The following is a 57267-nucleotide window of genomic DNA, read 5'->3' as shown; positions in this document are numbered from 1 at the left end:
AACGGAGCGTAACAGCTCACCCTGACCAGCCACCCATTGGCCATTAATAAACAGGCCTGATTGTGCATTTGTAACTGACATTTAACTCTCCTTACAGAGGTGCTATTCGCAACGAATCGCCGTCTTCCACCTGCAGCGCCTCGGCCACACGACGGTCAATAATGACATCATCGCCCTGGCAGCTGACATCGGCATGACAGGCCCGGAAGTCTTCTACCTGCAAGGTACACAACAGGTAACTTTCAGCCACTTCCGGCTGCCCTACCACAACGTTCATTAAGCGACTGTTACGAACTGTTTTCAATTGTTTGAGATCACCTTCCACGGTCGGGCCGGCGTCGAAAATATCAATGTAATCGCGGAACTGAAGACCTTCAGACTGCAGCAGCTTAAGCGCTGGCAAGGTATTCTGGTGCACCTTACCAATCACCTCCTGAGCCGATTTATCTAACATATTGACGTAGATAGGAAAGCGCGGCATCAGTTCAGCGACAAAGGTCTTGTCACCAATACCGGTCAGGTAATCGGCGCGGGGGAAGTCCATGGTAAAAAAGTGCTTTTCCAGCCACGCCCAAAATGGCGAACGACCGTTCTCATCCGAAACGCCACGCATTTCAGCGAAAACCCGGGATGAAAAACGTTTGCTGAACTGGGCCAGAAACAGCAGACGGAATTTAGAAAGCGCCCGCCCGTTACGACCAAACCGGTAGGGTTCGCGTAAAAACAAGGTGCATAGCTCAGTTGCACCAGTGTAATCATTACATAGCGTCAATGTTTGCAGGGCGTTATAGACATTATGCTTAGGCGAGTGATGAACCACTTTGCCTAAGTGATAATGATAAAAGGCTTCGCTCAGCCCGACGGCGGCTTCAATCCCGGCGACACCGGCAATGCTGCCGTCATTGCTGTCTTCCATCACAAACAGGTAGCCGTCTTCACCTGGGGTACTCAGATCCTGTTTACTAAACGCCTGCTGCGCCCGCGCAATACGGTTGCGCAGCAGGGTTTCGTCCACTGGTAACGAGGTAAACCCGTGACCGGACTCCACCGCGCAGTCATACAGCGCAGCATAGTCCGACTCACGAATCGGGCGAATAATCAGCTGACCCGGTTTAGCGTGACGACGCTCGCCTGCCTGCTTCTTAGCCATGGCTAGAAACCACCTGGGCAACGGCCTTTTCGAAACGCTGCATACCTTCGGCGATATCCGTTTCCGGGATAACCAGTGATGGTGTAAAGCGGACCACGTCAGCACCAGCAATCAGAACCATCAGCCCATGTTCAGCAGCGGCCAGTAAAAATTCGCGTGCCTTACCTTTGAATTTGTCATTCAGCGCCGCGCCTAACAGCAAGCCCTGACCACGCACTTCGGTAAACACATCGTATTTTTCATTAATCGCCTGTACCGCCTCACGGAACATTTGCTCACGGCGTTTAACACCATCCAGTACTTCCGGTGTGTTGACCACATCCATGACCGCTTCTGATACCGCGCAGGCAAGCGGATTACCGCCGTAGGTACTGCCGTGAGTGCCTGGTTTCAGATGAGCAGCAATCTCCGCTGTGGTTAGCATGGCACCAATTGGGAAACCACCGCCAAGGGCTTTCGCTGAGGTCAGAATATCAGGGGTAACACCGCACTGTTCATAGGCATACAAGCTGCCAGTACGGCCAAAGCCGGTTTGTACTTCATCAAAAATTAACAGCGCGTTGTGTTTAGTACACAGCTCACGCACGCCTTTTAAAAAGCTTTCATCGCCAGGGATCACACCACCTTCACCCTGCATCGGCTCCATCATCACAGCGCAGGTTTTATCGCTCATGATGGCTTCCAGGCTCGCCAGGTCGTTGTACTCGACATGTTCAACCGCACCCGGTTTAGGGCCAAAGCCATCTGAGTAAGCAGCCTGGCCGCCCACGGTTACCGTAAAGAAAGTACGACCATGGAAGCCTTTCTGGAATGCAATAATTTGCTGCTTCTCTTCACCATGCACTTCCAGCGCCCAGCGACGTGCGAGCTTGAGGGCCGCTTCGTTGGCCTCAGCGCCAGAGTTGGCAAAATACACGCGTTCAGCAAAGGTCGCGTCTGTCAGTTTCTTCGCCAGGCGGATCGCCGGCTCGTTGGTCAGCACATTACTCAGATGCCATAGCTTCTGGCCTTGCTCGGTTAGCGCGTTCACCATCGCCGGATGGCAATGGCCCAGGCAGTTGACGGCGATACCGCCAGCAAAGTCAACGTACTCACGACCTTCCTGATCCCACACTCGGGAACCTTCCCCTTTTACCGGGATAAAGTTTGCAGGGTTGTAATTGGGCACCATCACATCATCAAATAAGGCGCGGGTAACAGAGATTGCTTCAGACATACCTAGGACTCCTGATCTTCAATCAACAAGACATATTAAGCTGACTATTATGCCACTTCAGAGCGCATTTGTCTGTCTATACAAGGGCTTGTTTAGGGAGGGTAAGTAGTCTTTCAGGAGAGTTGCATAAGTATCCGATTTCACCGGGCAAAACTGGATACTTAGGCAAAAATAATCGGCTGTCGGAATAGCGAAGTGGGCAGCAGCTGAGAGCTGCCTTTATTCGCTCTCCCGGTTCCGGGTCAAAATGAGTTTTTTCAGGTTGAGCTTACGCAACTCAACGATGGTTTTACCACTTAAACGGGTGGCCGCAAACATCCGTTTGCCATCATCCAGTGACGCCAGGTTAGCAGCGTGGAGCATGCGAAACTCACTGAACGTATTAGCCTGCCACAACAGACGTGAATAGCCGGAGGTATCCTCGAAGGTTTTCGCTTTCGCGTAGTCAGCGTAGATCTGTGCCAACGGCAAATGGCGCATTTCAAACCCTTCAAACAAGAGTTTGGTGACCACACGTTCCTGTTTTAGCATCATATCGCGCAAAAACTGCTGATCAGGTTCCACATGCATCAGTGCATTGTATCTGGTTGAGGTTTTCTCACTGCGCAGTTCTTCAAACATTTTTTGCCGCACATCTTCAAACACGCGCAGATACAGACGAGCCAGGGTCACTTTGCCCATTTCATGGAACATGCCGGTGTTAAAGGCAATCGCAGGGTCAAGCTTGCCATTTAGCTCAGCTAAACGCTGGCAGACAACCGCGGTGGCCATAACATGTTGCCACAGTTTCCGGCGCAATAAGGTAAACGGAGGCTCAGCCGGTGGTAGCCAGTTCTGCATGGTTAGCGCCGGCGCTATGACTTTAATATCTTCGGCACCGATAAAGTTCAGGGCACCGCGATAGTTATTTATTTTGGTTCGCTTGGGGTCATTCGGGTCCAGGAATGGTGGCATATTGACGATTTTGACCACCCCAACATGCAGCCAGTCGAGACCCTGAGACAGTTCTTCAACCCGTTTTGAGGAGGCCGAAGGGGCAAACATTAAATCGAGCAAGGCAGGGGTATTTTCCGCCAACATCAGCACTCGTTCACGAATAAACTGCTGGTCCTCAAGACGCTTGGCGGTTTCTCTGTACAATCGCTTCTGCATGCGCAGCTCGACGTCCCGGCGCACTTTATCCTGAACTGCACTTAACTTGGCTTTTTCCGCACGGCGCTTCTGTTCAACAGCCAGAAGCTCGCGGCTAATTGCTTCATCGTCGTCAACCAATCCTTCTTCTGAGTTAAACTGGCCACGCGCGAAATTTAAACTAATCAAATAGTTAATAAATCGTCGCGCTAAAACATTAACTCGATCAGGTGACTCAGTTTTAGATGAGGCAGGAAACTGCGCAGATTGAGACACTAAATACCAACTCCTATACTTAACTCACCGTCGAGTATATCACCAGACGTGCGCGCCTTAACCACTTATCATTACTCTAAATTGCAGCCTGTTATGACAGGCCTGCAGCCAAAGTGTCTATATCAACGTCTACTGGCAGTCCAGCTAAACGACAAAAATTAGCCAACAGGGTATGACCATGTTCGGTCACCACCGACTCCGGGTGAAACTGCACACCATATACTGGCATATCGCGATGACGGACGGCCATGATTTCGCCACCATCAACGGCTCCATCATCAATCCAGGCGTCCACCACCAGCGCCGCCGGCAGCGACTCCGCCGCAACTGCCAGCGAATGATAGCGAGTCACCTGATACGGCGATGCAATCCCGGAAAATATTCCCTTGCCCGAATGACGGACCGGGGAACGCTTACCATGCATGACCTGTTTAGCGGAGACCACGTCAGCGCCAAATACCTGAGCAATCGCCTGGTGACCAAGACAGACCCCAAGAATGGGTATGCGCCCGGCAAATTGCTCAATCGCGGCCAGGCTTATGCCGGCATCATCCGGTGTCCCTGGTCCCGGCGATATTAACAAGGCCGCAGGTGCCATATCCCTTAACTGCTGAAGGCTAACCTGATCATTACGGAGCACTTCTACCTCTTGCCCCAGCTCACGAAAATAGCGCACCAGATTGTGGGTAAACGAATCGTAATTGTCGATCATGGCCAGCATTCGGGCACCGCTGCAAGGGACATTTAAGGCTAGCGATCATAGCACAATTCAAAATCCTGCTGCACTATCGGATCCGCCGTGTTATCACTGCCTTCAGGCTCAACCACAGGCAACACCTGATGGGTTACACAAATCACCGTTTTGCCTTTCAACAAGGGCTGAATTGAGCGCCAAATCCGCTCACTTTGGGCCACGCCAACACCGCTAAAAGGCTCGTCCAGCAGCATCAGTGGCGCTGGATGCAACAAACAGCGTGCCAGTGCGAGACGTCTTGACTGGCCACCGGAGAGCTGCACCCCGCCATCACCTAACCAGGTGTCGAGCTGTTCCGGCAATCCTTCTATGTCATCGGCGAGCTCGACAATTTCTAAAGCCTGCCAAAGCATTTCATCGGTTACCCCGCTTCGCGCCATCCGCAGATTGGAGGCAACGGTGGCGCTGTAAATATGAGTGTATTGGGTAAGCAGAGTAAATGAAGGTCGTGCAATAGGTTGACCCTGGTGGTGAAATTCAATCTCGCCCTGCTGCAGTGGTAGCAACCCCGCAATGGCCTGCAGCAGGCTGGTTTTGCCGCAGCCGGAATGGCCTTTGAGCAAAATCAGCTGCTGCTGTGCAACCGTCATACTAAGGCTTTTTGCGGTTAATGGTCTGTTTTCAATGATGGCCTGAGATACCTTGATAGAAGGTGCCTGCTGCGGTTTGCTCTCATCCGTTGACGGCTGAACCGACGGCAGTTCCAGCGCTCGCCTCAGGTACCCCTGTAAACGCTCACTCGCGCCCTGCACCCGGCCCCATAACAACATCGCCTGGGCCAGCGGTTGCCACACATCGATGCTCGCTAGCACCGCAAAGGCAGCAAATAAGGCTAATGGTGTGCTGAAGGCCCCCTCAAATGACAACCACATGGCCAGCCCAAGCATGACTATCAGCAGACCATGACCAAAGCCCTCCAGCGCCAGCTGCAACCAGCTTAACCGGCGACGCAGCTGATGTTGGGTTTGCCCCAGCTGTAAACGTGCCTGTGCCACTTCCCTGACCGCCGGGGCCAGTACGCCCCAGGCGTGTAACTCCGCTTTACACTGAACAAAATCAACCGCCTGTTGACGTAAATACTCACTATCACCTAACTCTTTCGCAGCCAGGCGCCGCAGGCGTTGAGCAAACACAGTGGTCAGCAGCAGGAGCAAAACCAGGCTGCATATCCAGATCACCGCAGCCAGCGCGGGATGCAGCAACCAGAATGCCGCACCGAGTACAACCGCACTGATGCTGGCGACAAGCAAGGGGCCAAGGATACGCAGATATAAATCATCCAGCGCACTCAAGTCCTGAGTTAATCGCTGCAACAAACGAGCGGCGCGAAAACGTTCAGTACTGGTCACTGACAGCGTCATCAGTCCCTTGAACAATCGCACCCGCCACCGATTTTGCCAGTTCAGAACCAGGTCGTGGTTGCGCACCCGTTCGAAATACCGTGCTACCGTGCGTATAAGTGCCAGCGCGCGAATACCGGCCCCTGGCAGAAATATATCAAAGGCCACCACAAACAGCCCGGCGGCACTGATAAACCAGGCTGACAAACCGAGCAGCGCAATGCCCGCCCATGCTGTCACCAGCATTAGCATAATTCCGATAAATAGCCGGCCGCGCTGCTGGTGCCATACCCCAAGCCATGGTTTCAGCCGCTGCCAGTCAGTGCGCTGCCACATGGTCACCTCCGCTCAGGTCTGCAAAGATATGCTCAGCCACGGCCTCAAACTCCGGCTCATGGCTGGCCACTACCACAATGTGACCGCGCTTTTTTAAACCGACAATGGCCTCGATGATTGATCGTGCTGTCGACCCATCCAGAGCAGCGGTTGGTTCATCAAAAAGCATCAGCGGTGACGGCTGAAGATGCATCCGGGCTAATGCCAGCCGGCGTTGTTCGCCGCCGGACAGACCCTGCCCCCGTTCATACACAGAGGTGTCTAATGGCAGCGTCAACTCAGCAAATGCCAGCGCCTGATCGAGTTGCTTATCGCTGGCGTCCGCCTTAACCAATCGCAGATTGTCAGCCAGCGAACCAAACACAAAGTAGGGTTGCTGGGCCATGTAAGCGATATGATCCATAGAGGGTAGTTCGACCCGCTGATGCGCTTCAGTAGCGGGCAAGGCAAGCTGCCCGGTTAACAGTTTCAGCACGGTGCTTTTACCGCTTCCCGAAGGTCCGTTCAGTAACACCAGTTGTCCCGGTAGCGCGTGAAGCGAAAAATCGTCAATCGCGGGCAATCGACTACCCGGGTAGGTAAAGCTCAGGTGTTCAATACGCAGGTCCGAGCCATACTGAGGGACGCTATAGTCGGCAAACTTCTTAGCCCGACGCTGTTCGCGGTCGAGAAGGTCGGCCGCCGCCAGCGCCGCGGCACGGTCATGGTAATGTGCCGACAGGGTGCGCAACGGCTGAAAGAATTCAGGTGCCAATACCAGCACACTCAACCCGGCAAAAAAGGTCAGCGAAGCGGCGGGGCCTATTGAATAATAACCGAGCAAGGCAAAGCCAACATAAATAGCCACCGCGGCGATCGCCACCGCGGAAAAGAACTCAAGCACCGCCGAGGACAAAAACGCAATGCGCAAGGTCTCCATATTGGCCTGACGCATGTCATCGCCCGCACGGGCAATATCATTGACCGCCTTACCGGTGGCTGAAAAAAGCTGCAGGTTGGTCAAGCCCCGTACCCGGTCCACAAACAGACCGGCCAAACGCTGGGTAGTGGCAAGATGCTGCTGATTAAGGCGTTCAGCCCCCATTCCAACCAGGGCCATAAAAACAGGAATCAACGGCGCTGAAAAGAGCAAGAACAGCGCGGCAATCCAGTCCAGCCAGACAACTACCAGCAGAATCGCCAGCGGCGTCGTGCACGCCACCCAAAGTTGTGGCTGGAAACGGGCAAAGTAAGCATATAAACGCTCGACAGGTTCAACCATCAGGTTGGCGCGCTCTGTCTGTGCCGCCGTGGAACCGTCCTCTGCTTGTTGCCAGCTCCACTGCAGAGTGTCCCGTGCCAGTTGTTCGGCCTGCTCTCCGAGCTTCTGGCAAGCGTATTGCGCAGCCGCTCCGCTCACAGCGCGCAGAGCGAAGAAAGCCAACGCCAGCGCCATCGACGCCAGATGCACCGTCGATTCCTCAACGCTGCGATGAATCCACCAGGTCAGCGCCAGCATACTGGCAATCACAACCAACCCATGCAATGCACTATACAAACGGGCTCGCCAAAGCGAGCCCGTCAGTTGGTGTTGCATAGTACTCAGATACGACGAGGAAGACACTTAATGGTACCCCTCCCCAGCTTTGACCTTGCCGCGGAAAACCCAGTAGGTCCAGGCGGTATAGGCGAGAACGAACGGGATCACGAAGAGCAGCCCAATTAATAGAAAGAGTTGTGACTCATGCGCTGATGACGCATCCCAAAGGGTGTAGCTGGGCGGTACCACGTAGGGGAATTTACTCGCCAGTAACCCGAGGTAGGTAAAGATAAACATCCCCATGGTGGCTAAGAACGGCGTACCATTGCGCTTTTGCCGAACGCTACTGAAGATCCGATAGGCACAGAGCAAGGCCAGTATTGGTAAAATCCAGATCAAACTTACCCCACCGAACCAGCGGTCTGCCACGAATGGGTCGATGATCGGCGTCCATACACTGATTAAGGCAAAGACCACGAGCACCGCCAGCAGCAGCCATGGAGTGATTTTATAAGCCCAGGCCTGAATATACCCCTCCGACTTCATGATTAACCAAGTCGCACCCAGCAACGCATAACCCGCTACCAGCCCCAACCCGGTTAACACAGTAAAAGGAGTCAGCCAGTCAAATGCACCGCCCACATACTGCATGTTCTGTGTTTCGAACCCTTCAATATAGGCCCCGACCACAGCGCCCTGAGCGAATGCCGCCACCGTTGAACCAATGGTAAATGACCAGTTCCACAGGTAACGCGAGCTTTTCGCCTTGAAACGAAACTCAAAGGCGACCCCACGGAAAATAAGCCCGGCCAGAAGCAGGAAAACACCAATATACAGGGCCGGTAAAAAGACCGCATAGACCAGCGGAAATGCGGCTAATAACCCCGTCCCGCCGAGAATCAGCCAGGTTTCATTGCCATCCCATACCGGCGCAATTGAGTTCATCATTACGTCACGCGCATCTTCATCCGGGGCAAATGGAAATAACATGCCAAGACCTAAGTCAAAGCCGTCCATCAATACATACATGATGACACCGAAGGCGATAATTCCAGCCCAGATATAGACTAAATCAAATACTGGCTCAACCATTAGCGTGCTCCTTGTTCGTCAGCAAGATCCTGCGCGGTAGTATTCCACTTACTGCGCGTTTCATCGTCTTCTTCCCAGTCAGCATCCGCCACCGACAATGGCCGTTTAGGGCGCTTGCCGGATTTGTCATAGCCATAATCGTGCTGCTCTGCACCCGTACGCAAAACACGCATCAGGTAATACAAACCTGCACTGAAGATCATTGCATAGACAAGGATATACCCAATCAAGGTAAAGAGCGCCATTCCGCCAGTGAGTGACGGCGTTAACCCATCGGCATGGCTGAACTGCTCATAAATCAGCCATGGCGCACGACCAAGCTCGGTCACAAACCAGCCTGCGAGTACGGCGATAAAGGGGGTCACCGCCATCAAACGCAAGGTATTGAGGAACCAGGGGGCAGTCAGATAACGCTGCCCGCGACGCATGAACAACCCCGTCACCGCGACAGCAACCATGGCTATGCCGATGGCAATCATAATCCGGAATGCCCAGAATACGATGGCCACCGGCGGCTGCTCATCGACTGGCACCTCGTTGAGGCCGGGAACTTCTCCGTCCCAGTCATGCGTCAGAATAAAGCTCGCCAGTTTAGGCACCGCAATTTCAAAATGATTGGTCTGGTTTTCCTGATCCGGTATCGCAAACAGCAACAACGGAACCCCACTCGAGGTTTCCCAATTCCCTTCCATCGCCGCTACTTTAGTTGGCTGGTTTTCAAATGTATTAAGACCATGGAGGTCGCCCACCACAACCTGTGCCGGGGCTATGAACAGAAGCAACCACAGTGTCATCGACAATGCTTTGCCATGCAGTTCAACGTCTCGTTTGCGTAACAGGTACCAGGCACTTACCCCGGCCACCACAAAGCCACCGGTTAAAAAGGACGCCAATGCCATATGGAAAAACCGCGGCCACAACGACGCGTTAAAGATCGCTTCTGACCAGCTCGCCACGTAGTACAGACCGTCCCGTACTTCGACGCCCGCCGGGGTATGCATCCAGCTATTTGCCGAGAGGATCCAGAACGAGGAAATAAAGGTTCCTAATGCGACCATGCAGGCAGCAAAGAAATGAATGCCTTGCGGCACTTTATCGCGGCCAAACAGTAACACGCCCAGAAACGCGGCTTCGAGGAAGAATGCCGTAACCACTTCGTAGCTCAGTACCGGGCCGAGGAAGTTAGCTGCCGTATAGGCGAAATTACTCCAGTTGGTGCCGAACTGAAACGCCATCACGATGCCAGAGACGACGCCCATGCCGAACACAACCGCAAAGACCTGAATCCAGAACTTAGACAGACGCTCCCAGTCTTTATTACCTGTTTTGTAGTAGAGACCTTCGAGGCAGGCGATATAGGATGCCAGCCCGATCGTAAAGACCGGGAATATGGCATGAAATGAAACAACAAACGCGAACTGTATTCGCGATAGTAAGAGTGGATCTAATTCCATCAGCATCTCCTTAAGAGCTGGCTACGGTGTTGTCCAACACTATACGCCTACTGTGAGCGGATTTCGTTGGATAAAATGTCGCACTCGCCTTACAAAAAGTATGTCGTTCTAGGTATAGCAAGGGCAACGGTGATTACCACCTTGAAGTTAAACTTTCGGTACCGGGGCGGATACAGGTCTCGCACTCACCGCCGCGCTAACTGCGTCGGATAATTTTTTGCACAAACCATGATTTACCTCAACATTAATTAATTCGAATATAGCAATCGGTTATACTTTAGCCTGCATACTTGATAAATAACCAAATCGAATATATATATAACCAAACTAAGGTTACCTGACCAGATTAGGCGATTCATGAGGAGGCAGTCATGAGCCAGAACAAACTTTCCGCACCTATGGTGAAAGCATTTCTTGATAATGATAGTGAAACCTTTAGCTACGTGGTTTATGACAAACCACAAGGTAAAGGCGTCGTGGTCGACTCGGTGCTCGACTTTGACTACAAGTCAGGACGGACGAAAACAGACAGTGCACAGAACATCGTTAATTTCGTGCATGAAGAAGGCCTCGAAATCGAATGGATACTGGAAACGCATGCTCACGCAGACCATTTGTCTGCGGCTCCGTTTTTGCGTGAGCAATTGGGCGCCAAAGTTGGGATAGGCGAGCACATTAAGGGCGTGCAGAAAATATTCAAAGAGGTCTTTAATCTGGAAAAAGAGTTCTTGCCGAATGGTGCTGACTTCGACCACCTTTTTGCAGACGAGGAGACATTCAGGGTTGGTGAACTGCAGTTCCGGGTTATCCATACCCCGGGTCATACTCCGGCCGATCTCGCCTACCTGGTGAACGAGCAGGCACTGTTTGTCGGCGACACTCTATTCCTGCCTGACGTCGGCACCGCCCGTTGCGACTTCCCGGGAGGCAGCTCGAAGACCCTGTTCCGTTCGATCAAGAAGCTGTTGGCGCTGGCACCCGAAACTCAGATGTATATTTGCCACGATTACCCCACTGAGGGCCGTTCACACGAGTACCTGACCACGGTTGCTGAACAGCGCAGCCGTAATATTCACGTCCACGACGGCGTCAGTGAACAGGAGTTTGTCGAGATGCGGGATACCCGCGACGCCACGCTCGACATGCCGCGACTGATCCTGCCATCAATTCAGGTCAATATTCGCGCAGGTCACATGCCCCCGGCAGATGACAGCGGCAAGATCTATCTGAAACTCCCCCTTAATCAGCTGTAATCACCAGCTGCAATAAAAAAGACCTGCTGAGTATCAGCAGGTCTTTTTCAATTCAACGTTTGCAGCAAAGCCGAAGACTCAGCGAGCGACGGGTTCCACCGTATAGCCAGCATCCTGCAACAAATTGATGACCCCCATGTCGCCTGGCAAATGACCAGCGCCCACAGCAATAAAAGTGCTCCGCTCATGGATCATCTCACGGATCGGTGCGACCCAATTCTGATTGCGTTCATCGAGCAATACCTCAGCGTACTCGGCAAATTGCGGATCCTCTTCCATTAACGCTAATAAGGTATCCAGGTCTTCGCTTAAATAGGCATCAATCAGAGACTCCATTTGTTCAGCCGTTGCCTGGTCGTCTTTAACCATTTCCAGCAGCCAGCTAACCTGTTCGCCCTGAGGAATGTTGTCGAACAGACCCATCTGAAACTCGACACTTTCTAATTCAAGAATTGGTAGCTCAAGTTCTGACGCGCGCTGCGCAAAAAAGGCTTCATACGATTCGGTATCAGCACATGGCATTGCACCCATCAGTAACATCGAGTTTAGCGCCATGGGTTTCAGCGCTCCTACCTCCGCCAGGCCGACACCGAAATTATCGAGGAAGTACTGATCCAGAGTGGCCAGTTCGTCTTCATTAAGGTGTTCTTCAAGGTAGGGTCCATCAGGGTTTACCATCAATTGCTGCAGGCGCATCATGGTCCCTGGTGCCGATATATCAATTTCTTTTGCCAGTTGCTCACTGCTGGCAAGGGCTTCTTCAATGCGGTCGTCCATGTAAAAACGATCCTGACAAATCACATGAATCGTACCAAACAGGTATGAAGGCTGGTCCAGGTCATTGCCGGTTACTTTCCACAGCAACGATGCCTGCGCTGTGCTAATTGTGAACACTGATACAAGCAACGCCAGTGTAAAAGTTCGAAACATCATTTTCATTTCATATTTCCTTGCTATCGTAGACTGCTATTTTAGCCAACTCACCACCATCAGCAGAGAGCTCAGCCATGTCCGTTACCTTTGGCCCATTTGCATTTGCCACCCAACATCTGATTTTCTTTATCAGCTGCGCAACCGCCTTTTTAGTGGGCTGGTTGCTCAGCCGACGTCAGGCCTACGGCATGGGCGACATACTTTTTCGTATTATAGCCGTGGGTTTGATCAGTGCCCGTCTGGTATTTGTAATTAAATATTACGATGTCTATCTTAGCGCGCCCTGGCAACTGATCAATATCCGCGATGGTGGCTTTTCACTTAGCACTGGGATCGTTGCCGGTATACTCTGGGCTGGCTGGGAACTCTACCGCCTTCCGCAAGCGAAATTACGCTTAGCAACGGCTGCCCTGTCAGGACTGGTTGTCGCCGTCATATTGACTAACGTCAGTCAATATTATCAGCAACAAACCGGGTTACCAGCGTTGGCGTTAACCACCCTCGAAGGACACGCCATAGAATTGCCGACAGACTTTGCGGAGCAACCGTTGGTGATCAATTTATGGGCCAGCTGGTGCCCGCCCTGCGTACGTGAAATGCCGCTACTGGAACAAGCCAGCGCCGACTGGCCTGAGATTGCTTTTATTGCCGTTAATCAAGGCGAGGGTTCAGGCACTGTCGAGCAGTTCCTGCAGCAACAGCAGTTGACGCTGCCCCATGTTTTACTGGATGCGAACGCTGCGCTCGGACAGGCAGTCGGGTCGCATGCTCTGCCCACCACCTTGTTTCTGCATAGTGACGGTCGTGTGAGCTATACCCATATCGGGGAGTTCAATACCGCAACGCTGAGAAACGCGTTACGGCGACTTGAATAGCTGATTCTTAATTAGCTGATTCTTAACTAGCTAATTACGGAGTGACAAAACCGACCGTATCGTAAACGTTGCGCACTGTCTCAGCAGCGGAGGCCCGCGCTTTTTCTGCGCCGTCCTGCATAATGCTATTCAGTGCTGCGCGGTCGTCACGCAGCGCATGATAACGCTGTTGCAGAGGTTCCAGCATCGCTACCACGGCATCCGCCACGTCCCCTTTCAGGTGGCCGTACATCTTGCCCTCATAATCAGGGACCAGGGACTCAATTGACTTGCCCGTTGCCCCGGACAGCAATGTTAACAGGTTAGAAACACCCGGTTTCTCCTCTGGGTCAAAGTAAACCCGGGCCTGTTCGTCAGAGTCCGTGACCGCGCGCTTAATTTTCTTCGCGATTTTCTTCGGGTCTTCCAGTAGGCCAATGAAGTTATTTGGGTTTTCATCTGACTTGGACATTTTTTTCAACGGGTCCTGCAGGCTCATGATGCGCGCGCCATGTTCAGGAATGAACGGGTCCGGCACCACAAAGGTATCACCATAGATATTATTGAAGCGGGTCGCGACGTCGCGGGCCAGTTCAAGATGCTGCTTCTGGTCATTACCAACCGGCACCTGATTGGCATTGTAAAGCAGAATATCAGCCGCCATCAGTACCGGATACGTAAACAGCCCTGCGTTCATATTGGCTTCGTTCTTCGCTGTCTTATCTTTGTACTGGGTCATCCGGTTCAGCTCGCCCATCTGGGTATAGCAATTCAGGATCCAGGCCAGCTGCGTATGCTCAGGTACATGAGACTGCAAAAAGATAGTACTACGCGCCGGGTCCAGGCCACAGGCGATATACAGCGCCAGCCCATTCAAGGTTGCCTGATGCAGCTCTTTCGGGTCCTGACGCACGGTAATAGCATGCAAATCAACCAGCATAAACTTACAGTCGTGGCTATCCTGCATGCCAACCCATTGACGCAATGCCCCCATGTAATTGCCAATGGTTAACTGTCCGGATGGCTGACATCCGCTAAGTACAACTGGTTTGCTCATTGTTCTGTTACCTTCTTTAGTATGCTATTGATGTACTGAATAGTATGTACTGATTAGAATCTTCGCTGACTACTTCAATTGCTCACGCATGGCGTCAATCACCTGCTTATAATCGGGCTGATTAAAAATAGCTGAACCCGCTACAAACATATCGGCACCCGCTTTTGCGATCTCGCCAATGTTATCAACCTTGACCCCACCGTCTACTTCCAGCCGGACAGGCCGTCCTGCGACGTCAATACGCTTGCGAACCTCACGGATTTTATCCAGCGTTGAGGGAATAAACGACTGTCCACCGAAGCCAGGATTCACTGACATCAGCAAGATAACATCCAGTTTGTCCATCACGTAGTCAAGGTAATGCAGAGGCGTCGCCGGGTTAAAGACAAGTCCTGCCTGGCAGCCATGGTCCTTAATTAATTGCAGGGTGCGGTCAAGATGAACCGATGCTTCCGGGTGGAAGGTAATAATAGACGCGCCCGCTTCTGCAAAATCCGGGATCAAACGATCAACCGGCTCGACCATTAAATGGACGTCAATTGGTGCCGTGACCCCATGCTTGCGCAAGGCTTTACATACCATAGGGCCAATCGTGAGGTTGGGTACAAAATGGTTGTCCATGACATCGAAGTGGATAACATCGGCACCTGCTGCGAGCACTGCATCCACTTCTTCGCCCAGGCGGGCAAAATCGGCTGATAAAATAGATGGTGCTATCCAGTAGTCCAGGTTCTGCATCGGTTCTCTCTTCGTTTATTGGGTTGGTAAATGGGGAAAACCCGCCTAGTTTAGCAGTCACAGGGAACGGAATCATCTGTTGTTACTCAGATGTAGACCACTACTTAAATTGGTGATAGATTAACCAGTTGTCGACACCTGTGTTGCCAAGGGAATTGTAATGCTAAAGTTTTTACTCAAAAATGCGATGTTAGTTGCGCTTCTGGCTGTTTCCGCCAGCCTGCTGTGGTCATGGACGGACTCAGGAGCTAGTTCTGGAGCTAACACGACCGGCGCCAGCGAGATCAGCCTGCTCCGTTGCCCGCCGCGGCAAGTTGTGCAGTCCGAACGTACCAGCCAGTCAGATACAAAACCACTGTGTGGTGCAGCAGAACAGGTACCCGAGCCGGGTGCAATCTCGCAAAGCCAGCTGCGTTTTGAGCTCCGCGCCCCTCGCAGTTCGTTCTCATTTCACTATTTAGATATTCTTGAATGGTTATTTACCGTTGGCAGCGACCCTCAAAGTAAAGCCTCGCAGTTCCATTAAGTGCAGTGCGACAGGCCTCATCCGACATTTAACTCAGCAGTAAAATGAAGACCCCTATGACCAACAAAGAATCGACCAACAAAGAATCAACAGACAAAAAATCGGCTCCCACGCAGAAAGTTACTTTCTGGCAAGTTTGTAAAAGCGTTGCCGCCGCACTTTTGGGGGTTCAGAGCGAACAAGCCAGAGCCCGCGATTTCGCCCAGTCAAATCCATTGCCTTATATCGCTGTCGGTGCCATCGCCATTGTCGGCTGTGTCATCCTGATGGTGCTGTTAGTGCGCACTATTATCAGCGTCGCCAGTTGATGCAGCATGCGCATCCGGCGCATGCTGCAGTCACCAACGCCGCGATTATCCTCTCACATCCGCGGTAATTCCGCTGTGGCGAAGTAACGCGCTGATATCAGGTTCACGACCGCGAAACGCTTTGAATAAAGTCATCGCATCGTCGCTACCGCCGCGCTCAAGGATCTGAGTGAGGAAGTCCTGCCCCACCTGTGGGTTGAAAATCCCTTCTTCTTCGAACCGGGCGAACGCATCTGCCGACAATACTTCCGCCCATTTGTAGCTGTAATACCCCGCGGCATAGCCGCCCGCAAAAATATGGCCAAAACTATGCTGAAAACGGTTGTACGCTGGCGGTGTGAACACCGACACTTTACTCCGCACATCGTCGAGAATAGCCTGAATTGCAACCCCTTGTTCGGGATCGATTTCGTGGTGCAGGCGCATATCAAACAATGAAAATTCAAGCTGACGCACCATTTGCATGGCCGACTGGAAATTACGTGCTGCCAGCATCCGTTGCAATAAATCATCCGGCAGGGCTTCACCGGTTTTATAGTGACTGGAAATGAAGGCCAGCGCCTCTTTCTCCCAACACCAGTTCTCAAGGAACTGGCTCGGCAGCTCGACTGCATCCCAGGCCACGCCATTGATACCTGAAACACCTGCGACATCAATCCGGGTCAGCATATGGTGCAACCCATGGCCAAACTCATGGAACAGAGTGATCACTTCATCATGAGTAAACAGCGCCGGAGTGTCTCCGACCGGCTTATTAAAATTACAGGTCAGATAGGCCACGGGTATTTGCAGCGACCCATCCGGCAGTCGCCGGCGCACTGCGCATTCAGCCATCCAGGCACCGCCACGCTTTTTCCCGCGGGCATAGAGGTCAAGGTAGAAACTGGCCCGGTGTTCGTCGTTTTTATCGTAAATATTAAAAACCCGTACCTGCGGATGCCAGGTATCAACCCCTTGCTGCTCTTCAATGCGAATTGAGAAGAGGCGTTTTGCCACTTCGAACAAGCCATTAACTACCTGCGTTTCGGGGAAATAAGGACGCAAAGTCTCGTCTGAAATATCATAGGTTTGTTGTTTCAGCTTCTCACTGTAATAGGCCATGTCCCAGGCCTGCAGCTGTTCAAGCGAATCGTTTGTCTGAGCGTACGCCTTAACCTCTTCCACATCGTCGCGGGCAGCTGGTAACGAACGCTCGGCTAAGTCAGTTAAAAAGTCCATCACCTGAGCCGGACTGTCGGCCATTTTGGTCGCCAGTGACAGTTCCGCATAGGATGCAAAGCCGAGTAAGCGCGCCAGTTCATGGCGTAAGCGAATGGTCTCTTCCATTACTGCACTGTTATCAAACTCACCTGCATTCGGCCCCTGATCTGAAGCTCGCGTACTAAACGCCTGGTACATCTCTTCACGCAACGCGCGATTATCTGCGTACATCATGACCGGCAAATAACTTGGAATGTCGAGGGTAAATACCCACCCGTCCAGATCCCGTTCTTTGGCCTGTTCGGCCGCTGCTGCCAGCGCACTTTCCGGCAGGCCGGCTAGTTCGTTTTCATCGCTGACATGCTTATACCAGGCGTGAGTTGCATCCAGTAGCTGGTTACTAAAGGTCGAGCTAAGCTCCGACAAACGAGACTGAATTTCTCCATAGCGAGACTTGTCTTTCGGTGCCAGGGCGACACCACTGAGTTCGAAATCACGCAGGGTTTCGGTAATCACCCGCTGCTGAGCCTGATCCAGTGAATTAAACTCATCGCTGCCGCGCAGGGTCTGATAAGCCTGGTAAAGGCCCTCATGCTGGCCAACCCAGGTTGAGTAATCGGACAGCAGCGCAAGACAGTTGTCGTGGGCCTCACGCAAGGCGTCATTGCTGACCACAGCATTCATGTGGGATACCGGCGACCAGATCCGGCTGATCTTGTCGTCCGCATGCTCCAGGGGCGCCACCAGGGTTTCCCAGCTCGGGTAGGCCTGTGCCGCCACACGTTCAATTAAATCGCGGCTCTCGGTTAACGCCTGCTCAAGTGCCGGCTGAATATGCTCGGCCTGAATGGCGGAAAATGGCGGATAAAGGAAATCGCCGGCCAGAGGGTTTTCGCTACGGTCCTGTTGCTTCATGGAGCTACCTACCTAAATTCTGAAAATGCATTTACTACTGAAGTAAGGCCTCGGAAGGCGAAATTCAAGTGAACACTCAAGTGAGCACTGAAGTGCAAACAATGAGTATAGGCACAACAGTGTTTTCAATGGCTAAACTTGGTTACACTGGGGGCTCGTCCATTATCATGACACTACTATTATGACTCTTTCTACTTTCCTGCGTCACCAGCGTGTTACCGCATTAGCCCTCGTAACTGGCTTAACCCTTGTTGCCTGCAGTAGTACCGAATCGCGCTACCAGGGCACGCAGCGTAACCTGCATACCACCTTCGAACTTTCCGATATATATCAGGAAGACACCTTCGATGTTGAGAGCTTCCCGACCAGCCGCTGGTTAGCCGATGGCAGGGGTTACACGACCCTGGAAGCAGGCAGTAATGACGGCCAGGATATCGTCCTTTATGCAGCCACCGGTGAGCAACTTGAGGTCATGGTCAGTGCCAGTGAACTGACGCCGGATGGCGCTGAAACCGCATTAACTATTGCTGATTACCAATGGTCAGATGATGCCAGCAAGGTACTGATATTTACCAATACACGACGCTCCTGGCGGACCCACACCCTCGGCGATTACTGGGTGCTGGACCGTAACAGCGGTGAACTGCTGCAACTGGGGGCCGATATGCCCGAGGCCACGCTGCAGTTTGCAAAATTCAACCCAAGCGCAGACCGGGTCGCTTTTGTGATGGAGAATAACCTCTATGTACAGGTTCTTGCGGATCGCTCGGTGACTCAGCTGACCGACGATGGCAGCACGCATATCATCAATGGCACCTTCGACTGGGTCAACGAAGAAGAATTTTCTCTACGTGATGGGTTTCGCTGGAGCCCTGACGGCGAACACATTGCGTACTGGCAACTCGACACCAGTGACGTGCCGATGTTCACAATGATAGATAACGTCTCTGAACTCTATCCCACCCTGACCGAATTCCCTTATCCGAAAGTTGGCGAGACCAACTCGGCAATGCGTATTGGCGTCATACCAAGCCGCGGCGGTGAAACCACCTGGATGCAAGTGCCCGGCGAACCACGTGACCATTATCTGGTGCGTATGGAGTGGGCAGGCAATAGCGACGAATTGCTGATTCAGCAAATGAATCGTGCCCAGAACACCATGCACTTATGGGTTGCTGAGCGTGAGCAAGGAGACGTTCAACGTTTGCTCACGGAACAAAGCGATGCCTGGGTAGAGCAGGTCGATGATATTCAGTTTTTTAACAACGGTCAGTCGTTTACCTGGCTCAGTGAACGAAATGGGTTCCGTCAGTTATACCGGGTCGATCGCAACGAGCAGGGTGCTGAACTTAGCCCACTGACGAACGGTGAACATCAGGATTACGACATTATAGATGTGAAACAGATTGTAATTAACGCCGACAATCAAGGCTGGGTCTATTATGTAGCGGCCCCTGATACTCCCCTGCAACGAGTACTGATGCGAGCTGCCATTCAGCCGCAGGCCGATTCAGCGACAACCGCCGAGCGGCTGACACCAGCAGACTGGACTGGCACCCATGATTACCAGATTGACGCCAAAGGCGAATTTGCTATCCACAGCTACGCCAGCATTGGCCAGGCGCCGCAAACGCGAATGCTAAGTTTGCCTGATCACAAGGTGGTGAGTGACCTGGAACTGAATGAAACACTGGCTGATACTCTGGCAGAGCGAATTACCAGTGAAACTGAATTCTTTCGCGTTGAAGCACGTGACGGGCTGGAACTCGACGCCTACATTATGCGCCCGGCTGACCTCGACCCCAGCAAGTCCTACCCCTTGTTAATGTATGTATACGGTGAACCATGGGGCCAGACTGTCGCCGACAATTGGTTAGGGCATAGCTGGCTGTGGCATGAATACCTGACCCAACAGGGTTTCATCGTGGTATCGGTCGACAACCGCGGCACGCGTTCGCCACGCGGACAAGCCTGGCGTCACTCGATCTACCAGCAGCTTGGGGTTATTACTGTTCGTGACCAGGCCGACGCGCTAGATGCGATTGTGGACAGATGGGATTACGTCGACAGTGAGCGGGTTGCTATCTGGGGCCACAGCGGCGGAGGCTCACAAACGCTGAATGCGCTGTTCCGCTACCCGGAGAAATTCCACGCCGGTATTGCGCTGGCGCCGGTACCTGACCTGCGTCTGTACGACACCATATACCAGGAACGTTATTCAGGGTTATTGCCTGAGGCGGCTGAAAGCTACCAATACACCAGCGCAGTAACCCACGCAGAGAACCTTCAGGGTGACTTGTTACTGGTTCATGGGACCGCTGATGACAATGTTCATTATCAGGGTTCAGAGCGGCTTATTGACGAACTGGTGCGGGCGCAAAAACAGTTTCGTTTTATGGCCTACCCGAACCGTACCCACAGCATCAGCGAAGGTGAAGGCACATCGCTGCATTTACGTACCATGATGACCGAGTTTTTACAGCAAAGCTTGAGACTAGCAAAACCATGCAACTGAAAAACTATATTAACTGGATTATAAAGGGCCTGGCGATGGGCGCGGCTGACGTGGTCCCGGGCGTCTCCGGCGGAACCCTGGCCTTCATTCTTGGTATTTATGAACGCTTCTTAGGCGCTTTGGCCTCTTTCAACGGAGAGGCGCTTCGGTTCGTCGCAAAAGGCCAGTGGCGAGCGTTCTGGCGGCATGTCGACGGCACCTTTTTGCTCTGTTTATTTGGCGGTATTCTTAGTAGCATTTTCTCACTGGCAACGCTGATCCATTATTTGCTAATCAATAACCCGCTTCCCCTCTGGGCCTTTTTTAACGGATTGATTATTGCGGCGTTACCCTGGCTTTTAAAAGCGGTTCGCTTTAATGCAGCCCGAATTGCATTGCTGGTAGCAGGCGCACTCTTTGCGTTCAGTATTAGCTTGCTCACACCGGTTCACAGTGACCCTATGCCGTTGATGTTCTTCGGGGCTGGCTTTATCGCTATCTGTGCGATGATCCTGCCAGGCATTTCGGGTAGCTTCCTGCTCTTGCTAATGGGAATGTATGCGCCGGTGGTGAGTGCAGTTAGTGACGCACGATTCAATTTATTAGCACTGTTTGCGCTAGGTTGTGTGGTTGGACTGCTGGCGTTTTCACGCCTGCTGAATATGCTGTTAAAACGGCACCACGACACCATGCTGGCATTTCTCTGTGGGGTTGTGATCGGGGCTCTCTACCGTATCTGGCCGTGGCAAATCGAAGGGGATATTATGCTGCCGGTCACCTACGCAGAGGCAACCGGCAGCACCCAGTGGCTAGTAGCAGCGGTCTGCTTGCTCGCAGGAGCGGCTACTATTTTACTGTTACTGCGACTGGAGCACATTCTCGGTAAGCGTGATTAACACGCTTACCCGGTATGCTTACCAGTTTTGGTAGTTGTCACCACGACGCTGGCGATCAAGTTCGCCTTCAGCGGCTTCGCGGTTCGCTTCCATCTCTTCCGGTGTACGACATACACGACGGCCAATGTGAGATCCAGTTGGCTTCTCAATGCGGCAAATTTCCACCACTTCGCCTTCCTCGTTTACTACCTGCTGTTCAGACGCACGATCAGCACCACCTGCACACCCTGCAAGTACCAATGCACTGGCAGCAAATAAAAGCGTAATTTTAGTATCTACCATGACGTAGTTTCCCTATTTTCTGAGATTAGATAAGTTTCATATGAATGAATTTTAACCATATCTGCGATGCTAAGCGTACGCAATTGCATTTACAAACAAATTTGTAACACGTTATGACGAACAGCGTTTCGCTGATAGCGCGCGACCCAAGTGGTAAAAATAGCTCAACCAGAGTTCGCCGAGCTGAAATGTGGTTGATGGATCGGGGTAGAGCCCGGCATTAGCCGTCTCACTTTGCAGCGTGCCGGAGACCAGAAAGTGATTTTTTTGCCCCAGTCCTTGCAACATTCGCTCGAACGCACGCGCCGCGATTTCCTCAGGCTGGCTAAAGTAAACCCGCCCTAACCGCTTATCGATAGCCATACAATGGCGCATAAACGGGCTCACCCCTTGCCCGTTACTATCGAGGAAAAGTAACTTGAAGGCGGTATCGAGCAGATTGTTCAGTGGATGAACTTTGAAATCGTGGTGACTAAGCCAGTAGCGCGACGCGAACGCCTGTGCTGGCACCTTAGAATGAGTAGCGAACATATGCGCACAGATATAGTGGTCGAACGCATGGAACCACTCGTGCGCCAGGCTCCCGCCGCCTGCATTTTTCGCCAGAGCCAATGCTCTGCTCGCAGGTTCATAGTGGGCAGCACTGTGCTTGCGACCGCCCACTGCGAAATGCAGCGCCAGGGTTCCGTTTAAAGAGATAACCTCAGGCGGGACCCTGAGCAGAGACTCCATATCCCGCAACGCATCGTAAAACAGATTGGCCGCCCGTTGTTGCTCAACGGACGTAACCCAGCGACCCACCCGAATACTATAAAAATCATAGCGCCGCTGGATGTCAGCAAAGCTGACATCATCACCATTACGGTAATCAGCGCCATTGCGATAATAGACGCGCTGTAAGAACTGGCTCACAGTCGCACTTAGCGCATGGTAACGAACTCTTCAGCACTGGTTGGGTGCAGCGCTACTGTGGCATCGAAATCGGCTTTGGTCGCCCCCATTTTCATAGCCACCGCAAAACCCTGGAGGATCTCATCCATCCCCTCTCCAATGCCGTGTAGTCCTACTACCTTCTCATCCGAACCAGCACAAACCAGCTTAAAGTGGCTCAGTGCCCGGTGCGGGGTAACAGCGTTGTACATGGCAGCGAACCCTGAGTCATACACCTTAACGTCATCCGCACCGTAGTGCTCAACAGCGTCAACCTCAGTCATTCCAATAGTGCCGATCGGTGGATGACTAAAGACAATGGTTGGGATCAGACTGAAATCCATGTGCGCATCGGGCATGTCTTTATTAAAAAGACGTTCAGCCAGCAAGCGCCCGGCTTTAATTGCCACCGGCGTAAGCTGTGCTGCGCCGGTAATGTCGCCGACCGCGTAAATTCCGTCAACATTGGTATTCTGATACTGATCAACCTGTATGTAGCCCTGTTTGTCAGCCTCAACACCCGCCGCGGCGAGGTTGATTTTATCCGTCGTTGGCTCACGGCCAATCGCCCAGACCAGACAGTCGACCTGATCTACAATTTCATCGTTGAGAGTGGTAATACAGAGCGTGCCGTCGTCATTCTTATCAACTTTTTTCACTTCACTGTAGGTATGCAGCGTCGGGCCACCGTCCTGTTCCATCCGTGTTAGCAAGCTGTCTATCACCGACCGTTCAAAATCTCGCAGAGGCCGGTCCTGGCGGACCAGAAGGTGGGTATCTGTACCCAATGCATGAAATACACCGGCAATTTCTACTGCAATGTAACCGGCACCCACAACAACGGCCTTTTTAGGCTGCTCGGTTAATGCGAAGAAGCCGTCAGAGTCAATGCCATGCTCAGCGCCCGGTAAATCAGGCACCGTCGGCCGGCCGCCGACAGCAATGGTTATATGGTCAGCGGTAATCCGTTCGCCGTTTACTTCCACGGTGTTCTTGTCGACAAAGGTCGCAAACCCTTCAATGTATTCAACCCCGTTGCCTTCAAAACCGCGCTTATAACCACCGTGAATACGTTCGATGTAAGCTTCCCGGTTTTTCACCAGGGTGCCCCAGTCATAGCCTTTCTGCTCGACCTCAAACCCATAAGAAGGTGCATATTTAAGCGCTTCTGCGATATGGGCGCCATACCACATTACTTTCTTTGGCACACAACCGACGTTTACACAGGTTCCACCAACCGCTTTTGCTTCTATCACGGCCGCACTGGCTCCACGAATCGCAGCCCGGTTGGCTGAGGCAATACCACCGCTCCCGGCGCCGATACTAAGGTAATCGAAATGTCTGCTCATGAATATTTCCTGTCAGTCTGTTCTGTAAGTTTGGCTGGCAACGTTATACCATATTTGCGAGTCAATTTGGGGACCTGCCATTGAACTACACCTTATCTCGCAGCAAGCGCCGCCGCACTATTGGCATTACCATTAAGCAAGGTAAAGTCAAAGTAGCAGCCCCGGAAAGTGTAGATTTACACCGTATTGACAGCTTCGTTGCCAGCAAGCAGGACTGGATAACACGCCACCTGCAGGCGCAACAGACCCGCCTGCGCGACCTTCCCAAGCGACTGTGGCAACATGGGGAAACCCTGTTCTGGCTAGGCCAGACGATGCGCCTGGAAGTCCGTCCTGGGCACAGAAATACGATTGAAGCTATCGATAATACCCTGCAAATTCGTTTATCACGACGTTGCACTCAACCCGCTGCCCAAACTCAAAAGCTGGTTCAGCAATGGTTCAGGCAAGAGGCCCGCCAGTGGCTGGATTCACATATACCTGATATGCCAGCGGCTAGTGCTACACCCCCTGCAGCCTGGCGCATTGCTAATTACACCGCTAAGTGGGGTGCCTGTTCGGCACAAAAAACACTGAGCTTCAGCTGGCGGCTGTTTGCCGCACCAGAGTGGGTAGTTCGCTACGTCGTCTTGCATGAGCTATGTCATCTGACTCACTTTAACCATTCACCAGCCTACTGGAACTTAGTCGAGCACTACGACGCAGATTACCGCGAAGCGGAACAATGGCTGAAACAGCACGGCCACAGTTTGCTCAACGACGATTACTTTAATTTTTCCCCGGATTAACTTTGTAAACCCAGCGTCAAGTTCTGGACAAAACAGCTATATAGCCACTATCTTGGCTAACACTATTATAAAAAAGTTAACAGGGAATTTACCTTATGCGGTCATGGCGCCCTGCGTATTTGCCATTTATTACGTTTGCGCTGCTCCTGAGTCAGTCGGGGTGCGCACAATCTCAGGATGAGCCAGAACAGGTTACTCAGACAACGGCCAGCCCACAGTCTGCGGATGAAGAACCCAGTCAGCAGACGTCCTCACCCGATGACGACGATATGATGCTCGATAGTGTACAGCGCGGGGTGCAGGCGTCGGTGGATGCTACTGCGCGCTGGTTCGATGGTTTTTTTGGTGATAGCCGGACGTTTGATGACAGTGATTATGACAGCCAGGGCCGGATCTCATTAGCCCCGCAGTGGACCGAATACGAAGGTTGGCGGGTGCGCTCCAGTCTGCGGGTCAAGGTCGATTTACCTATTGCCGAAAATCGGTTCTCTGCCTTTATCGGCCGTGTAGACACAGACGACTACGTGGTTGGTGATGACGCTGAACGCCGCGCCTCAGTGCTAAGAAACATCAACGGAGACAGTGAATGGCTGGTGGGCCTGGGCTTCAACCCGAGCCAGGGCGAGGAAAATCGATTTAATGTCTCCGCGGGGATCCGCGGTGGGCTAAATGCAGACCCTTATACCGAAGCGCGGTATCTGTACCAAAAGCGAATAACCAACAACGCTCAATTTCGTACCCGTTCCGCCGCCTTCTGGCGTGACAGCGACGGTTTTGGCTTTGCTCAACGGGTTGATTATGAACATACCTGGGGCCCTAAATGGCTGCTCCGGTTAGCCAATGAAGCGACCTATGCTGAACGTGTAGAAGGCATCCGCCTGCGTAACAGCGCTGCTCTTTACCACTTGTATGATGAAGAGAAAGCGGTGGCATTTGAAATCACTTATGCAGGTGAAACTAAAGCCGAAGTGCAGCACAAAGATATTACGACCCGCTTTATTCATCGCCAGTCCTGGCTCCGCGACTGGTTCTACGTGGAGAAATGGGTCGGCATGCACTGGCCAAAAGAATTCCCCGAGGAAGAGCGCGAGCGAGCCTGGATGCTTGGTATCGAATTTGAACTCTGGTACGGCCGTTAGTGGTGTCGCCGAAACCAGGTCAGATGGCTTACACCTCTACCCCTAAGCGAGCGAGGTTACGTCGATAAATGCCGTTATTGTAGTCCTGCACAATCAGTTGAGAACGAAATAAGGCACCCAGCTCAAGCACCAGAATACCAAGCAGCATAACCACACCGAGCCCGTGCCAACCTGTCGCCAGCAAGACAATGGAAAGCACAAAGACGGTCAGGTTAATGCTTCCGCGAAGCCATTTTTGCAGGTAGAAATGATGCAGGCCACAGACAAAAAACCAGTTCAGCACGGCATAGGTATCCGGATCCTTCACGTCGCGGCGGACCGTCTCATAAAACGCTTTCCGTTCGATAGCAGGCAACCGCTGAGCCCTGTTACGTAGCCTTTCTTCGTCTGCATTAACGTCTCGTTTAGTTAACATGGGAGGCGCCTCCCTGGCTAAGATTCGCGCTCTGATCCTGCTGTTCAGGCAGAAAGGGCTCATAACACACGCAAAAGCTATCGTGACCACGGCAGCGACGTATTCGCTGCCAGCCAAGCATCATTCCTTTGCGCACACCAAGCGCACGCACTGCCTGCAGGGTGTATTCAGAGCAGGTCGGCGCGTAATTACAACAAACACCAAACCAACGGCGACTTCCGCCGCTACGCTGGTACGCCTGAATCGAACGGATCAGTAACTGTTGTGCGTTCACTCGTATTACCGTCCAAGTGTCACTATCATGGCTTCACGCTGCCAGAACAACCAGAAGCGCTTCATCTCCAGTACCTGAAAGACCACCTGCCAGCCATCCGCCGCGTAGGCATTCAGTTCGGCTTCGATCTTTTTCATGGGTAAGCCAGATGAACCGAGAAAAATGGTGCCACAGCCTCCTTCAACTATATGAACCACTTTGTATTCGCTGTAGCGTTGCTCTGTACTTTGCATAAGGTCGTTCCTGTATTGAATCAGTCTAGTATCTATACACGTATAGACAGGGTCGTGGTAACCTGAAAATTGTTACAAAATATAAAAAAGCCAGCTAGCGATTAAGCTAGCTGGCTTTCTGTTATGCTTTACTGAGCTCACTTGGGCTAATCCCCAATAGGCTCAATCGTGCCGGTTCGCGGATTACCCTTGTGAGGTAAATTCGTCCGCATCAAGCTCCTCATCGAGATCAATCTCGACGCTCGCGCGTTCGCGCAGCAGTTCAATAGCGCCGTCAAAGCCTCGTTGACTTAAAATAGACTGAATTTCAGAACGCTGTGCGCTGAGCAGGCTAATGTTTTCCGCCTCAAGATCGAATGCCATCCACGGCGACTCAGGGGTCTGACGACGAAGGTTAAAGTTCAGTCGTATTGGTGGCCCATCTTCCTGATTTAATTGAGCACGGACAATCACCACCCGCTCATTCTCATAATCATCTTCACGGCCAAACTGCAATTCATGCTTCTCTTCATCATACTGAGTAAAGACCCGTGCGTAGGTATTGATCAGGTATGAGCGAAACGCATCAACGAATTGACGACGTTGCTCGTCGTCCAGCGCGCGCCAGTTGCGACCCATAACCTGTGCCGCCGCAAAACGGTAATCGGTATAAGGAATTAGCTCTTCTTCCATAATTACACGCAGATAATTAGGCTCCTGCTCAATTCGCTCGCGGTCATCACGGATCCGTTGCAGCATCGTTTCCGCAACTTCCTGTAATAAGCGGTGCGGATTATCATTTTCGATGCGCTCCTGCGCCATAGCGCTCGGCACGACGAGTACAAGTACCAGCATGAACGCTATCCAAACGGATTTCATAATCTGCTCCTTTGAGAGTAAAAATAACAAACCGCCTGAATCAGTCCAGGCGGTATAGTTTGATAGTATAACCGAAATGCGTCTTACGTCCTGACAATTAATTGTAACGAATTGTCAGGAAAAGTGATCATTAAGAAAGTGCAAAGAAGACCCCGGCGATTGCCGCACTCATCAAATTGGCCAGCGTAGCAGCCAATAAAGCGCGCATACCCAGCTCGGCAATGTCTTTGCGCCGACTTGGTGCCATCCCGCCGAGTCCGCCCAGAAGGATTGCAATGGAAGAGAAATTGGCAAAACCACAAAGCATAAAGGTAATAATGACCTGACTATGCTCACTCAGCTGATCCCGGTAGTTGGCGAAATCAAGGTAGGCTACAAACTCATTAATAACCAGTTTTTGACCAATAAAACTGCCAGCAAGCCGAGCTTCGTCCCAGCTTATGCCAAGAATGAACGCCAGTGGCTGAAAGATGTAACCCAGAATCAGCTGCAACGTCAGTTCGTCCGCTCCAAAGAGCCCCCCGACCCAGCCGATAATGCCATTTATCAGGGCAATCAATGCAACAAAGGCAAGGAGCATAGCACCTACGTTAAGGGCCAGTTGCATACCACTTGAAGCGCCTGAAGCTGCGGCGTCGATCACATTGGTACGTTTTTCTTCGAGCGGGGTTTCAGCGAGGTGGTCAAGCGGTTCTTCGGTTTCCGGCAGAATGATCTTAGCCATCAACAAACAACCTGGTGCAGCCATGAAGCAGGCGGCTATCAGGTACTTTAATTCGATTCCAAGCCCGGCATACCCAGCCAGCACTGAGCCAGCAATTGAACCCAGGCCACCGACCATGACCGCAAAAAGCTCCGATCGGGTCATACGGGGAATATACGGACGTACCACGAGCGGCGCTTCAGTCTGTCCGACGAAAATATTCGCGGCTGCCGACATTGACTCTGGTTTCGAGGTCCCAAGTAAGCGTTGTAACCCGCCACCTATCAGGCGAATAACCCAGTGCATAATACCGATGTGATACAACACCGCTATCAGCGAGGAGAAGAATACGATGACCCCAAGCACGTGGATGGCGAAAATAAAGCCCTGAGAATACGCGCCAATGTCACCAAAGAGGAATTCCATCCCCGCACTGGCATAGCCAATGACATTGGCAACCCCAAGCGCGAACCCACCCAGTAAATCCTGGCCCAGAGGGATATAGAGCACAAAAGCGCCAAGGCCAGCTTGCAACGCAAAGGCCCCACCAACGGTGCGCCAGCGTATCCGGGTACGTGCGACAGAAAATGCGTAAGCAATGAGCAGTAAAACGGCGATGCCAATCAAGCCTATCATAGGGATTCCTTTAGCGTCGGTCTTTGTCTAATTATTCAGCCAGCAGCTGACGAATTTTGGCTTTAATAATGTCGATAGCAATTTCATTCTGACCACCGCGGGTCACAACCAGATCCGCATGTTGCTTGGAGGGGAAGATAAAATCAAAAAAGGCAGGACGAACATAATTCTCATACTGCTCGGTAATAGAAGCCAGCGTTCTTCCGCGTAACTCCATATCACGATTAATACGGCGTAAAAGACAGGTATCTAAAGGCGTATCCATAAATACCGAAATATCAAACTGCTCGCGCAGCTTTTCATCGCTCAGCAGCAGAATACCTTCCACCAAAATAACCCGTGCAGGGGTTACCGGGATGGTTTTTTCAAGACGCGTGTGCTCCTGGTAGGAGTACTGCGGCATTTCGATCGCATGACCGTCGCGCAATTGTTGCAGATGCTGGTACAAAAGGTCATGTTCAAAGGCAGTGGGGTGATCGTAGTTGGTGAGCACTCGCTGCTCATAGGAGAGGTGACTCTGGTCACGATAATACGCATCTTCCTGCAGTACAGAAATCCGCTCGCCACCTAGCTCTGCGACCAACTCCTGATACACTGTAGAGGCAAATAAACTCTTCCCGGATGCAGACGCCCCGGCGATGGCGATAATGGTTGTTTTGCCCACGAAAAACCTTCTCTAACGACTTCATAAACGCATCAAGCGCGCATTATCGCCAATTTGCGCCAAGATATAAACACATAAAGGGTAAAAAGGCGCACTTAGTGACAGATCAGGGACTATGTATTAGGCTTTGTAAGCATCCTAAATGGTTGAAATTTTGATGAAATAGAAAGGTAAAACCATGTCATCTCAGGATTTCGCAAACGAATTGCTGGCAAAAGCAGATATTCAGATCAATGGGTCCCGCCCCTGGGACCTCCAGCTGCATCGTGACGATGTCATACCGCGTGCGCTGGCCCACGGTAACCTTGGCCTCGGTGAAGCCTACATGGACGGCCACTGGGACTGCGAGCACCTCGACCAGTTTTTCTCCCGCCTTTTACAGGCCCGTATTGCAGAGCAGGTTCATCCGTCACGTCTTATCATGCATTCTCTGAAAAATCGTCTGTTTAACCTGCAGGGCAAAAAACGCGCCTGGGAGGTCGGTCAGAAACACTACGATCTTGGCAACGACCTATACCAGAAAATGCTCGATAAACGGATGGTCTACACCTGTGGCTTCTGGACTCAGGCCAAGGATCTGGACACCGCGCAGGAGCACAAGCTGGAACTCACCTGCCGCAAACTTAAATTAAAACCCGGCATGCGGGTGCTCGACGTGGGCTGCGGCTGGGGAAGCTTTATGCAATATGCGGCCGAGCACTACGGCGTTGAATGTGTTGGCGTCACCATTTCCAAAGCTCAGATCGAGCTTGGTAAAGAACGCTTTAAAGGATTGCCGGTTGAATTTTTATTAAACGATTACCGTGATTTGCCCGAGATCTTCGCCGACAAGCCTTTCGATGCAGTGGTGAGCCTGGGTATGTTTGAGCATGTAGGCCCGAAAAATCACCGAACCTACATGCAGGTTGTGAATCAGGTCCTGAAAGAGCACGGTCTCTTCTTACTGCATACCATTGGCCGCAATGCCGGTGGCACCCCTCCAGACCCGTGGATAGATAAGTACATTTTTCCGAACGGCGAATTACCTGCCATTCGCCATGTTGGCGAGGCGGCGGAAAAGCTTTTCGTGGTCGAAGACCTGCATAACTTTGGCGCTAGCTACGATAAAACATTAATGGCCTGGCATGATAATTTCGAGCGGGGCTGGCCTGAACTGCAAAAAAACGCCAGATACGATACCCGCTTCTATCGTATGTGGCGTTACTATTTACTCTCCTGTGCCGGAGCTTTTCGGGCGAGGAATATTCAGTTGTGGCAATGGGTATTGTCTAAACAGGGTGTGGAAGGTCACTACGAGCGACCCGCACTGTAAAAACGTGGCCGCTTTACTGAATATAGCCGCCTTCATGGCCCCAGGCGGCCGGCGGTGGCTCAACGGTCTGGCTTAAATCAAAGTCGACGCGCCAGGTCCACTCGTCATCAGAATAGGTGCCATAGGTATATCGAACGCCGGGCTCTACTTCGACCCGCCACCCCAGCTGTTCGTCATTCGGTCCCGTGCGCTCGGTGAAGACAAAGCGCTGGCTGGTTGAATTGCCATCGGTCTCGGTATATCCACCGTACATGGTATTGCCTGCGTCTTCGCTGCCATCCTGCAACCTGTGGTCGTGGCGCAGTTCAAGCCGTTCAGGGTGTTTACGATAAATCCAGGTCCGCGAACGGTCCCAGTCACCCTGCCCCTGTTCAGCTCCAATATGAAAAGCGGCGTAAATACTGTTTTCATCACACTCGCGAAAATGAACCAGCAACGCTTCATTTCCCTGCAGCAGGTCGCTGTCCGGGCGTTCAACGGTTCGCTCTCCCCGGTATGCGTTGCCACAAAGCTCGCCAAGGTAGAAAAAGAACTGTTCCTGCGCAGGGAGCTCTGCCGAACGCTGTGCGTCAGAGCACCCACTGGTTAATAACACACCCGCTATCACCGCAACGGTTAATTTTTGTTGAGCACGCATACAGGTTCCTTCAGTTTTACCACTCTATGAACTCTAGCCGTTGCCTCTGGCGAATGCAAAAAAGCGATTTAACTCATCGCTTTAAAGCATGTGCAAAGTCAAATTAAGCGGCTAAGCTAGTAGCTATACTTAAAGTCCCAATGGATGAACAGCAGACGTAAGGGGAACATTTTATGCCTATACAACAGTTAAACGTGATTGGCCTCGGTAAAGCCGACACAGAAAAACTCGCAGGAAAACTTAACCAGTTACTGTCCAACTACCAGATTTTCTATATGAACGTGCGAGGCTTCCACTGGAACATTCGTGGCGAGCGTTTTTTCGAGTTGCACGTCAAATTTGAAGAAACCTATAACGATTTGTTGATGAAAATTGACGAAATCGCAGAGCGTATTCTGACCCTTGGTCAGCAACCCCAGCACACGTACACCAACTATCTCGACAATAGCAGCATTAAAGAAGTTGCCGACGTCCATGACGGTCGCACCTGTGTTGAGAGCATCCTGCAAAGTTACCAGGTTGTGATTAAGTTGCAGCGGGAAATACTCTCCGCCGCCAACGAGATCGATGATGAAGGCACTGCCTCGCTGATGGGCGACTACATTACCGAGCAGGAAAAAACGGCGTGGATGCTGACCTCCTACCTCAAGTAGACCAGCCACATTAGTAAAAGCGCCGCCTCAGCGGCGCTTTTTATTTGTCTGCAGATCCGGGTATAATGCCGGCGCCTGCGCTTGAAGGCGATACCACCTCAGGCTCAGCACCATTTTCTATGACTAACCAGGCACCGGATTTACGGTTCGGGCCGCTGAAAAAAGGCAATTCGATGCAATATACCTGCGCTGCGCTCTACAAATTTGTGGAGCTCGATAATTATGAAGCCATGCGCCAGCCACTGTTAGATGTGATGCTGGAAAATGAGGTAAAAGGTACCTTGTTACTGGCTCGGGAAGGCATTAACGGCACCATTTGTGGCACTCGCCAGCAACTTGATAATGTGCTGCGCCATTTACAGGCCGATGCACGTTTAGCCGATATTGACCACAAAGAATCACCAAGCGATGGCCAGGCGTTTTACCGGACCAAGGTAAAACTAAAAAAAGAAATCGTGACCATGGGGATCGACTGGATTGATCCTAAGAAAACCGTTGGCAACTACGTTGAAGCGAAAGACTGGAACGCGCTTATCAATGATCCCGACGTGCTGCTGATTGATACTCGCAATGATTACGAATTTGCCGTGGGCACCTTCGAAGGCGCGGTTAACCCTAAAACGGAAACTTTCCGCGAATTTCCACAGTATGTGAAAGACCACCTCGACACCGGCCAGCATAAGAAAGTCGCAATGTTTTGCACCGGCGGCATTCGCTGCGAAAAGTCGACGGCATACTTAAAGGAGCTCGGTTTTGATGAGGTTTTTCATCTCAAAGGCGGCATTCTGAAGTACCTCGAAGACGTTCCAGCCGCCAATAGCAAGTGGCAGGGTGAATGCTTTGTTTTCGATCAGCGGGTTACCGTCAAGCACGGCCTTGAGCAAGGCAGCTATGACCAGTGTTACGCCTGCCGGATGCCAATTACCGAGCAGGAAAAGCAAAGCGAGCATTATGAGAAAGGCGTCAGTTGCCCGCATTGTTATGATAAAACCACTGCTGAACAGCGGCAGCGTTTTCTTGAGCGGGAAAAACAAATCCAGCTCGCCAAAGCGCGTGGTGAACAGCACATCCGCGATGGCAAACTGGCTTAATTAATCGGCCTACGAAATAAAGTCATGCATGCGGTCGATGGCTTCCACCACCCGACCGCAATAGCGTCGCAGAAACTCATGGTCTAATGTGGCGCCAGCCTCCAGCGCATCGAGCGCCGCCTCGCCATCAAAATCGACGTAGGCAATACGCACTGAAAATTCGCTGGCCGGGCGCCCGAAACAACTGCCGGGTAAACAGGCAACCCCCTTTTCATCCAACAATCGCTGACAGAACTCGTCGCTGGTCTGGATCCCTTTGCTCAGAATTCGCTCCCGCACCGCCTCAAAGCTGGGGAATAAATAGAAGCCCCCCTGCGGCTTGATGGCCTGGGCACCAGCACTGGTTAAACGGTCATAGGCATAGTTCGCAAGTGCTTCGAGCACGGCCCGTGATTGCTGCAAATAGCTTTCCATTGCCGGGTTTTGTTGAAACGCTTCAATCGCCGCATATTGAATAGGTGCACTGGTCGAGGTAAATGTCTCGCTAGCGACCACCGCCATGGCATCAGCCAGCCATTTTAGCTGAGGAGGAAAAACAAACGCCCCTAAACGCCAGCCACCCGCACCACTCCACTTACTGATCCCATCACTGATAATGGTGCCTTCCGGGTAATAGCGGGCAATCGAAATATGTTCACCGCTGAAATTAACGCCACCGTATATCTCGTCCGACAGCACCAGCACCCGGTAACGACGGGCGACCCCGCCGATCGCCTTAAGCTGGTCTTCGCTATAGGCAAGTCCGGTCGGGTTACTCGGATAATTCAAAATAAGTAGCCGTGGCAGGTCAGGGTCCTGTTGGCACAGCTCCTCGAGTGCTTCAGGGGTGACGCCAAGGCCACTGTCCAGGGATGTACGTAACCAGTGTAAATTGCGCCCCAGAATGCGCGCCTGTGGCGCATAGGACACCCAGCTCGGGCTGGGAATCACCAGGTCACCGTAATAGGTCAGCTGCATGATGAACATCAGCTCTTTGGTGCCTGGACCAATAAGAACATTCTGCGCATCGTAATCAAGCCCCTGAGTGCGCTTTAAATAGGCACTGATGCTCTGGCGGAGGGCAGGCAGACCTTTTACGGCGAGGTAATCTTTTTGCTGCGCATTGTCACGCAGCGCCTGCTGCACATGCTTTGGCACCGGAAACGGCGACTGACCCAGCCCCAGCTTAAGTACTTCGCGTCCTTCTGCCTGCAACTCAGCACTACGCTCATTGATAGCCACTGTCGCTGAGGGCTTCATGCCACGAATGTTCAAATTAATTTGTACGGCTGGCGACAACGCCTGTACCTGCGGTTCGGTCATCAATGGATACCTCTTCAAGAAACGGACAGCCTGCTGCTAGCATGCGGTGGCTTGCCTTAATCGTCAACCACGTTTGGCAGGCGCAGTGCGCGCCAGCCCGCAATCAGTCCAACCACGATCAGAAACAGCAACACACTGTGCGTGCCAAGCCAGCTATCTAGCGCCCCAAGCAGGATACCAAGCAACAATAGTACCCCGATGACGGTATTCGACACCGCTGTCAGCTGCGCACGGTTTTCCTGCGTGGCCATATCTACCAGGTATGTTTTGCGCCCCACCCGGGCGCCATGATGGGCTACCGCAGCAAGGAAAATCAGTCCGCCACCAACCGGCAGCCAGGCCATATAGTCCTGCCACAGGCTATCCACAATCAGCGCCAGCGCCATCACGCCTACCGCCATAAACGCTGCTGCTGCCATCACGTGATGACTGGCGCTGTCGGACCACTTGCCCCAGAAACGCCCTGCCAGCAGACCGGCCAGGCCATTCGCCAGTAATAAACCGCCGAGGCCGGTTACTATGCCATTGCCTGACGACTGGTTTTGAATCAACACCACAATGTAAGGGATCGAGAATGCCGACGACACCAACAACGCACGGGTGGCGACAAAGTGACCGAACTGTTTGTCCTGCCATAAAATACTCAAGGACTTAACGGCTTCGGTTATGGCATTGCCGCCACCGCTGGTGGCTCCCGGTGTTTCAGGCACAAAGGCATAAATAATAGCAGCGAGGATCCACAGCACCGCGGCACCGCCTAACAGAGCCACAAAAAGTAAATTCGACCCCTCGACCTCGGGGCTTAAAATGATTGCCACAGCGGTTAGCAATGTCATCAGCCCGGCCGCGCTTGCAGCCAGCCCAGTCAAGCGTCCACGGCGCGTCTTCGATACTGTTTTACCGGTCACATCCTTAATTGCCACCGAACACACCCCGCGGGAGAGGCTAAACACGATTAGCCAGCCAATCACCCACCAGCCGAAGCTTGCCCCTTCAAAGGTAAACAGCCCAACCAGCATCATCATGAGCGCACACGCCTGGCCTATACTGCCCACGACCCAGAACCATTTTCGAATCGGTTTCTCACGCATACTTTGAGCAACAAAAAGTTGCGGCAACAGGGACAAGGATTCCCGCAATGGCACCAGCATCGCAATAAAAAATGCAGGGGCGCCGGTGGCGGTTAATAACCAGGGCAGGACCAGACGCGCGCTAACCAATGAGTCACCCAGCTTGGTCAGGGTCAACGCCCATAAATGAAAAACAAACGCCTGTGGCTGATGGTTACAGGCCTCATCCGGGATGTCTTTACAGACGCGGGCGTCCTCGTCCTCTGCCAGATAGCCGTATAACTTATCGCTCAGTTCTTTCGGTTTGGTCATGCCTGATGCCTGTATTTTCATGAATAAGCTATCTAATTTAGCGCTTTATCAGGTCAGCGCAACGCAAGATTAGAGCCAGTGAATTTAGTTGTTCACTATTTAAACAACTGGTATATAATAAATTTATCTAATATAGACAGGCGTCAACCTTTCACTAAGGGCGTACTATGAAAATCAACAACCCCGCTTCTGGCAATTCAATACTGCAGCAGACCATACAGTCGCAGAATCAACGTATGGAACAACTTGCATCCGGTAACCGGGTAAATCGGGCCAGTGACGATGCGGCGGCACTGCAAATCATTGAGCGTATGAATTCAGAAGCAACCGCATTCCAGCGCTCAGTCAGGAACGCCTTTGACGGCATCTCGGTACTGCAGGTGGCAGAAGGTGGTATGCAGCAGGTGCAAAATGACTTGCAACGCATGCGTGAATTAAGCGTCCAGGCGGGCAATGGCATTTTAAGCGACAACGACCGCAGTGCAATTGGCGACGAAATGGCACAGTTACGCGATGGTATTTACCGCACACTGGATACCACCAACATCGGCGGCACTACCTTGCTCAATCAGGATCAGTCACTTAACTTTCTGGTCGGTACCGGTCGCAGTGGCAACGATGAACGAATGACGGTGGACGCCGTTGATTTACGCGGTGCCGGCCTTAATGCACTGGAAACGCTGGATGTAAGTACTGCATCCGGGGCCGCCGATGCTATCTCTGAGATCGACGATATGTTGAGCGTGGTGGGCGGGATTCGTGCTGACTATGGTGCCAAGCAAAGTGCTTTTGTCAGTGCGGTCAATAACCTGACCGAGGCCAATGTCAATATTCAGGCCGCTCGTTCGCGGATCCGGGATCTGGATTACGCTGAAGCCACCGCCAACCAGACCCGGGACAACATTCTCGGTCAATCGGCGATCGCGCTACGCGGACAGGCTACGCTCAGTCAGAGTCAGGTGCTTAATTTGCTCGACTAGCCAGCTGCTCAGGTGGTGCGCTGCACCCGCTGTGCCTCAAACCAGAGCCTGTTCACCAGGTCAATTAACTGACGCCAGTCCGATAAGTCGGCTGGCGTTATTGTTTCCCCGCCATGCTTCAGGCTGTGCGCTGAATAGTGCTCACAGAGAGCCGCCACCTCCCCCTCTGTTAGCTCATTGATCGCAATTGACGATGCAAGATCAAAGCACGGGTGGCCATAGCCCGCGTATTCCCAGTCGACCACCCGCGGTGGTTGGCTCATCAGAATATGAGCAAACGCCAGGTCATTATGACAAAGCACTTTAGGGTGCTGATCCCAGGCAGTTAACAAAGGCGCAAACCCGGCCAGTTCAGCAGCCAGATCGTTGGCGACCTTTGCTTCATACTGGGCAATTGCCTGCAGGTAATTATCGACCCGTGAGCTCAATGACCAGTGCGGCAACGGGGGGGCCTGCTGATGAATACGCCACAGCGTGTCAGCCAGAACCTTCAATTGTGTGGTGCTGTCAGACTGAGTCAACGTGGGTGCGTCAACCCAGGCAAACAACACCAGCTCATAACTGGCATTCCAGGCGACAATATCCACCGTCAGGTGGTGCTGGTAGAGCGCGCGTTGTAAGCGAACTTCCTCTACCCGATCGACCCCATTATGGCGAGCTGCGCCCTGCTGTTTAAGGAAGTAGCGTTGTCCCTCATGGTCCACCTGCCAGCAGCGATTTACCAGGCCGCCGGGCACGGGCTGCAACTGCCAGCCGCTGCCCAGATGTTGCTGTAAAAATGCATCAATAGCTGTACTGCTCACTCAAACTTCCTGCATCTGTGCGCTGTTGCGCTTGATAACTCTGACGCCATCGCCAGTAGCCGATAAAGGCCATCAGGGTATAAACCGCAAACAACACGGCGGTCGGGTAGAACCCTTTACTCCAGAAAAGTGCCACATAGGCAAAATCGATCACGATCCAGTAAAGCCAGTTTTCGAGCACGCGCCGGGCAACCAGCACGGTTGCGAATAAACTGAACACCGTCGTTGGGGTGTCGAGCCAAACCATGTCTGCGTCCGTGTAGCGACTCAGCAGCCAGGCCAGCATCGCACTGAGCAGGGTGAGTCCAGTCAACCACAACAAATGCGTGCGCCAACCCATGGTGGTTATCGCAATACCAGGCCCGCTACCACTATGCTGCCGGCGGTGCGAGACCCAGCTATAGAATCCGTAACCCGCCATCACCACGTAGAAAAGTTGCAACGCACTTTCCATATACAACGAACCCTGGATGAAAAGCCCGGTATAAATAGAGGCACTGATAGCGGCAGCTGGCCAGCACCACAGACTCTGCCGAATCGCCAGCACCACGTATGCCGCTGCCAGCAACACGGCCAGCAGCTCCCATTGCGACGTTAGCGCCAGTAGCTCAGTCAGCCACGCACTCATGGACGCAGGTCGCGGTTAATGAACTTACACACCAGGACCTGGCTCGGCACCTGTTGATAGACACGCTCGAGTTCATCGGTCAGTACCTCCATAACCCGGCGAAAGTCGCCAAACACCTGAGTACTCATGGTGTTGGTGTTCACCACCAGATCATCGTAGCGCGCCAGGCGCTCAACAAAGTCTTTAATCACCGGGAGGTATGCATCAGCCAGTGGGTACAGAGAAATTTCAGCACTTAATGGTAAGCTCATCACAGCCTCCTTTAAAATTGATAGCGAGCGGTAAAGCCGACACGACGCGGCTCACCATATTGAACATAATTTTTTGCGCTATAACCATCGCGAGGGTCATTACCAAAATAGAATCCCCGGGTCGCATAGTCTTCATCAGTCAGGTTACGACCCCACAGACTTAACACCCAGTCCCCTACAAAATAGTTTAACCGCGCATGCAGCAGTTGATGACTGGACGAACGCTGATCATGGGTATTGGAAAAGTAGAAGCCGTCCCGCGCATCCATTTCTACCCGCAACTGCAACGACGCCGCTAACTGATATTCAATGCCTGCATGAAGCTGATAATTGGGAGCGTGGGCCTGTTCACGGCCACTGATAAGCTCGCCCGCTTCCGGCTGAAAGTTGCGCAGCTCAGTTTGCATGACGCCGAGCGCACTGAATACACGCAAGCGGTCTGTTGGCAGGTAATCCAGTTCAATTTCAAGGCCGTAGTTGCGCCCTGACGATGCGTTGTCGAGGTAGCTGACGAACTGCTGATCACGCAATACATAAGCGTTGACCTGCATGTCATCGCGCCAGCTGTGAAACAGGGTAACGTTGGCATTCAAGCTGTGTTCGGGCATATGCAACCGATAGCCAAGTTCGCTGTTTATCAGAAGCTCAGGGGCAAAGGTTGCCACGGACTCCAGAAACTCACTGGCTTCCCCCAGGCCCTCGTCGTCAGCCCGTCCCAGAGCCTCACCATTGACACCGCCCTGTTTAAAGCCCCGGGCCAGCGACACGTAAACCTGCTGATTGTCATCAAGGGTGTACTGCAGTGAGGCACGGCCACCCCAGGTCGTATCACTGGGGTTGGCAACAATAGCGCGGCTATCACGGTATTGATTATCGTACCCCTGCACCCGCAATCCGTAGGTCGCCTGAAGTTGCGGTGTCCACTGCTGGATGAGCTCGCCATACGCCGCCCAGTTCTCTGTTTCATAGTCACTGCTGAACAGCGCGTTCAGGTACGCTTCTTCTGCATAATCGTACGAGGTATAGGTCCGGGTAAGCTGCATATCGCTTTGTCGCACATACACACCCGCCACCCAGTCAGTGGCGACGCCAGCGACCTCAATCGGTGTTGACGACAGTAAGCGCAATTCAGCGGTGGTATCGTCCCGCTCGCGGTCATACGCATCAAAGGCGCTGTACTCCCAACCCGGTTCAATCCCCTGGTAGGCCCAGTCCTCATCAAAACTGTATATCTGCTCGGCGGTCAGGACACTTAGTGAGAACTGAAGCTCGGCAGTATCCAGCCCGGTATAGTTAAGTTGCGAACGAACGGCATGGCTATCCAGCGTATCCTGACCAGGCATATCGGATAACGTGGTGCGATCAAGGTCGAGTGAAAATGCGTCATAGCGGTTATCGATATCAAACCGGTGATAGCTCAGCAGCATGTTAAGATCCGGCGCCATCTGCCATTCACCGTTCAACCGAAACGTCAGTTCGTCCTGGCCATTGGTATCACTGCGTCCAAGGTACGTGTTCTCAACAAAGCCATCGCTCTGATAACGATACAATGAGCCACGCAGGCGAAAACTATCGTTAAGAGCACCACCAAATGCCGCTCCGGCACCGAAGCTATTGTAATTCGCATGGTTTAATTCAAGCTGCCCATCGGCATAGTCGGTCAGTTCATGGCTACTCAGATAGACCATTCCCGCCATCGCGTCTGCGCCGAAACGGGTACTTTGTGGGCCCCGAAACACTTCGACCTGGCCGATATCAAACAGGGTGGCGGCCTGGCCCAGCCCACTGTAATTAATGCCATCAATCACAAGGCCGACCGATGGATTAATCGGGTCAACAAACTGACTTCGCTCGCCGATACCGCGGATTTGGATATAGTTGGCACGCGATCCGCCTGAGGCAAGATTCAGGTTAGGGGTCATTGCCAGCGCGTCTTCAAGATGTTCAGCCTGACGACTGCGGATATCTTCAGCACTTAACACACTGACACTGGCCGGCACGTCCTGCAGCCCTTTGGCGCGAAATTCGCCGACCACAGTAATACGCTCAATGGAGACTTCATTCTCCGTGGTCTGCGCAGAAACAGGCAGCGTCAGGGTCAAAGCACCAAGTAGGAGGGAGGACTTAAGAACAGGAACAGAGTATTTCATATAAGGATCTCATCTTTTACTTAACAGAAAGAAGAGACCCGGTTACAGGCTTTGTAAGTAGAACTTTGAATTGTATTACCAATCCCTACGCCAGTATTAACCGGATCAGGTACTAAGGGTTCGCAATGCATCTCAGCCCGTACGGGCACCCCTTGGTAGTTTTCGGCGGCAGTATAGCGCCAAATTAAATGAAGCTCAACGCGTCTCCGTACAGTTGCTCGCGTGGCAATCCGTGCTGTTCAAATTCATCGCGTACCACACGCACCATCTCAAAACGGCCCGCTATATACACGTCAAAATCTGCCAGTTGTTTGCCGAAAGCCTCTAACACTGCATGGTGAACGAGGCCACGGTCACCGGTCCACTCGGCTGGCGGATTTTCCAGTACCGGCCGATAGCTGAAGTTCTCGTGCAGACGTTCGAGCTGCAGCAGCTGCTCATGCATGTAGAGATCATCCAGCTGGCGCGCGCCCCAGAACATCATAACCGGGCGTGGATCAGTGCTCGCCAGATGCTGCTGCAGGATAGACCAGGTATAAGAAAACCCAGTCCCCCCGGCGAGTAAAATCATCGGCCGTGCACTGTCAGCACGATACTGAGCCACCCCTAACGGCGCCTCGACACTGATTTCACCGTCAGCCTGTAAGCGTTCAATCACTTCACTGGCGTAGGTATTACCTGGTTCAGCGCCAATATGCAGCTCAAGGCGAGCCTGCTCAGCTGGCATAGATGCAATGGAAAACGGTCGCTTGTCGTTCTCGCCCATGACCACCTGCAAATACTGCCCGGCATGAAACACCACCGGAGCAGATGGAGACAATTCGACGCGATACACATTCGGTGCAAGCGCTTTCATACTACTTAACTGGCAACGCAAAACTGACATAAAAACCTTATTTAAAAATACCTAACTCATCCCAGATATCATCGACGCGCTGCTTAACCGCTTCGTCCATAACAATGGGCTCCCCCCATTCGCGATCGGTCTCACCCGGCCATTTATTGGTGGCGTCCATCCCCATCTTCGACCCTAAGCCGGATACCGGCGAAGCAAAGTCGAGGTAATCAATCGGGGTATTTTCAACCATCACAGTGTCCCGCACCGGGTCCATCCGCGTGGTAATGGCCCAGATGACATCCTGCCAGTCGCGGGCATTGATGTCGTCATCGCAGACAATCACGAACTTGGTATACATAAACTGGCGTAAAAAAGACCACACGCCCATCATTACCCGTTTCGCATGACCTGGATACTGTTTCTTCATGGTGACCACGGCCATACGGTACGAACAACCTTCCGGCGGCAAATAGAAGTCGATAATTTCCGGAAACTGCTTTTGCAAAATAGGAATAAACACTTCGTTCAGCGCAACCCCAAGCACCGCAGGTTCATCCGGCGGCCGCCCGGTATAGGTGGTATGGTAAATCGGGTCTTTACGATGGGTGATATGAGTCACAGTGAAGACGGGAAACTCGTCCACTTCATTGTAGTAACCGGTATGGTCTCCATACGGGCCTTCGGGCGCGGTTTCACCGGGTTCGAGGTAGCCCTCAAGGATAATTTCGGCGTGCGCAGGAACCTGAAGATCATTGCTAACCGATTTGACCACTTCGGTTTTGCCGTCGCGTAACAGACCCGCAAAAGCGTATTCCGACAAGGTATCAGGAACCGGTGTCACGGCACCGAGAATGGTCGCCGGATCAGCACCCAGCGCGACCGACACCGGGAAACGCTGGCCAGGGTTCTGCTTACAAAATTCCTGATAATCCAGCGCGCCACCACGGTGGCTAAGCCAGCGCATAATGAGCTTGTTTCTGGACAGCACCTGTTGCCGATAAATGCCCAGGTTCTGGCGTTTTTTATGCGGCCCCCTGGTGACAGTAAGGCCCCAGGTAATCAAGGGTGCAACATCGCCAGGCCAGCAGTGCTGTACCGGAATTTTAGCTAAATCGACGTCGTCGCCACTGATCACCACATCCTGACAGGGCGCGTTCTTACGTACTTTGGGTGCCATACTCAGCACCTTTTTCAGCAAGGGTAATTTGCTCAACGCATCTTTGAAGCCCGCTGGGGGCTCAGGCTCTTTTAAGTAAGCAAGCAGTTTACCAACGTCCCGCAGCGCACTTAAGCTGTCCTGGCCCATTCCTTTCGCAACCCGATCCGGGGTACCAAAAAGATTCGCCAGTACCGGCATGTCGTGCCCTTTGACATTCTCAAACAACAACGCCGGACCGCCCGCTTTTAGCGTGCGGTCGGCAATCTCTGTCATTTCAAGATAGGGATCAATAGGCTGGGAAATTCGCTTAAGTTCGCCCTGGCTTTCCAGCTGAGCCAGAAAGTCACGCAAGTCCTGATACTTCATCTGGCTTTGCTCACTTATCTAAGATACGGCGGAACTAGCTTTTCTGCCGCTTCATCGATTCAAAGAACTCATCATTGGTCTTAGTCATCACTAAGCGGTCAATAAGAAACTCCATGGCTTCCATTTCACCCATTGGGTGGAGGATTTTACGTAAGACCCACATTTTCTGCAGCTCTTCCTGTGAAGCCAGTAATTCCTCACGACGCGTACCTGAGCGGTTAAAATCGATCGCCGGGAATACACGCTTCTCCGCAATCTTGCGGTTGAGGTGTAATTCCATGTTACCAGTCCCTTTAAACTCTTCGTAGATGACTTCATCCATTTTAGAGCCGGTATCGATCAGTGCGGTCGCGATAATAGTCAGGCTTCCACCTTCCTCGACATTACGTGCGGCACCGAAGAAACGCTTAGGCTTGTGTAACGCGTTGGCGTCAACACCACCGGTTAACACCTTGCCAGAGCTTGGGATCACGGTGTTGTAAGCTCGTGCCAGGCGAGTGATAGAGTCGAGTAGAATGACCACGTCTTTTTTGTGTTCAACTAAACGCTTGGCTTTTTCAATCACCATCTCAGCAACCTGCACGTGACGGCTGGCTGGCTCATCAAAGGTCGAAGCTATTACTTCCCCTTTCACCAAGCGACTCATCTCGGTCACTTCTTCCGGGCGCTCGTCGATCAGCAACACCATCAGATTACAGTCAGGGTGGTTGGCCGCAATGGACTGCGCAATATTCTGCAACAGCAGGGTTTTACCGGCTTTCGGTGGTGCTACCACTAAGCCACGCTGACCCTTACCAATCGGCGACGCCAGATCCAGAATACGCGCCGTGATGTCTTCTGTTGAGCCATTACCACGCTCCATGCGCAAACGTTCATTGGCATGTAAAGGAGTAAGGTTTTCAAAAAGAATTTTATTACGGGAGTTTTCAGGCTTGTCGAAGTTAACTTCGCGGATTTTCAGCAGGGCAAAATAGCGTTCGCCATCTTTCGGCGGGCGTATTTTACCGGCGACCGTATCCCCGGTACGCAGGTTAAAACGGCGAATCTGGCTCGGCGATACATAAATATCATCGGGACCTGCCAGGTACGACGAATCACCGGAGCGCAGAAAGCCGAAGCCGTCCTGCAGAATTTCCAGCACGCCGTCACCGAAGATGTCTTCGCCGCTTTTCGCGTGAGCCTTTAAAATTGAAAAAATAATGTCTTGTTTACGCAGGCGAGCCGTGTTGTCGAGGCCCATTTCGCTGGCAAGGTCAACCAGTTCACTGATTGGCTTGCTTTTTAATTCAGTCAGATTCATAAGCGGTAGGTCTTGAGAAATTATCTACAAAAATTTGGGGTTGTTTACGTCCACACATCGCATTTCAGTTACGAAACTCGTTGCTACTATGCACGCGCGGGTGATTTTAGGGGTTATATCTGTGTTCGTATTTGTATTCGTACGTGTTCGTTATTCGTAGCTTAAGCGCCGTTGAGGATAGTAATTCCGGCCAGTTTGGAAACGCTACAGGGTCAAAATAACACCAATTTCGGGATTCGTCCAGTTTTGCCGTTGTACGAGATCACTGAATAAAGAAGTAAACGCGGACACCCCACCAGGATGCAATGTGGGCGCTGCCCGCGTTAACTTACACGGTGCTTACACGTGCTCGCTGAGGAATTCACTCAGTTGGGCTTTAGACATTGCACCCACTTTAGTTCCAACGACCTCACCACCTTTAAACAGCAGCAATGTTGGAATGCCGCGGATACCATACTTCGGTGGAGTTTCGTTGTTGTGGTCTACATTCAGTTTGCCGATGGTAACTTTACCAGCAAACTCTTCTGCGATGTCGTCGAGAATCGGTGCGATCATTTTACAAGGTCCACACCACTCAGCCCAAAAATCAACAAGGACTGGTTGATCAGCTTTAATTACGTCTGCGTCAAAGCTTTCGTCGCTCAGCTGAACAATGTTGTCACTCATGGTACATCTCCGGTCATTTTCTCGCAGCGAGGTCGCTGCGACTTGAAGTTAGACTACATATTTAATCATTTCTGTTTTTTATTGCAAGCGCAAACCTGATATGCTGAGCGCCATGAGCGAAAAACACTTAACTGAAACCAAGTTTGCCGATCTTGGATTGCACCCGAGCGTGCTCGATGCCCTGAATAAAGTCGGCTTTACCTACTGTACACCAATCCAGGCATTAAGCCTGCCGTTGGCGTTGCAGGGGCAAGATGTGGCTGGCCAGGCGCAAACCGGTACCGGTAAGACAATGGCGTTCCTGGTCGCGATTTTTAATCAATTAATGACCAACCCGCGTAAAGACACGGAGTCGAAACAGCCTCGCGCACTGGTGATGGCACCGACCCGTGAGCTCGCCGTGCAGATCCATAACGACGCTATCGAGTTAGCCAAGCAATGTGGGCTCAAGCTGGCGGTTGTGTATGGTGGTGAGAACTACGAAGCACAGCGGGCCGAACTGGCTGAAGGCGTTGACGTTCTGGTCGGAACCTGCGGCCGTCTGATCGACTATTGCAAGCAAGGCGTCTACCGTCTCGATGCAATTGATGTGGTGGTCCTGGACGAGGCAGACCGCATGTTTGACCTCGGTTTTATCGACGATATTCGCTACATGTTCAGACAGATGGGACAACCATCTGGTCGACTTAACATGCTATTTTCAGCCACCCTTTCGATGCGCGTGAAAGAGCTTGCTTATGAGCACATGAACGAGCCTACCAGCGTCGAAATTGAGCCAGAACAGATGACTGGCGCCCGTATTGAAGAAGAACTTTTTTACCCGTCTAAACCGGACAAAATGAAACTCCTGCTGACCCTGATTGAAGAGGATTGGCCGGACAAAGCAATCGTTTTTTCCAATACAAAACATGGCTGCGACAAGGTTTACCAGTGGTTAAAATCCGCGCAACATCGCGTTGGATTGTTAACCGGCGACGTTCCACAGCGGAAACGTTTGAAGATTCTGGATGATTTTGCCACCGGCAAAGTGGATATTCTGGTTGCCACCGATGTGGCAGCGCGTGGTTTACACATTCCAGCCGTCAGCCATGTCTATAACTACGACCTGCCTGATGATTGTGAAGACTACGTCCACCGCATTGGTCGTACCGGCCGTGCTGGTGCCAGTGGTAAAGCGGTGAGTCTGGCCTGTGAAGAGTACGTTTATAACCTTCCAGCCATTGAAGACTACATCAAACATGGTATCCCGGTGACTAAATATGACAGCGGAGCCTTGTTGGAAGATATACCCAGACCACACTTCCCGCAGAAGCGTCGCATGCAGAGTGGGAAAAACTATAATCGACGTCACTCCGGGCCAAAGCGCCAGGGGCGTAAACCCGGTTAAATAGCGGCCCTCATCTGCCTATGCGTTCAAAAGCCTACTACGCGGCCATCGACCTTGGGTCAAACAGCTTTCACATGCTGGTGGTTCGCGTTGTGGCTGGCGGCGTACAGGTGGTCAGTAAGATCAAGCGCAAAGTCCGTCTCGCTGGTGGTCTACGCGACGACGGATCGCTTGATGACGCAGCCAAACAACGCGCTCTTCAGTGCCTGCGGATCTTTTCTGACCGCGTGCAGGACATCGACCCATCCCATATTCGCTGTGTCGGCACGGCTACCTTACGTAAAATAGCCAGCGACACCGCATTCATTACTGACGCCCAACAGACTCTTGGTCACCCGATCGAGATCATCAGTGGCGATGAAGAAGCAGCAACCATTTATCAGGGTATTGCCCGCACCACCGCTTTTCCTGAGCGTATGCTGGTGATTGATATTGGCGGCGCCTCTACCGAACTGATTCTCGGTCAGGGCTTCGAAGCCCTGGTATTGAATTCGCTCGATATGGGATGTGTTACCTGGTATCAGCAGCATTTTTCCGACGGTAAAATCACGCACGCGACTACTCAGGCTGCGATCACCAGTGCCGGTGAAATTGTCGGGGTCGTGGCTGAGCAATACAGCAAACGCGAAGGCGCCGTGGTGCTGGGGGCCTCCGGGACCTTTAAAGCGCTCGAAGAAATTGCCATTGCTCGTGGCGAAACCCTCGACTTTACCCCCAACTGGTTAACCAACTTACTAGCTGAAGCGATTGCCTGTGGCGAGCATGACCGTCTGCATCTAAAAGGTCTAAAAGCAAACCGCAAGAGCGTCTTTGTCAGTGGTTTATGTATATTAATTGCGCTCTGTGAAAAGCTTTCTATTGCCAGGCTGCAAGCCACTTCCGGTGCGCTGCGCGAAGGCATTATCTACGCCCTGCTGGATAGCAGTAACGATGCAGACCAGACGATCGAAACTGATGTTCAACTGCGTACCTTAAGCACAGTTGCGGGCACCTACCACCTCGATATCGGGCAAGCTGAACGCGTGCTTGAGGTGGCGGAAAACCTGTATCAGCAGTGTGCCGACCACTGGGTCATGCCGCGCAATAGCTACGAATTGATGCGCGCTGTGGCGTATCTGCATGAGCTTGGATTGAGTCTGGCGTATAAAAAAGCCAGCGCCCATGCGGCCTATATGGTTAAGCATCTGGATCTGCCGGGGTTTAATGCCGCCTTGCGCAAACACATCATTGCATTGCTTGAAGGCTGCGCCGGTATTATCGATGATGACACTAGCCCGTCGGTTCACGAGTTGCCTGCTTTACGCCATCTCGAGCGCATCCTGCGCCTGGCGATACTACTTTGTCAGCGCCGCCATGCCGCTATTCTCGACCATTATCAGCTTAGCGTTGAGAACACGCACCTGCATCTGCAGGCGCCAGCCGGTTTCTTTGCGCGCAATCCTTTTCTTACTAGCCTGCTTGATGAAGAGGCGGCTCAGCTTACTGAGCCTGAGTCGCTAACTTTTTCGCCACGCGTTTAGCGAAGTAGGTCAAAATACCATCCGCGCCAGCGCGTTTGAATGCCAGCAGCCCTTCAAAGATGGTTTCTTCCCCCAGCCAGCCATTGTCGATGGCCGCCATATGCATCGCATACTCGCCACTGACCTGATAGGCAAAGGTTGGGACCGCAAACTCATCCTTTACTCGCCGCACGATATCCAGATAGGGCATGCCCGGTTTAACCATCACCATATCAGCGCCTTCTTCGATATCCATCGCCACTTCATGCAATGCCTCGTCACTGTTGGCCGGATCCATCTGATAGGTCTTCTTATTGCCACCCTTAAGGTTGCCGGCCGAGCCGACTGCATCGCGAAAGGGACCGTAATAGGCCGACGCATACTTTGCCGAATAGGCCATGATCTGGACGTTATGAAAGCCTTCCTCTTCAAGCGCTTCGCGTATCGCACCGATGCGCCCGTCCATCATGTCTGACGGGGCAATAACATCAGCACCTGCTCGCGCATGCGACAGTGCCTGTCGCACCAGCACCGCAGTGGTCACGTCATTCTGTACATACCCGGAGTCATCCAGAATACCGTCCTGGCCATGACTGGTGAACGGGTCCAGAGCGACGTCGGTCATCACCCCAAGTTGTGGACAGGCGGCTTTAAGTGCGCGCACCGCTCGCTGTGCCAGTCCCTCATCGTCGTACGCCGCTTCAGCACCCAGCGATTTGTCGGTGACCGGTGTCACCGGGAAAATAGCGACCATGGGAACGCCCAGCGCCACCAGCTCTTTACCTTCTTCAATCAGCAGATCAATCGATATACGTTCTACACCCGGCATCGAAGCAACGGTTTGCCGTTGTCCCTCTCCCGGTAATACAAACATTGGGTAAATCAGATCGTTAACGGTTAACTGGTTTTCACTGACTAAGCGACGACTGAAATCATGCGCACGCGAGCGCCGTAAACGGCGATGGGGAAAGCCACTATAAACGGCCATACTGGTTCCTCTTCATTAGGGTGTCTACCAGGCGCCAAAGAGGCGCATGGCATTTTGATAGGTTGTGCGTTGCAACTGCCCACTTTCGATGGCACTACGCTCGGCCACATAGGTTGCAATATGCACCAGGTATTGAGGCTTATTGCGTCTCGACTTTGGTCGCGGCCGCACATTGCGGGGAAGCAGATACGGAGCATCGGTTTCCAGCAGCAGGCGACTGCTATCGATCGCTGGCACCGCTTCGGCCAGATGCTGGCCCCGCCGTTCATCACAGACCCAGCCAGTGATACCAATGTAACAGCCTAAATCCTGATAGGCCGCTAATGCTTCGACATCGCCGGTGAAGCAGTGGGTAAAGGCCGCGCTTAATTCCGCCATCGCGGGCTGCAAAATGGCCAGTTGATCTCCAAGCGCGTCACGCTCATGTAAATAGAGGGGTAGTCCGGTTTCAATCGCCAATTCAACCTGTGCCGCAAAAACCCGCCGCTGAATGTCCGGCGGCGAATAGTTACGATTGTAATCCAGTCCACATTCACCGATCGCGCGCACACTGGGATGCTGGCTTAAGGTTTTCAGGTCAGCAATGAAACTATCGTTCACCTGTGCGGCCTGGTGCGGATGCACACCGGCAGTAACGATACAACGTGGGTCCTGTTCCGCGAAGGCGATGGCGCGGCGTGTCTCAGCCACATCGGAGGCAATTAACACAATACGGCCTACGCCCTGTTCTTCGGCGGCATCCAGCTCGTCACGGAAGCGCGCAAGCTCATTGTCGGGCGGCAGGTTAACCCCGCAATCAATCCAGCAAGAGAAGTCGGTAGATTGCAATGCAGTCATTAGTCGACACGACGGACGCGAATTGAACGGTTGCTGCCATCATGACTCAGCATGAAGGAGTTCATTGCACCGCGTTCAATATAGTAGTCTGCGTCACTCTCATAAAAGAAATTGCGTACGCTTTCAATCTGATGCCATTCGGCACCTTCTTCGGTACGAAAGCGCCAAAGACCTCTTGGATTCTGCCAACTGTCGACAATAGTGATATAACGTCTGGTATCATCCTCTGCCGGACGAGCGAGATGTTCACGTCCAAAATCATCTCTACGCTGTTGCGCATTGTCGCGTCGACTTTGCTGTTGCGCGGCCGCTTCAAGGCGGGCTTCTTCCGCGCGTTCCGCGCGCGCTGCAGCCCGCGACGGCTCATCAGTTTGCTGGGTGCGGGCGAGCCTGTCGTAGCAATCCAGACGCTCAACTGAGCTGTCAATACGACGGCAGTTCTGCAACTGCATTAACAGGCTGTTTTCTTCGGCATTAGCCGCTGCGTCACTCGCTTCATTATTCTGTGCCTGAACGCCAGGGATCGCCAGCAACAGGCTGACGGATACTAAGGGTAAAATCCATGCTTTCATTGTTCACCTCGTTTTTCAGACGGTGTGTAGAAGCGGGCAAATATCAGTCCCAACTCGAACAACAACCACATTGGTACAGCCAGCAATGTTTGCGAAATCACGTCCGGCGGCGTCAGCAGCATGCCAACAATAAAGACACCCACAATCACATAGGCGCGTTTGGCGCGAAGGTTCGCCGGTGTTGTCACACCACTCCAGCATAATAGTAGAATGGCGACCGGAATTTCAAAGGCAATACCGAACGCAAATAGCACCTTGAGGACAAAATCCAGGTAGCTTGAGATATCGGTCGCGACCGCTACGCCTTCCGGTGCCATCATCGTAAAAAAGGCAAATGCCAGCGGCAGCACGACGAAAAACGCAAAGGCTATTCCGCCATAAAACAACAATGTGCTGCTAATCAACAGCGGCGCTACCAGCCGCTTTTCCTGTTGATACAGCCCCGGAGCGATAAAGCGCCAGACCTGATGCAATAAAAACGGCACGGCCAGCACTACCGCCACGACCATGGTTAACTTGAACGGTGCAAAGAACGGAGCCCCGACATCTATCGCAATCATGCTACCGCCTTCCGGCATATTGGCCATTAGCGGCTCAGCGAGGAAGTGGTAAATATCACGGGCAAAATAAATTAAGCCAAGAAAGATTGCCAGGACGGCGGCAATACCGCGCAGGAGGGCGTTGCGCAGCTCAGCCAGATGACCCAGCAAGGTTCCGTCACTGTCACTCATCGCGGTTCGTTGTCCTTATCGCCCGGCTTCTCATTCGCTGGATCCTGATCGGTTGACTCAGAGGGTTTTGCATAGGGCCGATTGACGCTTGCCGCGGCCCGCTGCAATTCATCCAGAGACTTTTTTAAGTCGTCGGGAAGGTTATCCAGGTCATCGCTCTCTTCAATTTTTCTCAGGTTATCATGCAGCTCTTTGACTCTAAGCTCATGATTAATCTCAGCTTCCATCCGGCTGCCAAACTGACGAACTTTATGAAGCCCCTGCTGGACTGAGCGAACGGCACGCGGCAAGCGTTCCGGACCTAAAATAATCAGGCCTATCAATACGACAACCAGAAGCTCCCAGAACCCGATATCAAACATATCTACTCACGGCGCTGTTTGTTGTTTTCACTGTCCTTAGCATCATCTACCCCGTCACCCGGAGTACGAAATTCAGCGTCCTGTTTATGTTCAACAGAGTCACCTTCTTTCTCATCTTTTTCTTTGTCGCTATTCAGCTCTTTTTTAAAGCCGCGCATAGCTGAGCCCAGGTCACCGCCAAGGCCACGCAATTTCTTGCTGCCAAACAACAAAACAATAATCACAAGGACAATTAATAATTGCCAGATCCCAATGCCACCCATGCCTTACCTCGTTTCTTTCATAAAGTGTTTAGGTCGGTCGCGCCAGGCTTTTATCCAGCCGTATGCCGAGACCACACCCGTTAAAGCTGCCCACCAGGGCTCGTCCAACATTAACCCTAACCCCAGTGTCGCAATGGCCAGGGTGCTGGCCATAAAGGCCCAGATACGACTTTCCGCCGCCTCTTGCTGCTGGCGCAAGATTTCTTCCATATAGGACTGTGACAACTTAATCGACGATTGCGCCTGAAGCAGCGTATCATGCAACAAGGTTGGCATTTCCGGCAGCTTTTCCGCCCAGTAAGGCGCATTTGCTTTGACCGAGCGCAAGACTGCGCGCCAGCCGATCTGATCATGCATCCAATGTTCCAGATAAGGTTTCGCCGTCTTCCATAAATCCAAATCCGGATACAGATTGCGCCCCAACCCTTCTACATACAATAAGGTTTTCTGCAGCAGCACTAATTGCGGCTGGACTTCCATCTCAAAGCGCCGGGCGGTATTGAACAGATTCAGCAACACGCCGCCAAACGAAATTTCTTTCAGCGGCTTCTCGAAAATCGGCTCACATACGGTGCGGATCGCGGATTCAAAATCTTCTATATTAATGTAGGACGGAACCCATCCGGAATCGACGTGAAGCTCAGCGACTTTGCGGTAATCGCGATTGAAAAAGGCGATAAAGTTCTCAGCCAGATAGCGTTTATCTTCACGGTTAAGGGTCCCAACAATGCCGAAATCAATCGCCAGATAACGCGGATCATTGGGGTTGCTGGGGTCGACAAAGATATTGCCGGGGTGCATATCGGCATGAAAGAAACTATCGCGAAATACCTGGGTAAAGAAAACTTCAACCCCACGTTCAGCCAGTAATTTTAAGTCGACGCCCAGCTCGCGCAGGGTTTCGACGTCGCCAATCGGTACCCCTGCTATGCGCTCCATGACCATGACATTATGGCGCGTATAATCACTGTAGACTTCAGGAATATAAAGTACCTCTGAGTCCGCAAAATTTCGCTTAAGCTGGATCGCGTTGGCCGCTTCGCGCAGCAGATCCAGCTCATCCAGCAAGGTTTTGCGATACTCGCGGATCACTTCTTTCGGCTTCAACCGACGACCATCGGGCAGGTAACGAGCGGCCAGCGCCGCGACCGATTCCATCAACTCAAGATCGGCGCGAATGGTATGTTCAATATCAGGGCGGATAACCTTGATCACGACGTCCTTCAACTGACCATTTTTAAGCCGTAACGTCGCCTCATGAACCTGGGCGATAGAAGCCGATGCGAGAGGTTTTTGCACGAAATCGACAAACACCTGATCGACACTTTGCACCTCTAAGGCGCGCTCAATAATTGCCTGAGCGTCGGCCCCTGGAAACGGCGGCACTTTGTCTTGCAGCATCGCCAGTTGGGTAATGATTTCAGGGGGTAGCAAGTCGCGACGGGTACTCAGCATCTGGCCGACTTTTACGAACACAGGGCCGAGCTCCTCGAGCGCCAGCCGCAAGCGTTCGCCCAGCGCTTTTTCTTTATGCCGATTGCGTAGCCAGAAACAGGTACGACGCGCCAGCCTCATATACCAGGGCTGCCAGCGTCGTGGAATCATATCGTCTACACCGTACTGGAGCAGGGTTCGAATTATTCTGTAAAAACGCATGCTTCGCACTATGAACCACCAGCTTCGAGGTTACGGATCCGTTGTTCAAGGGCAGTCAGGTCATCACAAAAGATGGCGTATTCAACCTGCCCCAGAGTAATCTTCTTTTCTTCACTCAGGGTTTCACCAAGCCACTGTTGCCACTGGCTCGGATCAGGCTTCAGGCTTGTCAGTTTGGCCATCCCCTGTGCCAGCCAAAAGCCAGGTACATCGCCTAGCCGCTCGGCAAAGGCCTCTTCCCAGTCAATATTAAGCCCCAGAATAACCTGGCTCGCATGCTGGGCAAAAATAGGGTCGCCTTGCAGGCTCAATGTTCCATTCTGCAACGCTGCTGTTACTTTACTGGCATCGGTCAGTGTTCGCAGAACCGGGAAACTGGTTTGAACCTCACCGTCAATCGCATCGTAATCACTCCCCATGAACAGCACACGATCTTCGCAAAACGTCAGTGTCAGCGGCCAGGGTAGTTCAGCAAGTTGTAAACGAAACGCTTTGCCGCGCACCGGCTTGAGCCTGCCGGCACTGTCAGGATCTGCCGCCAGCGCGGTATTTAATACCCGCTCAGCGATACTATTTAGCAACGCCTGGGCTGGCATTAAAACTTGAATCCCCGATGCAAAGCGACAATACCACCGGTCATATTCTGGTACGTGACCTGTTCGAAACCGGCATCTTCCATCATCTGTTTTAACGTCTCCTGGTCCGGGTGCATGCGAATCGACTCGGCAAGATACTGGTAACTTTCCTTATCGTTGGCAATCAGGCCGCCCATCTGCGGCAGCACATTAAACGAATAGAAGTCGTATAAACTATTCAAAACATCATGCTCGGGTTTGGAGAATTCCAGCACCAGTAAACGTCCGCCGGGCTTTAACACTCGCAGCATGGAACGCAGCGCTTTGTCTTTATCGGTGACGTTGCGCAGGCCGAAGGCAATGGTAATGGCATCAAAATGATCGTCCGGGAACGGCAGTTCTTCCGCATTGGCCTGGACGTATTCAACGTTGCCAACAATTCCCATATCTCGCAATTTGTCACGGCCAACTTTGAGCATGGAATCATTGATATCAGCCAGCACAACCTGGCCCTGCGGGCCAACAATACGCGAAAATTTAGCCGTCAGGTCGCCGGTACCTCCGGCCAGGTCGAGAATACGCTGACCTTTGCGCACGCCACTGGCATCCAGGGTCTGGCGCTTCCACAAACGATGAATACCAAAGCTCATCACATCATTCATGACATCGTATTTGGCGGCTACGGAGTCGAAAACACCGGCGACCAGGCTCTTTTTCTGCGCCTTATCAACGGTCTTGTAGCCAAAATGAGTTGTTTCCTGAGAATTGTCTTTCATTGCCTGTAGCTCACTGTTCGCATGCAAGGGCCATAGTGTACCAGTTAGTGCCAAAAAGACTACACTTGAGCGTAACGTTCGCCCTTGGGTAGCCAGCGTTTCATCAGTTTTTCACTCAGTTCAGGGTAGTGTGCGACCATGCCTTGTGCCAGTTGCTGAATTTTCGGGATCAGCGCCTGGTCACGAACCAAATCAGCCACTTTCATCTGGGTTAAACCAGTCTGCCGTGCACCGAGTAACTCACCCGGCCCGCGCAACTCCAGATCACGTTCCGCAATCACAAAACCATCATTGCTTTCACGCAACACCGCGAGGCGCTGGTTGGCCTGCTGGCTGAGCGGCGTTTTGTACAGCAACACACAATGGGAGGCGGCCTGACCACGACCAACCCGACCACGCAGCTGATGCAACTGGGCGAGTCCCAACCGTTCGGGATTCTCAATAATCATTAAACTCGCATTAGGCACGTCAACGCCGACTTCGATCACAGTGGTGGCCACCAACAGATCCAGCTCACCGGCTTTAAAGTGTTGCATGACGGTTTCTTTGTCAGCTGCTTTCATCCGCCCGTGAACCAGGCCGATGCGTAACTCAGGCAGGGCATCCGCAAGCTGCGCTGCGGTGTCTTCTGCGGCCTGGCACTGCAGGGCTTCCGACTCTTCAATCAAGGTGCAGACCCAGTATGCCTGTCGTCCTTCTTCACGACAGGCGGTATACACCCGCTCAATAATCTGCTCGCGTCGGGTGTCGGGAATCGCAACCGTGGTAATCGGAGTACGCCCCGGTGGTAATTCATCAATGACCGAGGTCGCCAAATCTGCGTAGGCTGTCATCGCCAGGGTTCGCGGAATCGGGGTCGCTGTCATCACTAACTGATGCGGATGAGTCCCCTGGCTTTCGCCTTTTTCGCGCAACGCCAGTCGTTGATGCACACCAAAACGATGCTGCTCATCAATAATCACCAACGCCAGATTATGAAAATCCACCGTCGCCTGAAACAGCGCATGCGTGCCAACGATAAACTGGATCTTGCCGCTGGCTAACGCATCCAGAGTGGCTTGCCGCGCTTTGCCTTTGCTCTTGCCCGCTAACCAGCCGACCTCGATCCCCAGCGCTTCAAACCAGAGGCGGAAATTCACCGCGTGTTGCTCAGCCAGGATCTCGGTGGGCGCCATCAGAGCAACCTGATAACCCGCTTCAATCACTGGCAACGCAGCCAACGCCGCAACCAGTGTTTTACCCGAGCCGACATCGCCCTGAACCAACCGCATCATGGGGAAGGCGAGCGCCATATCCACACTGATTTCAGCGGCAACGCGCTGCTGTGCAGCCGTCGGATTAAAGGGAAGCCGTTGCAGAAAGGCATCTCGTAACTGTGTCGTCGGCTTAATCGGGACCGAGCGCACCTTCTGCGCCTGCGCCCGTGCAATCAGCATGCTGACGTGGTGGGCTAATAATTCTTCCATCGCCAGCCGCCGCTGGGCAGGGTGTACGCCTTCGAGCAGCGCCTGCTGGTCAGCATCCGTCGGCGGGTTGTGCAACACCCGAATGGCATCATGCAGCGGCATTTCATTCGCGGCTAAGGACTTAGGCAGCAGCTCCGGCACTGAACTGTCATTGAGGTAGCTAAGCGCCTGCTCGCAAATCGAGCGAATGGTTTGCTGATACACCCCTTCTGTAGTCGGATAAATCGGAGTCAGCGTTTCTGCTAACTCAACCGGGCCATCCGCAATCGCTTTATATTCCGGATGAATGATCTCGGGTCCTGTTGGCCCGGGCCGAACCTCGCCATAAATGTGCAACTGCATGCCCGTCTGCAGGGCCTTTTGTTGCGCTGCACTGAACTGGAAAAAACGTAAGGTCAGATTACCACTGCCGTCGGAAACCCGGCACAACAAGGCTCGCCGCCGTCCGTAGTGAACCCGGGTATCGACCACATTGGCCAGCAAGGTGGCAAATTCTCCCGTCCGTACACCGGCGACCGGGGTAATTCGGGTACGGTCCTGATAGCGATTGGGCAAATGAAACAGCGCATCCAACACCGAATGCAAATTCAGCTTTTCCAGCTTCACCGCCATTTTCGGCCCCACCCCCTTAAGGGTGGTCAAGGGTATCTGGCCCAGGGTTGAAGTTTCAGTTGCCACGCTCGCTCCGGTTTGTTAACAAATTCGTATCACTTTGAGATAACTCAGTATATCCTGATTAAAAAGAGGACTGCCAGTTGCGGCTGCAAAAGCAACGCGCTATGGTGAGCAAGTCTTATTGAAGGGTGATTTATGCGCGGTTTGTTTTACCGTCACCGCCGGTGGCAAAAACTGAACGTTTTCATGTTCTGTATCTCAATTTTGTTCGCAATGTTCTACCATGGCGTTGTTAACACCATCGCGGTC

At 52.4% G+C, this 57267-nt stretch carries 57 protein-coding genes, 1 pseudogene and 1 riboswitch (2 of these 59 only partly in view); of the genes and pseudogenes, 15 read left to right on the top strand and 43 right to left on the bottom strand.

Features of this window, described 5'->3' with window-relative positions; all coding sequences use genetic code 11:
• From astD to CWE12_RS10360, 9 genes are all read right to left on the bottom strand, one after another.
• A protein-coding gene (gene astD, locus CWE12_RS10400) for a succinylglutamate-semialdehyde dehydrogenase (RefSeq protein WP_126789649.1) crosses the window boundary here: on the bottom strand, positions 1–81 show its beginning. It extends 1401 nt beyond the left edge of the window; the window shows 81 of its 1482 coding nt (coding positions 1–81); it begins with the start codon at positions 79–81; its stop codon lies off the left edge, out of view.
• A 10-nt stretch (positions 82–91) separates the two neighbouring features.
• Positions 92–1150: an arginine N-succinyltransferase gene (gene astA / locus CWE12_RS10395; RefSeq protein WP_126789648.1), complete on the bottom strand. Its 1059-nt coding sequence runs from the start codon at positions 1148–1150 to the stop codon at positions 92–94.
• Positions 1143–2354, bottom strand: coding sequence for an aspartate aminotransferase family protein (locus tag CWE12_RS10390; RefSeq protein WP_275540982.1), 1212 nt, complete (start codon positions 2352–2354; stop codon positions 1143–1145). The genes astA and CWE12_RS10390 overlap by 8 nt, the downstream gene beginning before the upstream one ends.
• 231 nt (positions 2355–2585) lie before the next feature.
• Positions 2586–3686, bottom strand: a complete 1101-nt coding sequence (locus CWE12_RS10385) for an HDOD domain-containing protein (RefSeq protein WP_126789646.1) — start codon at positions 3684–3686, stop codon at positions 2586–2588.
• Positions 3687–3864: 178 nt separating this feature from the next.
• On the bottom strand, positions 3865–4494 hold the full coding sequence (locus CWE12_RS10380) for an anthranilate synthase component II (RefSeq protein WP_126789645.1): 630 nt from the start codon (positions 4492–4494) through the stop codon (positions 3865–3867).
• Between the two features lie 29 nt (positions 4495–4523).
• Positions 4524–6203, bottom strand: coding sequence for a thiol reductant ABC exporter subunit CydC (cydC, locus tag CWE12_RS10375; RefSeq protein ID WP_126789644.1), 1680 nt, complete (start codon positions 6201–6203; stop codon positions 4524–4526).
• Positions 6187–7806 carry an ABC transporter ATP-binding protein/permease gene (locus CWE12_RS10370; protein ID WP_126789643.1) on the bottom strand — a complete coding sequence of 540 codons (1620 nt, stop codon included), beginning with the start codon at positions 7804–7806 and terminating at the stop codon, positions 6187–6189. Before CWE12_RS10370 ends, cydC begins: the two co-directional genes overlap by 17 nt.
• A complete protein-coding gene (cydB, locus tag CWE12_RS10365) occupies positions 7807–8814 on the bottom strand; it encodes a cytochrome d ubiquinol oxidase subunit II (RefSeq protein ID WP_126789642.1) in 1008 nt (335 codons plus the stop codon).
• Positions 8814–10268: a cytochrome ubiquinol oxidase subunit I gene (locus tag CWE12_RS10360; protein ID WP_126789641.1), complete on the bottom strand. Its 1455-nt coding sequence runs from the start codon at positions 10266–10268 to the stop codon at positions 8814–8816. Before CWE12_RS10360 ends, cydB begins: the two co-directional genes overlap by 1 nt.
• Positions 10269–10639: 371 nt before the next feature.
• Here CWE12_RS10360 and CWE12_RS10355 point away from each other — a divergent pair, with 371 nt between their 5' ends.
• Positions 10640–11521, top strand: coding sequence for an MBL fold metallo-hydrolase (locus CWE12_RS10355; protein ID WP_126789640.1), 882 nt, complete (start codon positions 10640–10642; stop codon positions 11519–11521).
• Between the two features lie 78 nt (positions 11522–11599).
• Here the strand turns inward: CWE12_RS10355 and CWE12_RS10350 are convergent, their stop codons facing one another.
• Entirely contained in the window at positions 11600–12460 is an 861-nt protein-coding gene (locus CWE12_RS10350) for a TraB/GumN family protein (RefSeq protein WP_126789639.1), read from the bottom strand.
• Positions 12461–12528: 68 nt separating this feature from the next.
• On the opposite strand from CWE12_RS10350, the gene CWE12_RS10345 reads away from it, so the two are divergent.
• Entirely contained in the window at positions 12529–13329 is an 801-nt protein-coding gene (locus tag CWE12_RS10345) for a TlpA disulfide reductase family protein (protein ID WP_126789638.1), read from the top strand.
• Between the two features lie 34 nt (positions 13330–13363).
• Here CWE12_RS10345 and trpS read toward each other — a convergent pair whose 3' ends face one another.
• Positions 13364–14365, bottom strand: coding sequence for a tryptophan--tRNA ligase (gene trpS / locus CWE12_RS10340; protein ID WP_126789637.1), 1002 nt, complete (start codon positions 14363–14365; stop codon positions 13364–13366).
• Positions 14366–14434: 69 nt separating this feature from the next.
• Positions 14435–15103 (bottom strand): ribulose-phosphate 3-epimerase, encoded by a 669-nt coding sequence (rpe, locus tag CWE12_RS10335; protein ID WP_126789636.1) that lies wholly within the window; start codon positions 15101–15103, stop codon positions 14435–14437.
• Positions 15104–15263: 160 nt separating this feature from the next.
• Between rpe and CWE12_RS10330 the strand changes: the two genes are divergently transcribed.
• Together CWE12_RS10330 and CWE12_RS10325 are read left to right on the top strand one after the other, a co-directional pair.
• Positions 15264–15629, top strand: coding sequence for a hypothetical protein (locus tag CWE12_RS10330; protein WP_126789635.1), 366 nt, complete (start codon positions 15264–15266; stop codon positions 15627–15629).
• Positions 15630–15685: 56 nt separating this feature from the next.
• Entirely contained in the window at positions 15686–15937 is a 252-nt protein-coding gene (locus CWE12_RS10325; RefSeq protein WP_126789634.1) for a DUF2970 domain-containing protein, read from the top strand.
• 45 nt (positions 15938–15982) lie between these two features.
• Here the strand turns inward: CWE12_RS10325 and prlC are convergent, their stop codons facing one another.
• On the bottom strand, positions 15983–18052 hold the full coding sequence (gene prlC / locus CWE12_RS10320) for an oligopeptidase A (protein ID WP_126789633.1): 2070 nt from the start codon (positions 18050–18052) through the stop codon (positions 15983–15985).
• A 181-nt stretch (positions 18053–18233) separates the two neighbouring features.
• Here prlC and CWE12_RS10315 point away from each other — a divergent pair, with 181 nt between their 5' ends.
• Positions 18234–20567, top strand: coding sequence for a S9 family peptidase (locus CWE12_RS10315; protein WP_126789632.1), 2334 nt, complete (start codon positions 18234–18236; stop codon positions 20565–20567).
• Complete coding sequence (locus CWE12_RS10310; RefSeq protein ID WP_126789631.1) at positions 20558–21442, top strand: DUF368 domain-containing protein; 885 nt, start codon at positions 20558–20560, stop codon at positions 21440–21442. The genes CWE12_RS10315 and CWE12_RS10310 overlap by 10 nt, the downstream gene beginning before the upstream one ends.
• 18 nt (positions 21443–21460) lie before the next feature.
• Here the strand turns inward: CWE12_RS10310 and CWE12_RS10305 are convergent, their stop codons facing one another.
• From CWE12_RS10305 to gorA, 3 genes are all read right to left on the bottom strand, one after another.
• A complete protein-coding gene (locus CWE12_RS10305; RefSeq protein ID WP_126789630.1) occupies positions 21461–21724 on the bottom strand; it encodes a hypothetical protein in 264 nt (87 codons plus the stop codon).
• 111 nt (positions 21725–21835) lie between these two features.
• Positions 21836–22636 carry a CLCA_X family protein gene (locus tag CWE12_RS10300; protein WP_126789629.1) on the bottom strand — a complete coding sequence of 267 codons (801 nt, stop codon included), beginning with the start codon at positions 22634–22636 and terminating at the stop codon, positions 21836–21838.
• Between the two features lie 8 nt (positions 22637–22644).
• A complete protein-coding gene (gene gorA / locus CWE12_RS10295; protein WP_126789628.1) occupies positions 22645–24003 on the bottom strand; it encodes a glutathione-disulfide reductase in 1359 nt (452 codons plus the stop codon).
• An 80-nt stretch (positions 24004–24083) separates the two neighbouring features.
• Between gorA and CWE12_RS10290 the strand changes: the two genes are divergently transcribed.
• Positions 24084–24791: a M48 family metallopeptidase gene (locus CWE12_RS10290; RefSeq protein WP_157981962.1), complete on the top strand. Its 708-nt coding sequence runs from the start codon at positions 24084–24086 to the stop codon at positions 24789–24791.
• A gap of 95 nt (positions 24792–24886) precedes the next feature.
• Positions 24887–25930, top strand: coding sequence for a hypothetical protein (locus CWE12_RS10285; RefSeq protein ID WP_126789626.1), 1044 nt, complete (start codon positions 24887–24889; stop codon positions 25928–25930).
• 28 nt (positions 25931–25958) lie between these two features.
• On the opposite strand, the gene CWE12_RS10280 is transcribed toward CWE12_RS10285, so the two are convergent.
• The 6 genes from CWE12_RS10280 to udk form a co-directional block, all read right to left on the bottom strand.
• The gene (locus CWE12_RS10280; protein WP_126789625.1) at positions 25959–26345 is read right to left on the bottom strand and encodes a TM2 domain-containing protein; all 387 of its coding nucleotides are present in this window, start codon (positions 26343–26345) and stop codon (positions 25959–25961) included.
• A complete protein-coding gene (yidD, locus tag CWE12_RS10275; RefSeq protein ID WP_126789624.1) occupies positions 26335–26619 on the bottom strand; it encodes a membrane protein insertion efficiency factor YidD in 285 nt (94 codons plus the stop codon). The genes CWE12_RS10280 and yidD overlap by 11 nt, the downstream gene beginning before the upstream one ends.
• 5 nt (positions 26620–26624) lie before the next feature.
• A complete protein-coding gene (locus tag CWE12_RS10270; protein ID WP_126789623.1) occupies positions 26625–26852 on the bottom strand; it encodes a DUF4177 domain-containing protein in 228 nt (75 codons plus the stop codon).
• A 183-nt stretch (positions 26853–27035) separates the two neighbouring features.
• The gene (locus tag CWE12_RS10265) at positions 27036–27710 is read right to left on the bottom strand and encodes an MlaC/ttg2D family ABC transporter substrate-binding protein (protein ID WP_126789622.1); all 675 of its coding nucleotides are present in this window, start codon (positions 27708–27710) and stop codon (positions 27036–27038) included.
• A gap of 130 nt (positions 27711–27840) precedes the next feature.
• Positions 27841–29049, bottom strand: coding sequence for a NupC/NupG family nucleoside CNT transporter (locus CWE12_RS10260; RefSeq protein WP_126789621.1), 1209 nt, complete (start codon positions 29047–29049; stop codon positions 27841–27843).
• Positions 29050–29080: 31 nt separating this feature from the next.
• Positions 29081–29713: a uridine kinase gene (udk, locus tag CWE12_RS10255; protein WP_126789620.1), complete on the bottom strand. Its 633-nt coding sequence runs from the start codon at positions 29711–29713 to the stop codon at positions 29081–29083.
• A gap of 178 nt (positions 29714–29891) precedes the next feature.
• Here udk and cfa point away from each other — a divergent pair, with 178 nt between their 5' ends.
• The gene (gene cfa / locus CWE12_RS10250) at positions 29892–31025 is read left to right on the top strand and encodes a cyclopropane fatty acyl phospholipid synthase (protein WP_126789619.1); all 1134 of its coding nucleotides are present in this window, start codon (positions 29892–29894) and stop codon (positions 31023–31025) included.
• A 13-nt stretch (positions 31026–31038) separates the two neighbouring features.
• Here cfa and CWE12_RS10245 read toward each other — a convergent pair whose 3' ends face one another.
• The gene (locus tag CWE12_RS10245; protein WP_126789618.1) at positions 31039–31662 is read right to left on the bottom strand and encodes a hypothetical protein; all 624 of its coding nucleotides are present in this window, start codon (positions 31660–31662) and stop codon (positions 31039–31041) included.
• A gap of 179 nt (positions 31663–31841) precedes the next feature.
• Here CWE12_RS10245 and CWE12_RS10240 point away from each other — a divergent pair, with 179 nt between their 5' ends.
• Entirely contained in the window at positions 31842–32315 is a 474-nt protein-coding gene (locus CWE12_RS10240) for a Dps family protein (RefSeq protein ID WP_126789699.1), read from the top strand.
• A 173-nt stretch (positions 32316–32488) separates the two neighbouring features.
• Positions 32489–33406 carry an oxygen-dependent tRNA uridine(34) hydroxylase TrhO gene (gene trhO / locus CWE12_RS10235; protein ID WP_126789698.1) on the top strand — a complete coding sequence of 306 codons (918 nt, stop codon included), beginning with the start codon at positions 32489–32491 and terminating at the stop codon, positions 33404–33406.
• A 9-nt stretch (positions 33407–33415) separates the two neighbouring features.
• Here the strand turns inward: trhO and CWE12_RS10230 are convergent, their stop codons facing one another.
• Together CWE12_RS10230 and CWE12_RS10225 are read right to left on the bottom strand one after the other, a co-directional pair.
• Positions 33416–34708 carry a pyridoxal phosphate-dependent aminotransferase gene (locus CWE12_RS10230; RefSeq protein ID WP_126789617.1) on the bottom strand — a complete coding sequence of 431 codons (1293 nt, stop codon included), beginning with the start codon at positions 34706–34708 and terminating at the stop codon, positions 33416–33418.
• Between the two features lie 56 nt (positions 34709–34764).
• Positions 34765–36090, bottom strand: coding sequence for an MFS transporter (locus tag CWE12_RS10225; protein WP_126789616.1), 1326 nt, complete (start codon positions 36088–36090; stop codon positions 34765–34767).
• A gap of 167 nt (positions 36091–36257) precedes the next feature.
• Here CWE12_RS10225 and CWE12_RS10220 point away from each other — a divergent pair, with 167 nt between their 5' ends.
• Positions 36258–37070 carry a flagellin N-terminal helical domain-containing protein gene (locus CWE12_RS10220; protein WP_126789615.1) on the top strand — a complete coding sequence of 271 codons (813 nt, stop codon included), beginning with the start codon at positions 36258–36260 and terminating at the stop codon, positions 37068–37070.
• A gap of 8 nt (positions 37071–37078) precedes the next feature.
• Here CWE12_RS10220 and CWE12_RS10215 read toward each other — a convergent pair whose 3' ends face one another.
• The 8 genes from CWE12_RS10215 to trxA all read right to left on the bottom strand — a co-directional run bounded on the left by CWE12_RS10215 (position 37079) and on the right by trxA (position 45231).
• On the bottom strand, positions 37079–37873 hold the full coding sequence (locus CWE12_RS10215; RefSeq protein ID WP_126789614.1) for a choline/ethanolamine kinase family protein: 795 nt from the start codon (positions 37871–37873) through the stop codon (positions 37079–37081).
• Positions 37854–38501, bottom strand: a complete 648-nt coding sequence (pnuC, locus tag CWE12_RS10210) for a nicotinamide riboside transporter PnuC (protein ID WP_126789613.1) — start codon at positions 38499–38501, stop codon at positions 37854–37856. Before pnuC ends, CWE12_RS10215 begins: the two co-directional genes overlap by 20 nt.
• On the bottom strand, positions 38498–38752 hold the full coding sequence (locus tag CWE12_RS10205) for a YkoF family thiamine/hydroxymethylpyrimidine-binding protein (protein WP_126789612.1): 255 nt from the start codon (positions 38750–38752) through the stop codon (positions 38498–38500). Before CWE12_RS10205 ends, pnuC begins: the two co-directional genes overlap by 4 nt.
• A gap of 11 nt (positions 38753–38763) precedes the next feature.
• The gene (locus tag CWE12_RS10200; protein WP_126789611.1) at positions 38764–40902 is read right to left on the bottom strand and encodes a TonB-dependent receptor; all 2139 of its coding nucleotides are present in this window, start codon (positions 40900–40902) and stop codon (positions 38764–38766) included.
• A gap of 64 nt (positions 40903–40966) precedes the next feature.
• A riboswitch (TPP riboswitch) is annotated at positions 40967–41065 on the bottom strand.
• A gap of 21 nt (positions 41066–41086) precedes the next feature.
• The gene (gene fre, locus CWE12_RS10195; protein ID WP_126789610.1) at positions 41087–41788 is read right to left on the bottom strand and encodes an NAD(P)H-flavin reductase; all 702 of its coding nucleotides are present in this window, start codon (positions 41786–41788) and stop codon (positions 41087–41089) included.
• A gap of 7 nt (positions 41789–41795) precedes the next feature.
• On the bottom strand, positions 41796–43265 hold the full coding sequence (ubiD, locus tag CWE12_RS10190) for a 4-hydroxy-3-polyprenylbenzoate decarboxylase (RefSeq protein ID WP_126789609.1): 1470 nt from the start codon (positions 43263–43265) through the stop codon (positions 41796–41798).
• A gap of 34 nt (positions 43266–43299) precedes the next feature.
• Positions 43300–44565, bottom strand: a complete 1266-nt coding sequence (gene rho, locus CWE12_RS10185; RefSeq protein WP_126789608.1) for a transcription termination factor Rho — start codon at positions 44563–44565, stop codon at positions 43300–43302.
• A 339-nt stretch (positions 44566–44904) separates the two neighbouring features.
• A complete protein-coding gene (gene trxA / locus CWE12_RS10180; protein ID WP_126789607.1) occupies positions 44905–45231 on the bottom strand; it encodes a thioredoxin TrxA in 327 nt (108 codons plus the stop codon).
• Between the two features lie 112 nt (positions 45232–45343).
• On the opposite strand from trxA, the gene rhlB reads away from it, so the two are divergent.
• Entirely contained in the window at positions 45344–46618 is a 1275-nt protein-coding gene (gene rhlB / locus CWE12_RS10175; protein ID WP_126789606.1) for an ATP-dependent RNA helicase RhlB, read from the top strand.
• A 20-nt stretch (positions 46619–46638) separates the two neighbouring features.
• A complete protein-coding gene (locus CWE12_RS10170; RefSeq protein WP_126789605.1) occupies positions 46639–48138 on the top strand; it encodes a Ppx/GppA phosphatase family protein in 1500 nt (499 codons plus the stop codon).
• Here CWE12_RS10170 and hemB read toward each other — a convergent pair.
• From hemB to recG, 10 genes and pseudogenes are all read right to left on the bottom strand, one after another.
• Positions 48098–49105 carry a porphobilinogen synthase gene (gene hemB / locus CWE12_RS10165; protein WP_126789604.1) on the bottom strand — a complete coding sequence of 336 codons (1008 nt, stop codon included), beginning with the start codon at positions 49103–49105 and terminating at the stop codon, positions 48098–48100. The two genes, CWE12_RS10170 and hemB, sit on opposite strands and share 41 nt — an antisense overlap.
• Positions 49106–49129: 24 nt before the next feature.
• Positions 49130–49942 (bottom strand): TatD family hydrolase, encoded by an 813-nt coding sequence (locus CWE12_RS10160; protein WP_126789603.1) that lies wholly within the window; start codon positions 49940–49942, stop codon positions 49130–49132.
• Positions 49942–50514, bottom strand: a complete 573-nt coding sequence (locus tag CWE12_RS10155) for a type VI secretion system-associated protein TagO (RefSeq protein WP_126789602.1) — start codon at positions 50512–50514, stop codon at positions 49942–49944. Before CWE12_RS10155 ends, CWE12_RS10160 begins: the two co-directional genes overlap by 1 nt.
• Complete coding sequence (gene tatC, locus CWE12_RS10150) at positions 50511–51245, bottom strand: twin-arginine translocase subunit TatC (RefSeq protein ID WP_126789601.1); 735 nt, start codon at positions 51243–51245, stop codon at positions 50511–50513. The genes CWE12_RS10155 and tatC overlap by 4 nt, the downstream gene beginning before the upstream one ends.
• Positions 51242–51607: a Sec-independent protein translocase protein TatB gene (tatB, locus tag CWE12_RS10145; RefSeq protein WP_126789600.1), complete on the bottom strand. Its 366-nt coding sequence runs from the start codon at positions 51605–51607 to the stop codon at positions 51242–51244. The genes tatC and tatB overlap by 4 nt, the downstream gene beginning before the upstream one ends.
• 136 nt (positions 51608–51743) lie before the next feature.
• A pseudogene (gene tatA / locus CWE12_RS13770) lies at positions 51744–51870 on the bottom strand (twin-arginine translocase TatA/TatE family subunit); the annotation flags it as partial.
• 3 nt (positions 51871–51873) lie between these two features.
• Positions 51874–53526 carry a ubiquinone biosynthesis regulatory protein kinase UbiB gene (gene ubiB / locus CWE12_RS10135; RefSeq protein ID WP_420836638.1) on the bottom strand — a complete coding sequence of 551 codons (1653 nt, stop codon included), beginning with the start codon at positions 53524–53526 and terminating at the stop codon, positions 51874–51876.
• An 8-nt stretch (positions 53527–53534) separates the two neighbouring features.
• Positions 53535–54122 (bottom strand): ubiquinone biosynthesis accessory factor UbiJ, encoded by a 588-nt coding sequence (locus tag CWE12_RS10130; RefSeq protein ID WP_126789597.1) that lies wholly within the window; start codon positions 54120–54122, stop codon positions 53535–53537.
• Positions 54122–54877, bottom strand: a complete 756-nt coding sequence (gene ubiE, locus CWE12_RS10125) for a bifunctional demethylmenaquinone methyltransferase/2-methoxy-6-polyprenyl-1,4-benzoquinol methylase UbiE (protein ID WP_126789596.1) — start codon at positions 54875–54877, stop codon at positions 54122–54124. Before ubiE ends, CWE12_RS10130 begins: the two co-directional genes overlap by 1 nt.
• Before the next feature lie 59 nt (positions 54878–54936).
• On the bottom strand, positions 54937–57021 hold the full coding sequence (recG, locus tag CWE12_RS10120) for an ATP-dependent DNA helicase RecG (RefSeq protein WP_198675734.1): 2085 nt from the start codon (positions 57019–57021) through the stop codon (positions 54937–54939).
• 132 nt (positions 57022–57153) lie between these two features.
• On the opposite strand from recG, the gene CWE12_RS10115 reads away from it, so the two are divergent.
• A protein-coding gene (locus tag CWE12_RS10115) for a hypothetical protein (RefSeq protein WP_126789595.1) crosses the window boundary here: on the top strand, positions 57154–57267 show its 5' portion. Its footprint extends 399 nt past the window's final position; the window shows 114 of its 513 coding nt (coding positions 1–114); the start codon lies at positions 57154–57156; its stop codon lies beyond the right edge, outside the window.

The organism is Aliidiomarina sedimenti, from assembly GCF_003986955.1.
Taxonomy (GTDB): domain Bacteria; phylum Pseudomonadota; class Gammaproteobacteria; order Enterobacterales; family Alteromonadaceae; genus Aliidiomarina; species Aliidiomarina sedimenti.
The sequence above is the reverse complement of the archived record's forward strand: the minus strand, read 5'-3'. Positions and strand labels throughout refer to the sequence as shown.

What these genes read in the sequence shown, in the direction of transcription:
- astA (WP_126789648.1), bottom strand. Translation starts at nt 1,150, where the DNA reads ATGGCTAAGAAGCAGGCAGGCGAGCGTCGTCACGCTAAACCGGGTCAG.
- CWE12_RS10380 (WP_126789645.1), bottom strand. Translation starts at nt 4,494, where the DNA reads ATGCTGGCCATGATCGACAATTACGATTCGTTTACCCACAATCTGGTG.
- cydC (WP_126789644.1), bottom strand. Translation starts at nt 6,203, where the DNA reads ATGTGGCAGCGCACTGACTGGCAGCGGCTGAAACCATGGCTTGGGGTA.
- cydB (WP_126789642.1), bottom strand. Translation starts at nt 8,814, where the DNA reads ATGGTTGAGCCAGTATTTGATTTAGTCTATATCTGGGCTGGAATTATC.
- CWE12_RS10360 (WP_126789641.1), bottom strand. Translation starts at nt 10,268, where the DNA reads ATGGAATTAGATCCACTCTTACTATCGCGAATACAGTTCGCGTTTGTT.
- CWE12_RS10355 (WP_126789640.1), top strand. Translation starts at nt 10,640, where the DNA reads ATGAGCCAGAACAAACTTTCCGCACCTATGGTGAAAGCATTTCTTGAT.
- CWE12_RS10350 (WP_126789639.1), bottom strand. Translation starts at nt 12,460, where the DNA reads ATGAAAATGATGTTTCGAACTTTTACACTGGCGTTGCTTGTATCAGTG.
- CWE12_RS10345 (WP_126789638.1), top strand. Translation starts at nt 12,529, where the DNA reads ATGTCCGTTACCTTTGGCCCATTTGCATTTGCCACCCAACATCTGATT.
- trpS (WP_126789637.1), bottom strand. Translation starts at nt 14,365, where the DNA reads ATGAGCAAACCAGTTGTACTTAGCGGATGTCAGCCATCCGGACAGTTA.
- rpe (WP_126789636.1), bottom strand. Translation starts at nt 15,103, where the DNA reads ATGCAGAACCTGGACTACTGGATAGCACCATCTATTTTATCAGCCGAT.
- CWE12_RS10330 (WP_126789635.1), top strand. Translation starts at nt 15,264, where the DNA reads ATGCTAAAGTTTTTACTCAAAAATGCGATGTTAGTTGCGCTTCTGGCT.
- CWE12_RS10325 (WP_126789634.1), top strand. Translation starts at nt 15,686, where the DNA reads ATGACCAACAAAGAATCGACCAACAAAGAATCAACAGACAAAAAATCG.
- prlC (WP_126789633.1), bottom strand. Translation starts at nt 18,052, where the DNA reads ATGAAGCAACAGGACCGTAGCGAAAACCCTCTGGCCGGCGATTTCCTT.
- CWE12_RS10315 (WP_126789632.1), top strand. Translation starts at nt 18,234, where the DNA reads ATGACTCTTTCTACTTTCCTGCGTCACCAGCGTGTTACCGCATTAGCC.
- CWE12_RS10310 (WP_126789631.1), top strand. Translation starts at nt 20,558, where the DNA reads ATGCAACTGAAAAACTATATTAACTGGATTATAAAGGGCCTGGCGATG.
- CWE12_RS10305 (WP_126789630.1), bottom strand. Translation starts at nt 21,724, where the DNA reads ATGGTAGATACTAAAATTACGCTTTTATTTGCTGCCAGTGCATTGGTA.
- gorA (WP_126789628.1), bottom strand. Translation starts at nt 24,003, where the DNA reads ATGAGCAGACATTTCGATTACCTTAGTATCGGCGCCGGGAGCGGTGGT.
- CWE12_RS10285 (WP_126789626.1), top strand. Translation starts at nt 24,887, where the DNA reads ATGCGGTCATGGCGCCCTGCGTATTTGCCATTTATTACGTTTGCGCTG.
- CWE12_RS10280 (WP_126789625.1), bottom strand. Translation starts at nt 26,345, where the DNA reads ATGTTAACTAAACGAGACGTTAATGCAGACGAAGAAAGGCTACGTAAC.
- CWE12_RS10270 (WP_126789623.1), bottom strand. Translation starts at nt 26,852, where the DNA reads ATGCAAAGTACAGAGCAACGCTACAGCGAATACAAAGTGGTTCATATA.
- CWE12_RS10265 (WP_126789622.1), bottom strand. Translation starts at nt 27,710, where the DNA reads ATGAAATCCGTTTGGATAGCGTTCATGCTGGTACTTGTACTCGTCGTG.
- CWE12_RS10260 (WP_126789621.1), bottom strand. Translation starts at nt 29,049, where the DNA reads ATGATAGGCTTGATTGGCATCGCCGTTTTACTGCTCATTGCTTACGCA.
- cfa (WP_126789619.1), top strand. Translation starts at nt 29,892, where the DNA reads ATGTCATCTCAGGATTTCGCAAACGAATTGCTGGCAAAAGCAGATATT.
- CWE12_RS10245 (WP_126789618.1), bottom strand. Translation starts at nt 31,662, where the DNA reads ATGCGTGCTCAACAAAAATTAACCGTTGCGGTGATAGCGGGTGTGTTA.
- trhO (WP_126789698.1), top strand. Translation starts at nt 32,489, where the DNA reads ATGCAATATACCTGCGCTGCGCTCTACAAATTTGTGGAGCTCGATAAT.
- CWE12_RS10230 (WP_126789617.1), bottom strand. Translation starts at nt 34,708, where the DNA reads ATGACCGAACCGCAGGTACAGGCGTTGTCGCCAGCCGTACAAATTAAT.
- CWE12_RS10225 (WP_126789616.1), bottom strand. Translation starts at nt 36,090, where the DNA reads ATGACCAAACCGAAAGAACTGAGCGATAAGTTATACGGCTATCTGGCA.
- CWE12_RS10220 (WP_126789615.1), top strand. Translation starts at nt 36,258, where the DNA reads ATGAAAATCAACAACCCCGCTTCTGGCAATTCAATACTGCAGCAGACC.
- pnuC (WP_126789613.1), bottom strand. Translation starts at nt 38,501, where the DNA reads ATGAGTGCGTGGCTGACTGAGCTACTGGCGCTAACGTCGCAATGGGAG.
- CWE12_RS10205 (WP_126789612.1), bottom strand. Translation starts at nt 38,752, where the DNA reads ATGAGCTTACCATTAAGTGCTGAAATTTCTCTGTACCCACTGGCTGAT.
- CWE12_RS10200 (WP_126789611.1), bottom strand. Translation starts at nt 40,902, where the DNA reads ATGAAATACTCTGTTCCTGTTCTTAAGTCCTCCCTCCTACTTGGTGCT.
- fre (WP_126789610.1), bottom strand. Translation starts at nt 41,788, where the DNA reads ATGTCAGTTTTGCGTTGCCAGTTAAGTAGTATGAAAGCGCTTGCACCG.
- ubiD (WP_126789609.1), bottom strand. Translation starts at nt 43,265, where the DNA reads ATGAAGTATCAGGACTTGCGTGACTTTCTGGCTCAGCTGGAAAGCCAG.
- rho (WP_126789608.1), bottom strand. Translation starts at nt 44,565, where the DNA reads ATGAATCTGACTGAATTAAAAAGCAAGCCAATCAGTGAACTGGTTGAC.
- trxA (WP_126789607.1), bottom strand. Translation starts at nt 45,231, where the DNA reads ATGAGTGACAACATTGTTCAGCTGAGCGACGAAAGCTTTGACGCAGAC.
- rhlB (WP_126789606.1), top strand. Translation starts at nt 45,344, where the DNA reads ATGAGCGAAAAACACTTAACTGAAACCAAGTTTGCCGATCTTGGATTG.
- CWE12_RS10170 (WP_126789605.1), top strand. Translation starts at nt 46,639, where the DNA reads ATGCGTTCAAAAGCCTACTACGCGGCCATCGACCTTGGGTCAAACAGC.
- hemB (WP_126789604.1), bottom strand. Translation starts at nt 49,105, where the DNA reads ATGGCCGTTTATAGTGGCTTTCCCCATCGCCGTTTACGGCGCTCGCGT.
- CWE12_RS10160 (WP_126789603.1), bottom strand. Translation starts at nt 49,942, where the DNA reads ATGACTGCATTGCAATCTACCGACTTCTCTTGCTGGATTGATTGCGGG.
- CWE12_RS10155 (WP_126789602.1), bottom strand. Translation starts at nt 50,514, where the DNA reads ATGAAAGCATGGATTTTACCCTTAGTATCCGTCAGCCTGTTGCTGGCG.
- tatC (WP_126789601.1), bottom strand. Translation starts at nt 51,245, where the DNA reads ATGAGTGACAGTGACGGAACCTTGCTGGGTCATCTGGCTGAGCTGCGC.
- tatB (WP_126789600.1), bottom strand. Translation starts at nt 51,607, where the DNA reads ATGTTTGATATCGGGTTCTGGGAGCTTCTGGTTGTCGTATTGATAGGC.
- ubiB (WP_420836638.1), bottom strand. Translation starts at nt 53,526, where the DNA reads ATGCGTTTTTACAGAATAATTCGAACCCTGCTCCAGTACGGTGTAGAC.
- CWE12_RS10130 (WP_126789597.1), bottom strand. Translation starts at nt 54,122, where the DNA reads ATGCCAGCCCAGGCGTTGCTAAATAGTATCGCTGAGCGGGTATTAAAT.
- ubiE (WP_126789596.1), bottom strand. Translation starts at nt 54,877, where the DNA reads ATGAAAGACAATTCTCAGGAAACAACTCATTTTGGCTACAAGACCGTT.